Raw genomic sequence first — 57,671 nt, forward strand, 5'->3', positions numbered from 1 at the left:
ACAAAAAACTACATAATCAACGTCGTGGCGAATCACTACATTCGCTCTTTTGTTATGTGATTTTTTATTTCAAGTCCATTATACACTATCTTGGCCGATTTGCGAAGTTTCCTAGAAAGTAAAATAAAAACGCCGGCAGACAGTCTCTGCACAGCGTTTTTATGAGTGATTTTATAAGTGTTTTATAAACGTTTTCATAATTAAAAATTGATTCTCTTCTTAAAATACTCCAGATACTCTTTGGCATAATCGCTCAAACCACGGTCCATGGGATAGAGGTATCCCAGTTCCAGCTGGCGGTTGTCAAAGGGTATGCTGACTACGTGATGGGCGCGGTTATACTCCTCCGAATGAGGCAGCACGATGCTGAACGCCAGGGAATTGGAGACCAGCGATACCCGGGAGGATGTGGACTGGACGCAGATCAGCCGGTTCGGATTAACAATATCCTGCCAGGGCATCCAGTTGGCATCTCTCTCATAGATATCCGAAAACGCCACATAGGGATAGTTTTTCAGCTCTTCGATATCAAAATGCGGCTTCTGGAGCAGCGGATGGTTTTCAGCCAGCTGCACATAGAAGCACACATCCTTCAGCTTTACAAATTTCACGTGAAGATCGGAACAGAGCCTTGCAAAGCTGGAGGATCCTGTCTCCAGATAGATTACCAGGTCACAGAGGTTTCTGTAGAGCGCCTCCACCTGCTTCTCACCGTCGCCGATATAACAGGAAAAATGAAGATGAGCCATCTCCTGGTAATCGGTGCACAAATCCCAGAAGGCCTCGAAGGCAGGCACGTAACGGGGGTATACGAGCCGGAACAGACAGTCCTCTTCCGCGCTTATCCCGCTGGTAATCTCCTGAATATCCGCCATGATGGAGGTGGCCTTTTTCGCCAGCTTCATCCCGCTGGCCGTCAGCTGCATCCCCATGGGTGTCCGTTCAAATATGGTAATTCCAAGCTCATTTTCCAGGTTCTTAATGGCGTTGCTTAAGTTGGGCTGGGAAAGGTAGAGCGTCTTTGCCGCCTTCGATACGGAACCTGTCCTGCTGATTTCCAATACGTACTGGAGCTGTTGAATCGTCATAAGATGCCTCCTACCGCTTTATTGAGAAATTATATCATACAGGCCGCCGGAAAACAATCATCGGGGCCAGAATGCATCTTGCTGCATTCCGGCCCCGATCTCAAGGTCTCCGTTATTTTAAAGCAATTCTCACTGTTTTTATCTCAAATGCCTTGAAGTCCAGATTGATGACGCCGTCCGTCACGGCGGCTTCCTCTTCCTTATTCTCCAGCATATCGCACAGCCATGCGGATTTCACCGGAAGATTGATCTTTACAGCTGCCAAATCCATCCGTTTCCTGCATTCATAAAGCCGGAAAACTACATCTCCGCTTCCGTCCTCTGCCAGCTTCACGGCCTCGATCACCACGTGGTCTGATCCTGTCTCTGCCAATGAGAAGGTATCTGTTCTTCCGTTTACGACAAGAGGTGCTACATTCATCTCATACCCCTGTCTGACCACATCGCTCTCCTGGAAGCTTCCATTCCATGCTGCCGCTCCATACGTAAAGGTATGAATCCGGTTATCCGCCCGCATATCCGGGCAGGCTCCCGCGCGGAGAAGCGTCAGCTCCAGTGCTCCGTCCTCCATACTGATTCCGTACTTACAGTCATTTAAGACAGCGAAGCCATTGCCGCCGTCGCACACGGCGCTGTACCGGTGGTTGCACACCTCGAACCGGTCTTTATCATACGCCCTGGACCGGTGCATCGGGCGCTCCACATAGCCAAACTGCATCTCATTGATCCCATACTCTCCGTATAATACGGTAGGAAAGCTGACCTTCAACAGCCTGTGCAGTTCGCGCCAGTCAACTTCCGTCGCAAATTCTATTCTGCTTTCTCCCACAGCCAGAGTGATATCCTGGCTGAACGAAGAACTGCCAATCTTTCCTGCCGCCCTCAGGACTGCTCTGGCGCCTGCGGCGCAGACAATCTCTACGTGTACATCGAAGGCACCCCCGATTTCCTGTTCCGCATAATTGGAATCGATATCCCAGGCGTCGAATTTTCTCGGCACGTCTTTAAACAGGCGGAAATGGTTCATCGGTGTCCTGGCAAATTCTCTTCCGCTCTCCTTCAGCACATAGGAGGTGATCTCCGCGTTGGAGGCAACGGTTACCCGGAGCCGGTCATTTTCCATCACGAAGCCGTCCCCCTGTGGTATGACTACGGCCAGAGTTGAGGATGGGGCCGGAACGGATCCGGTCTCTTTCACCGCCGCGGGTGCTGCCTCTTTCACCGCCCCAGGTATCGTCTCTTCATTTTCGCACGGAATAACCGTAACCGCCCCCATCGGGGGGACTGCCACTCTGGCGGTAACTGTTTTTCCATCGGTATACACAGGGACTGCCTCTCCCTCCAGAGTCCTGCAGCCTTTTTCGTACTTCTCCGGAACATCAATCAGGCAGATGCGCGGGAAGGAAAGGGAGTTAAACACGGTAATTCCATCGCCCTCTTTTATCAGACTTGAAACCGCTTCTCCACAGAGTTTTTCCGCTTCCTCACAGACGCGGCCAAGAGACCGCTCCGCTTCCTCGTATACCCGGTGGATACTGGAGCCGGGGAGAATATCATGGAACTGGTTCAGCAGTGTTTCCTTCCATAAGCGTTCCGCCTGCTCTGCGGGGTACTGGTAAGCGCTGCCCGCGGCATTTTCCGTATTGTTCCCGGAAATGCGCTCTGTGCCGTGCCCTGCTGCCATGGAGGCGGCGGCGGACGCCCACAGTTCTAAGTCTCTCATGGTGAGTTCTGCTCTCCGGTTCCATTTCTTGATAGCGGCCTGTGAAGTGTAGGTGCCGCGGTGGGCCGTAAAATACAGTTCTCCCACATACGTATTGGCCGGGCCGCCCCGGCTCTCCATGCGTTCAAAGTAATCGACCGGGTTCTCCATCTCGATGCGGACACCGCCCTCTAAATCCTTCTGACGCTCTATGAACTCGATGTGATCTCTGGTGGGACCGCCGCCCCCGTCTCCGTAGCCGAACGGAATCAGGAACGTATCCAGATCCCGCTTCTGAACCCGCTTCTTCCACACGGTGTTCATCTCTTCCGGGGACGTATAATACGTGTAGTTGGTAGGAAGGAAGGCTTCTATCTCACTTCCGTCCATTCCTCTCCATGAAAAATAGTGGTAGGGGAACTGCTCGCCTTCGTTGTAGGACCAGAAGATCTTCTGCGTGACCAGATAATCGACGCCGCATTTTCTCAGAATCTGAGGAAGCGCCGCAGTGTAGCCAAAGGTATCCGGCAGCCAGAGCATCTTGCTGTCCACGTCAAACATTTCTTTATAGTATGCCTTGCCGTACAGAAGCTGTCGGATCAGCGCCTCACCGCCCGCCATATTCGTATCCGGCTCCACCCACATGGCTCCTTCAGCGATCCATTGGCCGTTTTTCACCGCTTTTCGGATCTCCTCAAACAGCTCCGGGTAGTATTTCCGGCACATCTCATAACACGCCGGCTGGCTCTGGATAAATTTGTAGTCTTTATACTCCTCCATCAGACGCAGCTGTGCCGCAAATGTCCTGGCCGTCTTCCGGTAGGTCTCCGCCATGGGCCACAGCCATGCCAGATCGAGGTGGGCGTTTCCAATCGCGGAAAATACCGGCATCGTGGAACCATTGACAGCGGAAAGCACCGGCTCCAGCATGGCGCGGGCTTTCCGGTAATCCCGGCTCCTGGCCTCCTTCTCCTGCTCAAAATCCACAAGCAGTGTGAATTGTTCCAGCGCCTCCGCGACTCTGGCCGCCCGCAGGGAATCCTCATCCAGGGTCTTAAGCAGGCTGGAAAGTGTCTCCACATCCATAAAAAGCTGGTATGCGTCTTCATCCCAGATTCCATAGGTTCCTTCTCCCAGCGTCCTTCTGGCTCCCTCAGCCAGCTCGTCCCTGTAAAGTCCGGGAAGAACCGGACCGGTGGAACATCCGCTGTCCTGGGCTTCTGCGTAGAAATGGCCGGCGTATGTCTCCATGCAGATCTCAAATACGTCTCCCGGTATCGCCTCCCAGGTCAATGTATTATCCACCAGAAAATGGTGGGGCTGTTTCACCCAGTCAGCCCGGTACGTGCCAAACGCCGAGCCATTCACAAACACCGTAGATTCTCCGCCCGGACATAAATTCAGTACAATTCTCTTTCCGGCAGTCTCTTCCGGCAGCGTGAGTTTCGTGCGGAACCACGCATATTCGTAGGTATCGCCCCAGGTATAGCCGGGTTCCACCCTCTCATACGTTCTTTCGCCGGCTTCCTCGAAGCTCAGCTGCTCCATCGTCTTAAATACTTCCCAGTCAAGCGTACCTGCCGGGGTATAAAAATCTTCCTTCAGGGTCCTGATCCAATGATTGATTCTGTCTCTGTATTCCGAATGCATAATCCCCATTTATTTGTCCTCGTCTAATTATACTCGTTTCTATTTCTGACCGTCTCGCCAGCCGCAATCGCTGTATCGATCACCGCCTGCCTGATCTCTGCACTTCCCTGTATCTGTTCCACCAGAATCTGTGCGGCCATGGCGGACATCCTGCCCTTATAGGAGCTGACAGAGGTCAGGCCCAGGGGCAGCTTTAACCGCGACTCAATATGGTCGAAGCCAATGATGGAACAGTCTTTTGGCACCATTTTGCCGCGTTTTAACAGACCGCACCAGGCCTCCCAGGCCAGCATGTCGCTAAAGGCAAAGATCGCAGTATACTCCTGTCCCTCGTTCTCCAGGTCCGTCAAAACAGCCTCGCATCCGTCGGAAACCACCGGAACCTGGCGGATCAGCCGCTCATTCACGGGAACCCCCGCCTCGCGAAACGCCCGGCAGTAGCCCTCCAGACGCTCCCTGGCACTGGATATATAGGTGGCCCCATGAAGGAGCAGAATATCCCGGTGGCCGGCCGAGAGTAATTCCTTCGTCGCCTGATACCCGCCCAGTTCATCGTTGCAGACCACGTAGCTGTATGCCTCGTCACGGCGCCCGATCAGCACAAAGGGAACGCCCGACTCTTTTAAATAAGTTAAGTTGTCCGGTGTCTTCTGCGCCGGACAGATGATAATACCGTCCACATTTTTGTTGAGGGCGGACTGAATTGCCGCCAGCTCCAGCTCCTCATTTTCATTGGTGTTAAACAGAATGGAGGTGTATCCGGCTTTCCACGCATGGCCCTCGATCTCCTTCATCATAATGGAAAAATGAGGATTGGAGATGTCTCCTAAAATCACCGCGATGGTATTCGTATATCCCAGACGCAGGGAAGCCGCCAGCGTGTTGCTTACATGTCCCATTTCCTGCGCAGTCTTCTGAATCATCTCTCTTGTCGGGGCTGCGATATCGTCTTTATCCCTCAGCGCCCTAGAAACCGTATTGACGCTGTAACCGGTCTTCGCAGCAATATCCTTTAACGTGACGGCCGATCTTCTCTTCTTCATCTGCCTTCTCCGCCCTGTTCCAGCCCCTGGCTTTTAAAGCGGTATACCGTCTCCGTCACGCACGGCTCATTGGCCTTTATGATGGGAGATGCAAAAGCCGGTTCATTGGCTGCATTGGGAAAATACTGTGTCTCAAGGCAGAATCCGCATCTCTTTCCGTACTTCACGCCGCCCTTTCCAGGCTCTTCTTTCAGGAAATTCCCTGCGTACAGCTGGACACCCGGTCTGTCCGTATCCACTTCCATGGTAATCCCACTCTCAGAACAGACAGCGACGGCGGCTCTATAAAGACCTGTGGTGGTGTCGTCTGAGACGGCATTCTGATTGATTACGAAATTGTGATCATATCCTCCTGTATACTGTAGCTGTTGGAAATCTGCATCGATATCGAGGCCAATCGCTTTCCCCTGTCGGAAATCCATGGGAGTCCCCGTCACATCCGCCTTCTCACCGGTGGGAATCGAGGCGGAATCTCTGACCGGCGTATAGGAATCTGCCATCAGAGTCAGCACATGGTTCAAAATCGTGCCGCTTTCGTGGCCGCCTAAATTAAAATAGCTGTGATTCGTCGGGTTAAAGACAGTCTCTGCATCCGACACGCCTTTATAGGTGATGCGGATCTCATTCTCATCGGTCAGCGCATAGGTGACCTCCAGCTTTAAGTTACCCGGGAAGCCCTGGTCACCGTCGGGGCTCTCCAGGACAAACGTAACCTCATTCCTGTCCTCTGCCGTCTCCTTCACGTCCCACATACGGATCTGATATCCGTCAGGGCCGCTGTGAAGATTGTTCTCCCCTTCGTTGGGCGTCATATGATAGACTTTCCCTTCCAGGGTGACTGCGGCGCCTTCCAGCCTGTTACCATTTCTCCCTACTGTTGAGCCGAAATATGTATTCGTATTCTTCCGGTACTCCTCCGGGCTCTCATATCCCAATACTACGTCGCGCGGATGGCCCTCCTGGTCCGGCACGATAACTCTGGTCAGCACAGCTCCTAAATCCGACATGGTGATCTCCATGCCGTTTCTGTTTTTCAGTGTAAAAAGGCTGACTTCTTGCGCTCCTTCTGCTGCTCCAAATATGGTTCTTTTCATGATGTACTTCCTTTCCATTAACGTTAATGAAAGTATATCTTTTTTTCCACTGTGCGTCAAGCAGAAAGCCGGAAGTACGCTTTAAATTAGAGCGCAGATTGGGAGAATTTACTGTTAAAAAAACAGGAACTGCAGTTTCCTCTACAAAGCGAAACTGCAGTTCCATATGTCTTTACGCAATCATAATTTTCCCGCCGTCTGAACTGGTACTTTTTAAAATCGTTTGCGATGTACCTTAATTCTGCACTGCTTCCTGAAGAATGCAATGCCATAGAGCAGAACATCGGTGTATCCCTCCTCAGGCAGGCTGGAATCATACTTTTTTTCTTCAATCTGCTGCATTGCTGTGTCACAGGCATTTTCCATGCCTTTATAGGTCTCGGATACTTTCAGTTCCATGATGACTGGCGTTTTTGACACATTGTGACTGCGTACCAGTATATCCAGCCGCCCATTTCCACTCTCACGGTTCGACTTTACCAGATAATCCCTTAGATTATTTAATACACCCATCATGAAACCATGATAGAAAGCTTCCTGGGTATCCATATAGCTGATGCTCTCCTGAAGCAGTCCGGATAGCTCTGCCTGAAACTGATCGGCATCCCCTTCCAGCATGGCCGCATACATTTGCGATAAATCTTTTACTTTTATCTGATCGCGAAACCATTTGGTGATTGTATTATTAAAAATATACTTAACTTCCAGATTTGGAACCGCCATTGTCAGGTATTGGGTTTCATTCTCCATCTTCCTGGATATCTGTTTTAAATACCCCGTAAAAAACAGAAAATTCCATAAGTTATCCTCTGAATCGTATACGCTGTCATACGTAATTTCTTCGTGGACAGGTTTTTCTATCGTTCCGCCGGCTAACAGAATCTCCAGTTCTTCCTTTACAGAGATATCCGCCCGTTCTACCAGACTGCGAACAATGCTGTTGGAGCTTGTATTGGCCCAGTATGGCGTCGGCAGTTCATCGGTAAAAACAGTCAGTGCATCCACATAGTTTGCCACACTCCAGGGATTATAGACTTCTGTATCACCGAACATATACCCGTCATACCACTGTTTAATCTGATCCCTTTTCGTATCAAGATTATAATACTGCAGCATTCGGTCAACTTCCTTCTGAGTAAAACCAAAGTACTCATCATAGGAACGGCTTAATATAGAAATCATTTTCAAATTATTCAGTCCAGTAAATATAGATTCCTTTGTAATTCTCAAACAGCCTGTAACAACAGAAAATTCCAGACAGGGATTCGTCTTAAGCGCAGATTCAAACACCGATCGGATAAATCCTATCATATTATCATAAAATCCTGAAAACCAGGCATTTTCAAGCGGTACATCATACTCATCAATCAGAATGATGACTTTTCTCCCCCAGTGTTGATACAGACACTCGGAAAGAAAGCGAATCGATGTGGCAAAGTCCTGCTGGCTTCCACTCAGATTCATAATATCCTCATATCTTCTTTTCTGCTCTGGTACCTTCAAAGAATCAAGCACAATCCGGTGTCTTAAGTATTCTCTTCCTATCTCCTCCTTCAAACAGCCATAGGCCAATTCCCAATCCGGCTGCTTAGAGGATTTAAGAGACAGACTGATAACCGGATAACTGCTCATCTCCTGCGTATAACGATCTCCCTGCTTCATGATCTGCAGATCCTTGAAAAGGGCCTGATTCGCTTCATTTCCTTCCAGGCTTCCGGTATTCTCAAAAAAGAAGCGGATCATGCTTTGATTTAAGGTCTTGCCAAACCTTCTCGGCCGGGTAAACAAATTTACCTCCCCCTTTTTATCAAGCAGTTCCTTGATAAAAAGAGTTTTATCTACATAGTAGTAATTATTTCTAATTAACTTTTCGAAATCATCAATTCCTACAGGCAAAGGCTTTTTCTGCATTGAAATCCTCCTTACACACCACATGCGATATAAAAATTATATCCTGTTCCATGTGGAAACACAAGGGCAGATTAGCGAATTACTATCTCCTGATAAATCTATTTCCCCACTCTCACCCTCACAACATTCCAGGAATAAGACGAGAACGTAACCGTAAGGCAGTCTCCCTCCATCTCATAGGCACTGGAGGACTGCGGAATCACGCGGTCCGGCTGGTCCGCCGTATTATACTGCTTCAAATCGTATCCCGCCATGGTGATGAACTCTTCCACACGGCAGCCCGGATAATCCCGCAGACAGCAGGTCACTTCCAGGTCATCCTCGCCGCGGTTCATGGCGAATATGGTTACATACGCTCCGTCCCCGCTCTCCACTGCGATGCTCTCGAGAGCCGGCACATCGGTGTACTCCTTACAGTCGTACTTAGGAGCGTCCACCAGCACATTTAAGGCTGTTCCTCTGCCGTAGAGAGAAGCGTGAAGGTATGGGTAGTAGATGGTCTGTTTCCAGATCCTTCCGCCGTTTTCCGTCATGATCGGCGCGATGACATTGACCAGCTGAGCCATGCAGGCCACCTTTACCCTGTCGGCGTGCTTTAGGAGCGTAATCATCATGCCGCCCACTAAAAGGGCATCCTCGAAGTTATACTGATCCTCATTGTACGCCGGTTTCTCTCTCCATTTCTCCGCTTTGGCATTATCCGCAAATGCGTGATACCAGACATTCCACTCGTCAAAGGAGATGTTCAGAACCTTTTTGGAGCGCTTCTTCGCCTGTATGTAATCGCAGACAGAGACGATGTGGTTGATATAACGGTCCATATCCATGGTATTGGCCAGGAAGCTGGGCGTATCGTTTTTCTCATTTCCGTAGTACTGATGCATGGAAACGTAATCCACAAAGTCATAGGTATGATCCAGCACTGTGGCCTCCCACTCATAGCACGTGTTCATACCTGAGTTGGAGCTTCCGCAGGCCACCAGCTCAATTGACGGGTCCACCCATTTCATGACCTTGGCTGTCTCGCAGGCCGCGCGCCCGTACTCTTCTGCCGTTTTGTGGCCGATCTGCCACGGGCCGTCCATTTCATTTCCCAGATTCCAGAGCTTCACACCGTGGGGATCGCGATAACCGTTTTTGATTCGCAGATCGCTCCAGTAGGTGCCTCCCGGGAAGTTGCAGTATTCCACCAGGTTGCGGGCGGCGTCCGCGCCTCTCGTCCCCAGGTTCACGGCCATCATCACATCCGTGTCTGCACGGCGGCTCCACTCACAGAACTCATCCGTCCCCACCTGGTTGTCCTCGATGGCAAACCATGCCAGCTCCGTTCTTCTCGGCCGCAGCTCCTTCGGCCCGATTCCGTCCTCCCAGTTGTAGCCGGAGACGAAGTTGCCGCCCGGATACCGCACAATGGGAACCTTCAGTTCCTTTGTGAGTGCGATCACATCCTTTCGAAATCCCATATCATCTGCCAGCGGATGGCCCGGATCATAGATTCCGCCATAGACCGCTCTGCCAATGTGCTCAATGAAATTACCGTAGATCCGGTTGTCAACCGGGCCGATTTTATAATCCTTGTCAATCTTAATTACCGCTTTTTTCATGCTTTAAGCCTCCTGTTTTTTCTTCCTCTTCTCTATCAGCATCGGCATATACAAGCCGCCCTGAACGCTTCTTCCTATAAAATGACAGTATCTCCCGCTCTCCGCATCGTACCAGTCGGAAAACGGTACCCGGTCTTCTGTGGACCTCGCATACTCCGCTACCGGAGCCGTCAGACGGTAAAATGCCTCCCGATCGGGTGCAAACGAGGCGCACCAGAGAATCCAGTCGCTCTTCGTATACGTCTTCCGGCTGTCTAACGGCACGCCGAAGGCGCTGATCTTCTTCAGATAAAACGCCGTCTCTGTCTCAAATACCTCCGGTCTGAAGAGACCGCTTCCAAAGAAATGGTCCCACACCAGATTGTATTTCAGGCTCCAGGACTCTTCACAGTCAAAGGTCAGACGGTAGTGATCGCCGGCGGCACTGCGGGTCTCCCAGCTCTGTGCCATCCTCACGGCTTCCTCATGGTACCGCTTTGCCTCCTCTTCCTCTCCGAGACAGGCGGCGATTCTGCTGAATGCCTCGATTCCCATAACCGCCTTGGCCGACAGATTTACATTGTGAGCCAGATGGCCGGCAAAATCATCGGTACAGAGCTGTTCTCCCGGATCTTCACCGTATGCGAGCAGATATCCGGCCCATGTTTTCAGCACCTCGTAATACGGCGCGGCAAAGGCCCCCGAGCGTTCCAGTTCACACACCGCCGCCGTCAAAATCATCATATTGCCGGATTCCTCCACCGGCATCTGGTCCCTCACGTCGTAGACGGACAGCCCCGCGGGATACTCATAGTAAAACGGGAAAATGGCGCCGTTATCATAGCAGAATTCCCGGTTCTCCCCTTCTTTTCCAAGTCCATAGACCTGGCCTGCCGCGTACGGATACCGGCCCACATCATGCGGCGCAAAGTCGTACTCCCACACCGGACAGCCGGCAAAACGGAAGACCGGCCGCAGCATAGCCTTCACGTATTCCGGATTAAGGAGCAGGAACATGGGGGCGGATGGATAGCTGATATCGACGGTCCCCGTACACCCGTTGGAGTCATTTTCCTTGGAAAGGAAGACGAGATTCCCCTCCTGGTCCGCGATCAGCTTATGGGCTGCCATGACCTGGCGGTAAGAAATACTGCATAGAAACGCGTAGTCGGCCCCGCCTGTATTCCTGGCCTGCTCCTCCAGACTCCGGTCAAATGCCCCCGCCTTTTCGGTCACCTCTTCCCGATCGCGGAAGCTCTCTCCAACCGCGTCAAAAATGGTCTCATACCTCGTCGTCCAGTAGGCCTTCTGCCAGGAACCGAAGTAAAAGATGGAGAGCAGATCGTCATAGGCGGCGATCACCGTACACGCCGTCTCATCGGTTCCCAGCTCCGCAGACGCATTCAGCAGGCTGTGCTCCGGATCGAAGATGATTGTGACGGCCTCGTCCTCCGAGGCCAGAATCATATCTCCCCAGTCTATGGTAATCCGGTCCCCGCTGTGGCCTAAAGGCGTCTGAAATGCCTTTCTCATAGTACCATAATGGAAATGATACGTCTCATTTTCATGGCTTCCGCCGATGATTTTCCCCGGTGTATCGAAGACCAGGTCGCCGGTGACGGTAAAATCGATCTTCACGGAGACCTCCCGCTTCCTGTCTACGGTAAAATCGATGTAGGTACACGGTCTGGAGACCAGAACCGGATCCTCCGGCAGAAGCGGTGACAGGAAACGGACGGAAAGCCTCAGCTTCTCATTTTCAAAGGTACAGGTGGTCGCGGTCGGCGTAACCTCCAGGCTCGTCTGGGGGATGACCGGACAGCCGTCCTCACCGCCCAGGAAGCGGAAACGTTCTCCATCCGCGGTGACGTGGCCGTAAAGCCGTTTTTCCTTTCCGCTCCAATGAGCGGTGTCCGTGTCATAGAGACAGTCAGCCGGCGACCAGATGGAATAATAGGGGTCGTGCACCAGCAGGGGCACGCTTGCCATACGATTGATTCTCATACGATGAAATCTCCTTATATTTGATGCGCCTACTCTTTCACCGACCCCAGCGTCAGGCCGGAGACGAAGAATTTCTGCATAAATGGATAGAATATTACGATCGGCAGGGACGCCACGACAATCTTCGCCGCGTTGAACGTCTTAAGCGAGGTGAGCGCTTCGATTTCCGCCGGAGTTAATGAGGAACTCATGACGCTGACTGTCGTGTTGGTCAGTGTCTGGATATAGGTCTGCAAAGGCATGTTGCTGGGCGTATTCATCAGCAGAAGGCCGTCGAAGAAGTTGTTCCAGTGGAACACCACGGAAAATACGGTCACGGTGGCGATCGCCGGCTTGGCTAACGGCACGAAGATACGCATCATCATCTGGAATGGGTTGATTCCGTCCAGCATGGCCGACTCCTTGATCTCCTTCGGAAGATTTCTGAAGAAATTCATCAGGAGAATGGTGTTGTAAACCGGAAGTGCTCCGGGAATCACCAGCGCCCATATGGTATCCATAAGCCCGGTTGCCTTTATGACGAAGTACCACGGGACGAGGCTCGCGCCGAACAGCATGGCGAAGATCATGAACCACATATACACCTTTCTGGCCGGGAAATCCGATTCGTCCTGGGACAGGGCAAATGCAGTGATTACCGTAAGAACCAGATTGATCGCGCCGCCTAAGACCACCCGCTGTACGGAGATCCACATGGCCTGCATGAACTTGTGATCGGTCATCAGGACCTTGTACGGTGTAAAGGTCAGTTCCACCGGCCAAAGCGTCACCTTCCCCGACAGGGCGGCCGTCTTGCTGCTGAGCGACAGCGCAATGACATGCAAAAGAGGGATTAAACAGCTGAGTCCCAGGATAAGCAGAAGCAGAAAGACACAGAAGTCAAACACCCGGTTCTGCCATGTATTATATTTTTTCATGGTTTATCCCCCCTAAAAGATCTGATAATTGGCAAATTTCTTAGCCATCTTATGCGCCGTGACAATCATAATAAAGCTGATCGCCGACTTTAAGAGCCCGATGGCGGTGGCCAGTGAGTACTGGGCGTTGACGAAGCTCAACCGGTATACGTATGTATCGATAATATCTCCGCTCTGGTACACGACCGGACTGTACATGTTATAGATCTGGTCGAAGCCTGCGTTTAGGATATTGGCGATATTTAAGGTAGCTACCATGACGATGGTGACGCGGATGCTGGGCAGCGTAATATGCCATATTTTCGCCAGTCTGCCTGCGCCGTCCACCGAGGCCGCTTCATAGAGTTCCGGATTGATGCCCATGAGGGCCGCAATGAAGATAATGGCCCCGTAGCCGAACTCCTTCCACACATCTGTGCTGATCACCACGCCCTGAAACAGCTTATTGGAGCCAAGGAACATTAACGGTTCCTTTAAAATTCCGAGACTCATAAGACCCTGATTTAAGATTCCTCCCGTGTCCAGGAGATTCTTGAATATCGTTGCCAGAATCACCCATGACAGGAAATGCGGCAGAAAACAGATGGTCTGGACCGATTTCTTAAACTTCACGCTGGTGATCTCATTTAAAAGAATGGCAAAGAATATGGACAGCACCATCGTGAGCACCAGTTTCCCCACCGCGATGGTGAACGAGTTCCGGAATATTCTGGCCGTATCGGGCAGCAGCAGCATGTGCTTGAAATTGGCAAGCCCCACCCATTTGGACTTTAAAAATCCCATAATCGGCTGATAATTCTGAAATGCCATGATATTTCCGAAAAACGGAATAATCGTATAAATAAACAATATGATAAAGCCCGGCAGCATCAGCAGATGGTATTGGTATGTCTGCCTTATGGTTACGTGTCTCCCTTCCTTTCTTCTTCTCTTCCTTCCTGCTACTTTTCCCATACGAAACTTCCTTCCTTTTTGAACTCCCTGTTATATGGAAATGCCTTCTTGATTCCGGGTTCATCCCGATTTTGAAAACCGGAGGTTTCGGGCCTCCGGTTTTCTGATTCTCCTTTACCCGGCGTCGTTAATTGGCACCAGACAGTTCCGTCATTTCCTGTGTAATCGTATCACCGCCCAGAGCCTTCCACTGGCTGACGAATTTATCGAATTCATCAACAGAGGTATTTCCGGTGAGTACCTGTAAATAGAATTCATCCTCCTGTGTCTCCAGGGTCGCCCATAAGGATTCCATGGAAGGTGAATCCGCGTAGCTTGCGGCATACTGAAGGTTCAGCTTGTCGGCCTGGCTCTGCACGGTCCAGGCGCCGTTGGCCCATCCCCAGCCATTGGCAGTGGAAATATTTTTCTCCACAGTCTTTCTGAAGCCGTCTTTCTGAACCGCGGTATAACCATTGTACCATGTCTTTCCATCGCCGCTTAAATCGTCGTAAGCCACTTTTCCGTCGATGCAGTCCATCACTGACTGGATCTGTTTTTCCTTGGCATCATAGTCACAGTGAAGGACATTGATGGGATAATAGTGCCAGGAGAATGGGGAATCCATACCGTTTGGACGGACATTCTCAGCCTGGGACTGGTCTAAATCATACTGATAATTCACGGTCTTTACGACTGCTTCCTTGATCTCTTCCGAACAGCCTTTTTTCACTACAATATAAGTGGTGGTCGGGCTCTTCATCGGGACATTCAGTTTGCCTTCCGCGTTCAAAGGCGCTACATAGGAATTCCATTTTACGGAGTCAGCCGCGCCTTCCAGCATGGATACTACCGGCCACTGGTTTGACCACCATGCACCGAAGAAGATACCTGCCTGGCCGTTGCTGATCATCTCCACACACTGCTCGGAATCTCTGACTGCGAAAGAAGGATCGATAACGCCCTCTTCTACCAGCGTTCTGATCTCTCCGAGAGCCGTCTTGGCCTCTTCCGTGATTGAACCGTATACCACGGAGCCGTCATCCTGCTTGATCCACATCTTCGGATAGGCATCAAATAAGGTAAACAGTCCGTTTACATGCCACGTACCGCCGTTCTTCTGAACCAGCTTCTTATCGGAGGAGAGGCCCACAGCAATTCCATCTGTGACGTTGCCGCCAGGATTCTTCTCCATAAAGGTCTTGGCAATGTTCACAATGTCGTCCAGTGATTTCGGCTCTTCCAGTCCCAGCTCTTCCATCCAGTCGCCGCGGATATAGACGAGGGGAACGCTGTCCATACCAGGCTGGATATCAGGAATCGCCATCAGCCTTCCGTCGAAGGTTGCAAGACCTTCCGACATGCCGTTGGCCGAATCAAAGCATTTCTTCAGTGCGTCGGAACGGTACGTTGCAAATGCGTCCGTCATGTCCTCCACCGCGCCGGCATTCACTAACTGAACCAGCTGGGTATACGTTACGTTCATAACATCCGGCATATCTCCCGATGCGATGGCCATGGCGACCTTCGTCGGATAAGAAGCGTCGTCAACGGAGAAATCATATATGTATTCTGTATTCAATTGATCCTGAAGATATTTTACGATGTAGTTGTTGTGGGAATCTTCACCATCCGGGTACGTAACATTGGCCGATTCCGCTCTTCCCACATGGATTACGGTCTTCTCCTCACTGACCGGACCGTAAGGATCTACCTCCTCCGTGCCTGCGGCCGCCCCTCCGGACGTCTCATTTTGAACTTCCTTCGCTGTAGTTTCATTTTTTACAGAAGATTCTTCCGGCGCCTTCGTATTGCCCCCGCAGCCTGCCAGACAGCCTCCGGCCATACATGCGGTCAGTAACAATGATGCTAATTGATTCCTTCTTTTCATGGTAACCTCCGTTTTTATTAGTCTTCAACCCCGGCTGCTTACGGCGCCTTAAGCAGCGTTTTGTTTCATGTATTTATTATATCCCCTCTCATTTTTCCTGTATATACAAGGTTTTTCGCATTCCTATCACAAAATTATCCTTTTGTGCCCTTCCACTATTTTCCTTCCGGCAAATCTGCTAGAATAAATTGTAATGGTAATTGATGGAAATACACGAATGGAAGGAGCGTTAGCCATGTATCAGATTTTAGTTGTCGATGATTCTGTTCTCGATGTTGACTGCATCACATTTCTTATAAAAAAATACGAACTGCCTCTCGAGGTTGCCACAGCGGTGAACGGTCAGGATGCTCTGGAGCTTTTTAGAAAACCTGAAAATCATTATGATATCCTCTTTACGGATATCCGCATGCCCTTTCTCGACGGTCTGGGGCTGTCCAAAGAGGTGAGAAAGCTTTCACCAAATACGAGAATTATCATTTTCAGCGGCTTTAATGATTTTGAATATGCCAAAACCGCCATTACCATCGGAGTGGAGGACTATCTGATGAAACCGGTGATCCCGGACGAATTCGTCTCCGTCATGACCCGTGTCATAAACGGCGTGGAGGAGACCAACCGCCAGATCAGGACACGCCGCAGTGAGACAAAGCTTTTGAAAAACCACATGCTGTGGCTGGCTGTCAACGGTAAATCCAGTATGCTTGTAGACAGCGCACCCTTCTTTAAGGACCGCTATACCGGCCTCATGTTAGTGGAATGTGACAATGAATTTTTCAGTCTGGAAGGCATCTCCTTTCAGGAAAAGCTGGCGGGCGTTCTCAGCGCCCCCTTCGACTATCTAAATCTCGATCCGTCCCGCAGCATTCTGTTTTTCAAGGAAGGGGCCTTTCTCTTTCCCTGTGCGCAGTCGGTCTGCCTGTGTGCCGAAAAGGAATTTCATCAGAAATGCTGCGTGGCGTTTCAGACGCTTCCGGACAACGGCTCCATCAGCCAGGTTTACACGCAGCTGGAGGAACGGCTGGAAAACCACTTTTTCTTCCCGGAACAGAACATCTTCCTGCCGGACGGGCCGGACCACCCCTACGCCGCCTCCGGCCACATTTCCATTGATATTGTGTCCGACGATCTGCGTCTGAAGGACTACGAATCCCTGATGCTTCATTTGGAGGATCTCTTCGAATCCTTAAAACACGAGAAGACCCGTTCCCTTATTTTTGTCAAATACTGTTTCACAGAGCTGATGAAGGAGATTATCCACTATCTGCCGGATGACCAGCAGCCGGATTTAAATAAAGTAGCGGAAAAGATCTATGGCTCCACCAACATCGTGGAGCTGATGGATATGACCTATGATCTGGCCGGAAGACTCCGCAGCCAGGCTCAGAGGAGCCAGGGAACCTGCCTGAAATCGGATAAGATCCGGCAGTATATCTACCAGAATTACGCCCAGCCGCTGTCCTTAAACGACATCTCCAGCCATTTTTACATAAGCCCCAATTATCTCTGTTCCGTATTTAAGAAAGAGACCGGGTGCAACCTGATGAAATTCATCAATGAATACCGGCTGGAGCAGGCCGCCAGGCTGCTCTTGGAGACGGAGATGAAAGTCAACAAAATCGCCGAGTCCGTCGGGTTTCCCAATCCGTCCTACTTTTCCCAGCGTTTCCGCGATTACTATGGGGAAAGCCCGGAGAACTACCGCCAGAAGGAGACTTACTGATGACAAATACACTGAAACGAATCCGAAGGGTCTTTCTGGACATGGGAATCCGCAGAAAGGTCCTGATCATATTCCTTCTGATGGGCGCGCTTCCGTTCCTGTGCTACATCATCCTTTCCAACCGCTACACCAACCGGATTATCCTGGAAAGAGAGCGTTCCCTGACCGAACTCGCCCTGGAGCAGGCGGTCAGCTCCGTTGACAATAAGCTTGTCACGTATAACAACCTTTCTAATTTCATGTTTAACAACAATGCGATTATGAAGGTATTAAACACCAGCTACAACGACGATTACTTCAAAATGTACAAGGCATATTCCGATACCATTGAGCCCCTTTTTCTCACCTACTACGCCCTGTATCCCGATCTGGAGGCGATCACGATCTACTCTTCCGGCGATATTCATCCCTATAACAACTATATTCTGGACCTTGACAGACTGTATCAGAAGGACTGGTTTCCCCAGGTGCATAACCAGTATATTCCCACCTGGGTCTCCGCCGTGGAAGACGGCAAGCCGTATCTTTACTCCACCAGACTGGTCGGGGATATCAGACAGTACAAAAGCTCCAACTACCTCTCCTTCCGAATCAACTATGACCTGTTCTTCGAACCATTTTTATCTCTCTCGGAGGATAAGTACGATGTGGTGGTCACAGCCCGGGATGGAGGCCTGATCTTTTCCACCTCCGATCTGCCGGAGGAGGAGCTGACTCCGTTTCTGGCCAATATGTCCGATACCCAGTATCTAAAGCTGACCTCCTCCATACCGGAGACCGGCTGGAACATCTGCTACTATAAGACGTATACCTCGATTCACAGCGCGGTAAATGCGATTACACGCGGCACCTACGCCTTTGGCTGGATTATCCTGCTGTTCCTCGGAGTCATGGTCTTAATCATCTCCGTCTCCATCGTCACTCCGATTGAGAACCTGACCGAGAAGATCGACGAGGTGCGTTCCGGGGATATGAACGATCTGTCGGTTTCCCTGGTGAGCGAACGCCACGACGAGATCGGCACGCTCTTTCACACCTTTTCACGCATGATGGGGGAAATCAACCATTATATTATGGTGAACTTAAAACATGAGCTGGAAAAGAAGAATTATCAACAGAAAATCCTGTACGCGCAGATTAATCCACATTTCCTCTATAACTCTTTATCACTTATCAACAGCCGGGCGATCCTGTCCGGGCAGAACGATATCAGCGAGATGGTCATACTCCTGTCCACCTTCTACCGAACCGCTCTGAATAAGGGAAAAGATATCACCACACTGGGAAATGAACTGATGAATATTCAGGCCTACGTAAAAATTCAGCTTTTCTCCTATAGTGAGTCCATCGACGTTGTATACAACATCGAGACTTCCTTATCCAGTACCCCATTTCCCAACTTCATCCTTCAGCCCCTGGTGGAAAATGCGCTGGACCACGGCTTAAAGAACAGTCTGAAGAAAGACAAAAAACTGACCGTCACCGTGAAAAAGGAGGAGTACATGACGATGGACTTCATCTCCATCTGGATTGAGGACAACGGCTGCGGTATGGAAAAGGACGCTGTGGACCAACTGTTTTCCATGCAGACGAGCGGCTACGGCATGAAAAATGTCAACGACCGGCTGCGGCTGCTCTATGGGGATAATTATATGCTTACGATTGACAGCGAGCCGGACCGGGGGACGACGGCGTTTGTCAGAATCCCCGTAGGAGGCTGTGAATTGTAGCGCATTTTATTTTTTATACTGGCCATACTATATGGAAAATATCGTCTATATGGAATTACTCAGACGCGGTTATCAGGTAACTGTCGGGAAATCCGGAGAACGGGAAGTAGACTTTATCGGCGCCCGGCAAAAAGGAAAATTATATATCCAGGTTTCCTATCTGCTGGCTTCGGATGATACCATAAGCCGGAAATTTGGAGTATATGATCTGATCCGAGACAACTATCCGAAATATGTCGTTTCCATGGATGAAATTGATTTTGGGCGGAATGGAATTAACTTGCCCCTCCGGCTGACTGCCTTCTTCGGCGCGGCAGTCAGCCGGAGGGGGCTGCTCCAACAAAATGGCCGGTCATTTATACAGCCAGCATCAGCTCCATCCTCTGAATAATATGATCCTGATACTCCTTATCCAGTTCCACAAAATAACCGCTCCACCCCCACACACGCACGATCAGATTCTTATAATTTTCAGGGTGCTTCTGTGCTTCCAGCATGGTATCCCGGTTCACGGAATTCAGCTGAAGCTGGTGGCCGCCCAGATCCATGAAGGACTTTACCAGTACTGCAACCTTGGCACAGCTCTCCTCTGTCCGGAACACGGTGTCATGAAGCTCCAGCGTCAGCGGGCCGCCGTTAATCACCCGTTTTAAATCCGGTTTGGTGAAGGACTGGATAATGGAAACAGGACCCCTGCATCTGGAAAACAGGCTGGGAGAGTAATTAGCGCCAAAGCCCTCCCCCTTTCGCCTTCCGTCAGGCGTCGCCGGCAGGTTCTCGGCATGGCGGATGTAATACATGGCGGAACCCGTTCCCGCCCGGTAAATGCCGCCTCTGTCATTGACCCGCCCCTTTAGGGAATCGGCAAAATCATTCAGCAGCCGGGCCGCGATCTCATCCACGTAATCGTCGTTGTTGCCCATCTTAGGGGACTCATAGCGCAGACGGTTGCAGAGAAGCTCCTCGCCCTCAAAATCATTCTCAAGGGCTTTCACCAGCGCAGAGGCATCCATGCTCTTTTCCTCAAAGACAAACTTCTTTACAGCCGCCAAAGAATCCGCCGCCGTGGCGATACCCGTTCCGTGAAAACCGTAATTGTTGTATTGGCATCCCAGGGACACATCGGTTCCATTTTCACAGCAGCCATCCATCATCAGGGATAAAAACGGCGCGGGATAAAGGTAGACTCCGTTTACCCGTTTACATAATTCATCGGCCTGTGCATTGATTTTATCCCGGACCGCTTTCTCGAATTCATCGTAGGAGCGGCACTGCTCCAGTTTTTCCATAGCCGCGTCGGAGACAGCCTTCGTAAAGGAAAGCGCCTCGATATTGGGTATATCCATGGCGGCGCCCGGAATGATGAATTCCCAGCAGGCGGCTACCACGTAGCGGTAAGCATCTTCTTTCTTATACCCCAGTTCCATGAGGCCCGGAATCACCACGTCGTCATTGGAATACTGGGGGAAGCCAAGGCCCTGCTTTGTAAGCTGTGTCCCCAGTATGTAGGTGCCAAGCGGCGTCTTCTCATGCACGCGGAGATTGATCTTGGGATCGATCACCTTCAGCTCAAGGCAGGCTTTTAAGCACAGCTCTGACAGAAGGTTATAGCTGTCCGAACCATCTTCATTCAGGCCCCCGAGCACCAGGCTCTGGCCGTTGTCTCCCTGCTGCATGCCCGGGTATAAGTCGCTGTCCCGGTTAAAGGTTAAGAAGAATTCTTCCAGCAGCTCCAGCGCGTTCTCTTCCGTATACAGTCCTTTATCCAGATCGGCCTTTAAGTATGGATAGATATACTGGTCGAACCGCCCCACCGTATTATGGTAGTTCCGCCCGCACCACATCGTAAAATGGATGATCCGAAACATAGAAAGCGCCTCCAGAAAACTCTGCGGCGCGTGCGCCGGTACAGCCTTTAATGTCCTGGCGACCACATCATTTCCTTTCTTTTCAGCCAATTCCTGATATCTGGCGGCAAGGGCGAGCACATGATCCAGAATATCGATCTGGAGCTTAATATTATGTGCCTTTGCGGCCTCCCCCGCCTGGGAAAACTGCTGTCTGAGCACTTCCAGCTCCGCCTTTTTCGCATCAAAGCCCTGATTCAGCAGCTTCGTATAATCGACGCTGATATTACACACATCTCCCTTTTCGTGAATCCAGTGTTCCTTCCGAAGTTCCTCCATCTCCGCTTCTGTAAAAATCTCCGGAATCGTTGTCACCGTCCTGGTAAATGCAATCCGCTCATCCTCGAATAAGACCGGCTCTTCCTTATCCAGCACATAGATCAGCCGCCTGGCCGCCCGGTCCACATCCGGAGTCTGTTCCGCTGCAAACTGCTCCGCCAGCACGTAAGGATTCTCCTCTTTCTGCCACATGGCCTTCTGCCCCTTATCCACCACAAAAAACTGACGCATCCTCTCAATTCTCTCTGTCATAATACCTCGCTCCTTATTCCATATTCTTCAAATATTTTCTGTGACACCCACACGGCCTGTTCCGGGTCAAAGGCCGGCCTGTACTCCTTCTCCACCATGGCATACTTGGCCCCCGCCGTCTTATGGTAGGGCAGAAGCTCAACCTTGATCAGCGCCCTAGCCCCTGCGATCCATTTTGCAGTACTCCTAAAATTCTCCTCGTTGTCATTCACGCCCGGAATCAGTGGGATGCGGATAACAAACGGAATCTCCCCCTCACAGAGTATCCGGGCATTTCTTAAGATCCTTTCATTGTCCACTCCTGTATACTTTTTGTGTAGAGCGGCATCAAACAGCTTGATGTCCATCATCACATAATCCAGATGTGCGGTCACGCGCCGAAAGACGTCCTGCTCACAGAAACCAGAGGTCTCTATAGCCCGGTGAACATCTGGAATACCACATAAAACTTCTGTCAAAAAGTCCGCCTGCATAAGCGGTTCGCCCCCCGAAAATGTCACTCCGCCGCCATACCGGGCGTAGTAATCACTGCTCTTTCGGATCCGCCGGATTAATTCCCCCGAGGTCATCCTTTCACCCGCAATCCGCCTTAAATGCAGCGGACATACGGGAATACATTCCCCGCAGCTGATACACGTCTCATGGCGGCACACCTCCCTGCACTTCCCGCAGCCAGTGCAGGAGGCGGTGCTGACCATCAGCTGGGGAGCGCCGCTTAACCCCTCCGGATTATGGCACCAGCTGCACCTCAAGGGACAGCCCTTTAAAAATACGGTCTGCCGAAGGCCCGGACCATCGAAAACGGTAAACTCCTCCACATCGAAAACCACTCCTTCTCTCATTTCCGCTCCTTTACATTAACGTTAATGTTATCTTTAATGTAATTATAGAAGACGGCCTCTGAAAAGTCAATAGAAAAAAGCGTCACACAGACTGATCGACCGGATCTCACAGTCCGTATCAATCAATCTGCATGACGCTTTCTATTCCTCCGCCCCCTCCGGCACGTAATTGGTAATCAGAACCTCCACCGTCACCGCGTCCCTGTCCTTAAAATGATAGTTGCAGTTGGCGTAGCTCTTATCGATGTAGGTGATATGGTAATTTTGGCTCCATTCGATGAGAAGATCGTTGGAGAGTCCCTTGTGATACAGGACATTGGAGAGCGCAAATCTCGTTCCCTGACCGTTCAGCCGGTCCAGCAGCCCTAAGAGCGCCGCCTCCTCCTCCTCGTGCCAGTCCCGGAATCCGCGGTTCCCATCGTTATAGGAGCCGGTGGATATGAGGTACGGCGGATCACAGTAAATCAGGTCGTTTTCTCCCAGGAATCCCAAATCCATCTCCCGGAAATCCGTGGTGGAAAATACGATATCCTTCTCCTTTAAGGCCCGGCAGAAGGCGGTTAAATTCTTCTCGATATTCCCGTTGAAGGAGCTCCTGTTCGTCCCAAAGGGCGAGTTAAATTCATGGCTGTTATTAAAACGGATCTGATGGTTAAACGCATAGCAGGTCAGAACGAATAACTCCGTCAAATCTTTGCTCTCATTATAGTGGCGTCTCAGTTCAAGGTAGCCTTCCTTATTCTGCTGGGTCAGCTGGTACGCGGCGATCAGCCCCCGGATGCGCGTAAGAAGCACCTCCGTCTCCGTCTCCCGGAACAGGCCAAACATCCCGATCAAATACGTGATCTGATCGTTGCAGAAGATGCGGTCCGCCTCCACGTTGATCCCCACGTTAAAGCCCCCGGCAAACAGATCCACAAAGCTGCCGATCTGCCGCGGAAACGCGCCCAGAACCGGCTTTAAGATCTTATATTTGCCCCCGGTATAGTTCAGCGGGCTCTTTATATACATGATTCCACCTGCTTTTCTACGTAAACGAGCAGCTCCTTTAAGCGTTCGGTCTCTTTCACCTTTCTACTCTTGTATCTCCTGTATGGAATCTCATAAATGTGAAATGTCTCCGGTTTTCCATACGTCTTCATGATTCTCTCGATGTCCTCCGTCGTCATCAGACCATCCGTGCTGTAGCTTAAGATGATGTGCTGAAAACGGGCGTTGCTGATGAGCCGTTCGAAGGCGTCGGTCACATTCTTCTTCATGCAGAATTCCGACTTCTGATTCTCATAGGGCCTCTGTCCCGTGACGCCGGTCACCTCCGGGTAGTCATACCTGGCCGCCGTCTCCAGAACATGGTAATTCGGAAGATACTGGCGCTCATTGTAGGGCGGGTCAACGTAGAGAATGTCGCCCTGCAGCCGTTTTAACAGCTCGGCTCCGTCCTCGTTGTAACAGCGGTTTTCCCTGTGATTCGTCGTCACCTCCAGCCGGTACAGCTCATATTTCTTATAGCTGCGCCGTTCCCAGCTCTTGTGATACGCACCATACGTACCGGAAGTATTGGATACAAACGGGATCCCCTCCACGATACAGGCCACAAGATAGTAGTATTCATTCTCATCCAGCAGTCCCGCGGTCTTCCAGTCCTCCACGGTACATCTGGCATAGTCAATGCGCAGGGCGTTGTCATCGTTTAAATACATACGGCCGCCTGTTGGGGCGTACGTATTCTGAAAGAAACGTCTCTCCTGCACCAAGTCCTCCATGTCCCGGGTCTCTTTTCCGTTAAAGTACTCCACCGGGTCCGTGATGCCCAGCTCTTCCTTCAGCCGTCCAAACTCCGGCACACTGTCATTCTCTATGGTAGCGCGCTGCAGTACGTATGAAAAATACAGCAGATCGTTGGAATACACCTCATACCACTGCTTAAAATGTCTCGCCACAGCCGCTGTTCCCGAAAAAATATCGCAGAAGCTCCGGGCGTCCGGCGCCTTCTCCTCTGCAACCGCTCTGATATGATCCAGCAGCAATGTCTTGCTTCCGATAAACCTCATTGTTCTTGTCCCTCTGTTTCGACTTTTGTTGATTCCCGCGGGTAACGAGCCTGTCGTTCCGTCTGATGGCAGCATGCCCCTCTTTATCGGGCACTGCCGTTCACGGGGCAAATCCCCCGTAGTTCGCTGCGGGGGATTTAACTGCACACAATTATTCTTATTTTACCATGCATTTTGCTTTTTTGCCATCAAAAAAGTTGACAGAAAAATGTTTTTCTGCGGGGCAGTCTTATGACATCAGCTCAGCTGCTTTACCCTGTCCGATATGATTGATTCCACATCTTCCCTATTTACGTTAAGAGCGGCAGCCAGTTCCCGGTACAAAAAGTCTTCGGCCAGACGTAAATAGACGTCGTCCTTCGCCGTGTACCGTTTTCCGCCTTCCAGACGTTTCCGGTTCTTCAAATAGATGGTCTTGATAATCCGGCTCCATCCCGTGCACTCATTTGTCTTCATAATTTCTCTGTACTCGTGTTCCGCTCTCTTCTCATCGGCGACCTGTATCATCTCCTGTCCCTGAATTCCGTCAATCAGATTCCATGCCTCCTGTTCCGTAATCGCACAGCGCATAGTAGCGTCCTTTTTATCCACCGGGGTATAGATCGTATTTTTCTCCGAATACAACGGTTCCAGTGTATAGTAAAGCCGGTCTTTCGCAGCCGAATCCATCTCCAGCTTTCCAATCGCCTTCACCACACAGATCCCATAGTTTCCATAGACAACATGGTCATTTACCTGATACATTTTTACCTCCTTTGAAACCAACCAACAGATACCGCCAAATCGATCATTCAGAGACAAAACCGCGTCTGAGAATAAAAAAAAGATGCTTCAGAAGTGATTGCATCCGAAGGCATCAATTTTGATTTACTTCTATTATAGCACATCATGCAGGCATTTGTCAGTATTTTTCCTGGTAATCGCCATACTCACTCCAAAACAGGCTACAGATCACAGCGCACGGCGGACGAAAGGACAGGCTTCTTTGGAACGATCGTAACAAAAAGGTACAGCCTGTCATACTATATATCAGCAGGACAAATCCCTGCGGCTCTTCTTCCCAATCATATAGAAGATTTATCGTGAGTGATTCCGCAACAGCCGCCACAACAGCATTACCGGTTTGATCCTCCTTGCCGGCGCGGACTCTGCTTTCCGCAGGGTGACTGCTGCTTTAGCTTTCCATGTATGCTGTTATCCTGCTGCTGCAGGAGCGGTAAGAGAGAGTAAGATCATGAAGCGCTGTTTTTTTGTTCCTCCAAATAAACAGAGAACGTGATTTACTTCCGACTTCCATGAAGGCCTTGATATAGATAAGAGGAAAACTCCCGCTTTATAACGGGAGTTTTTCACATCCTGCGGAGAGGGGCTGACGCCTGCCCGTTCTTCCGCTTCACCTACATACCAGGATTATGTCCCCAGAAATCGCCGTACCGTTTCGAGAATGCCAGCGCCGCCTCATTCAGCATCGCACTGATGATTCCATACTCAAATTCAGCGATTCCCCTTCCCTCTTCCAGATAGATACCTACCACGGCGTAGACGGTCTCATCCAGTCTCACGGGAAGATAGATTGCCTTCGCACTGGGCAGGGCGCTCGTACTGCATCCGGCCCGCTTTCCATTGCTCATCACCCATCCGGCCGTGGCCGTCTCCTGCTGCTCCTTAAAAAACTCCAGTTCCGATGCCGCCACACCCTTTTTCGGATAAAAATCAGGTCCATTGAAGGAAAGCGTATGATCTCCTTCTCCCCGTAAATAAAAGATGACCGATAAATCCATCAGCTGGACGATTCGCTCCGCCACCTCATTCTCTACATCCCTGATTGTGACGCATCTTCTGAGCCGGGAAGAATTTTCCAGGAGAATCTCCAGACGATGGGACTTTTTTATTAGTTCCTGGGACTGGCGCTTGACGGTTGTGAGCAGCGTTGCAATGATAAATGCCGTAATCAAAAGCATGATCACATGTTCCCGCGCCATCCATATCCCGAATATCCGAAACACAAGAAAGGTGGCCAGGCAGGTAAACGCCGTAATCTTAAGCGTATCCATGTAAATATGCTTATACGCGGTCATTTTCTGCCCGAGGTCACTCATCGTCAGCGCACGCCGTTTTCCAGCCGCCGTCGCATCTGGTATGATGTAAATATCCAGGTTGGGGACGTACTGCGCCACCCGTTCCGCCGGGGTACCCTTGGTCTGCCCCAGGATGATCCGGTGATTCGTTCTTCCCAGGACGATTTTTGACACGTTTGACACCCTGGCATAGGCAGCGATCTGGTATGCGACGTCTTCCCCGTATACCGAGGCAATCTTCGCCCCCAAAGCCTTCGCCAGCTGTATGTTGTCCTCCAGAGCCTTCTTATTTTTCAGAGACGCCCCTGACGTCAGCGGTGTTTCGACATAGAGAGCCGTAAATTCCGCGTGAAATGCGTAGGCCAGCCTCGACGCCGACCGGATCACCTTCGCGCAGGTCGGGGATGGAGAAATACAGGTGAGTATGTGCTCTCCTGTATAGTAGTCTCCTGTCTTTTGATGATTTTTCTTCTCTTCCACCGCCAGATGGTTCACCCGGTCAGCCGTGCGCCGGAGCGCGATCTCTCTTAAGGCCGCCAGCTTTTCCCTTGTAAAGAAATGGTTTACGGCCCGCTCCGCCTGCTCTTTTTTGTAAATCTTTCCCTCTGAGAGCCTGATTAACAGCTCCTCTGGCTCTATATCCACGACCTTGACCTGATCGGCGTGGTCAAACACGCTGTCCGGAAACTTTTCCCGCACGGTAATTCCGGTAATGCTTCCCACAATGTCGTTTAAGCTTTCGAGATGCTGAATATTTACGGTCGTCCACACATGGATTCCCGCGTCCAGCAGTTCCTCGATATCCTGGTAGCGTTTCACATGTCTCAGGCCGGGAGCATTGGTGTGAGCCAGCTCATCCACCAAACAGATCCGGGGATGGCGTTTTAAAGCGGCATCCAAATCGAATTCTCTCAGCATTGTTCCTCTGTATGATACCATCAGCGGCGGAATCGTCTCCAGTTTCTCGGCCATCTTCTGAGTATCCCGGCGGACATGAGGCTCTATGTAACCTGCTGCCACGTCTTCTCCGCTGTCCGCAGCCTCATGGGCGGCCTGCAGCATGGTATATGTCTTTCCGACACCGGCCGCGTAGCCCAGATAAATTCTGAGCTTTCCGCGGCCGCCTTCTTCCTGCTCTTCCTCCTTAAGCCTGGCCAGCAGCACCTCAGGATCAGGGCGCGTGTCATGTTCCTGCATAACCCTATCCCTGCTCTCTCGTGATCATGCCCAATGCTTCCGCAATGTCCAGGTTGCATCCCAGCACGTTGACCGTCTCTTCCCCAAATATGCCCAAAACCTTTCCCGTCGTGTTTCGGTCGATGATATCATTAAGCGCCTCTTCCGTCAGGCCGGAGGCCTTCGACACTGCCCCAACCTGTACCTGCGCGCCCTGAACCGTTATATGAGGGTCCAGTCCGGAACCGGAAGCGGTCAGGAGGTCTGAAGGAATGTCTTCCTGCTTCACATCCGGGTGCGCCTCCATCCAGGCTGCCATATCTTCTTCCACACGTGTCTTTAATTCCGGGTTGGAGTTTGCGTAGTTAAACGATCCGGAAGATACGCCGCCGTAGCTGCCGTCCTCTTTCTCCTCGTCCGTGTAGCAGTTATAGTTTACGGAGGACACTCTTCCATGGAAAAAACGGGAATCCTCGAACTGCTGTCCTACAAACTCCGAGCCTACCGTCTGCTCCTGTCCGTCCACCTGCACCGTAATCAGGCTGCCGTTTGCCTGTTTCGGGAAAAATGCCTGCCCGGCCAATGTCAGCGCCGCCGGATAGACAACGCTGCACAGGACACCCAGGACGATGGTACATATCAATGCATTTTTAAAATAATTCATAAATGATTTCATCCAAATCTCCTTCCATACGCTCTCTGCCCGTTGGTCTACAGGCCCAGCACGGCCAGCAGCGGGGCCACAATCATATCGATCAGTTTGATGCCGATAAACGGCACGATCACTCCGCCGACACCGTAGATTCCCATATTTTTCAGCAGCATTTTTTCCGAACGCATCGGTTTATACTTCACACCGCGCATGGCGATGGGGATCAGGCTCGGGATAATGACCGCGTTAAAGATCAGAGCCGACAATATTGCGCTGTATGGGGTTGTCAGCTTCATAATATTCAGCATGTTCATCTGCGGAATCACCAGCTGGAACATGGCGGGTATAATTGCAAAATACTTTGCAACGTCATTTGCAACAGAGAAGGTCGTTAAGGAACCTCTCGTGATCAGAAGCTGTTTTCCAATCTCGACCACCTCCAGAATCTTCGTCGGATCCGAATCCAGGTCTACCATGTTGGCGGCTTCTTTGGCGGCCTGTGTGCCTGAGTTCATTGCCAGCCCCACGTCCGCCTGCGCCAGGGCCGGCGCATCATTGGTGCCGTCTCCCGTCATGGCTACGATCTTTCCTTCTGCCTGTTCCTTCTTAATCTCGGTTATCTTGTCTTCCGGCCTGCACTCTGCGATGAATCCGTCCACGCCGGCTTCTTTCGCAATGGTGGCCGCAGTCAGGGGATTATCTCCTGTACACATGACCGTCTTGATTCCGATCTCCCTTAACCTGGCAAAACGTTCCGCCAGACCAGGTTTGACCGTATCCTTTAAATAGACGACGCCGTAAACCTTATGATCGGCGCAGACGGTAAGCGGTGTTCCGCCCAGTTTCGAGATCTCTTCCACAATTTTATCCAGGTCCTTCGGGATTCTGCCGCCTTCGGCCAAAACCAGCTCTTTTACGGCTTCTCCCGCACCTTTACGAATTCTGGTGCCGTCAGATAAGTCTACCCCGGACATTTTTGACTGAGCTGTAAATTCAATAAAATTCATTTTTCCCGCCATCGATTTTTCAACGCGGCTGCCCATTTTATAACCCAGATCCGTGATGGATTTCCCCTCCGGTGTGGCATCTTCTAAAGAAGCGAGAACGGAAAGGTCGATTAAATCCATTTTGTCAATGCCTTTCACGGGATAAAAATCTGCAGCAAGACGGTTTCCAAAGGTGATGGTACCCGTTTTATCGAGAATCATGGTGTCCACGTCGCCGCAGGCTTCCACCGCTTTTCCCGACATGGCGATGACATTAAACCTCGTCACCCGGTCCATCCCGGCGATGCCGATTGCGGAGAGCAGGCCGCCAATGGTAGTGGGGATCAGGCAGACCATAAGCGCCACAAGGGTTGCGACCGGAATCTGAACGCCGGAGTAAACCGCAAATGGATAGAGGCAGACTATAACAATCAGAAATATGATGGTCAGGCCGACCAGCAAGGTGTTAAGAGCTATCTCATTGGGCGTCTTCTGCCTGGATGCCCCTTCGACCAGAGCAATCATCTTATCGAGGAAGGAACCGCCCGGCTCCGCTGCTATTCTGATCTTCAGCCAGTCGGACACCACCGTGGTGCCGCCGGTTACTGACGAGAAATCGCCGCCCGCTTCACGAGTAACCGGAGCGGATTCACCGGTAATGGCGGACTCATCAACAGAGGCAATTCCTTCGATTACCTCTCCGTCATTGGGAATCAGCTCATTGATTCTTACAATGACCACGTCCCCCTTCTTTAACTCAGAAGCGGAAACCTCCATTTCAGAGCCGTCGTCCCTGAGTAAATGGGCGATCGTATCCTTCTTCGTCTTCTTCAGCGTCTCCGCCTGGGCCTTTCCACGTCCCTCAGCCACCGACTCGGCAAAGTTAGCAAATAAGACCGTAATAAAAAGGATCAGCGTCACAATCACATTATAGGTTCTTAAGGACGCTGCCGGAAGCTTACCGGCGAGTGCCTGCACATCTCCAAACAGGTTGGGGACGAAGCAGAGAACCAGAGTAATAAGAAATCCGACTTCCACCACAAACATGACCGGATTTTTAAGCATATATCTGGGATCAAGCTTCTGAAACGCTCCGATTATGGAACTCTTTAATATGTCACGCGTTATAAACTTTGTTGACTGTTGTCTCTTTTTTGACATTTGAAATTGCCTCCTAAACTCAACTCTATAACGGGAACCAGTTCGTCAGATGTTCTGCGACCGGTCCAAGGGCAAGTGCCGGGAAGAACGTCAATGCCGCGAAAATATATACGATAAATACGAGTATCAGTGTAAATATCACATTATCCGTTCTGAGTGTGCCGATTGTCTCATTTACCCTGCGTTTTGCAAGGATACTGCCTGCGATTGCCAGCTGTATGATAATTGCCGGAAAACGTCCAAAATACATGGCCAGTCCTGCCGTAATGTTCCAGAATGCGGTATTGTCAGCGAGCCCTTCAAATCCGGAGCCATTATTGGCGGCGGAGGAGCCGTACTCGTACAAGACCTGTGTCAGCCCATGGAATCCGGGGTTTGTAATACCGGCCAATCCTCCCGGCGTTGCAACGGCCAGTGCAGAGAAGCCAAGAATCAGGAGCGGATGCACGATCAGACAGATGGCAACCAGCTTCATTTCCTTTCCTTCGATCTTCTTTCCTAAATATTCCGGCGTACGGCCGATCATCAATCCGCACAGGAAAACCGCAAGGATCACGTACATGACCATGTTCATAAGTCCTACGCCCTTACCTCCAAATACACAGTTCAGCATCATGTGCAGAAGCGGCACCATGCCCCCCAGCGGGGTCAGCGTATCGTGCATATTGTTGACCGTTCCCGTGGTAAACGAGGTGGTCGTTGTGGTAAAAAGAGCCGACTGGGCGATTCCGAACCGGACTTCCTTTCCCTCGTAGGAGCCCATACTCTGATTCAATCCGACGCCTGCCAGAATGGGGTTCCCTGCCTTTTCTGCTGTATAGCAAACGGTGATACCGATCAGGAAAATAATTGCCATTGCTGCAAATACCGTTCTGCCCTGACTGCCGAAAACAGTTTTTTTACCGGTTCCCCGGCGTCTGTCAGCAATCATATGTCCAAAGGCAATCACACAGGCTCCGGGCAGTATCATCATGGAATACAGCTCTGCCAGATTGGTAATAATCGTCGGATTCTCCAGTGGTGTGGAAGAGTTTGCCCCTAAAAATCCACCGCCGTTGGTACCGACATGCTTAATGGACTCCAATGCCGCGATCGGACCGGTAGCAATATCCTGCCATTTTCCTTCCAGTGTATGTACAGTGAAATTCGTCTGGAAGTTCTGCGGCGTGCCCTGCCAAATCAGGATCAGGCCGACGATAAAGGCGATTGGAATCAGAATACGGGTGGTATTTCTGACCATATCCTCATAAAAATTCCCCATAGGCCGCCCCGACAGGCCACGGCAAAATGCCATGCACGCTGAGTAACCGGTTGCCGCCGAAGTGAACATCATGAATATAATAACGGCCACCTGGCTTAAATAGGATAGTCCCGACTCACCGGAATAATGCTGGAGATTCGTATTGGTCATAAAGGATATGATCGTATTATAGGAGAGCGTTGGTTCCATGGCTCCGATTCCGTTAGGGTTCAGCATCAGCAGCCCCTGCGCTCTAAGTACCACATATCCGATTAAAATCATTACCGCGTTGGTCATAATAAGGTTCAGTGCATAGACCTTCCAGTTCATACTCTCACGGTTGATCCGGCAAACCCTGTAAATCAAATTGTCAATCCTGTCAAATACCGGATCTGCAAACGTCTTTTGCTTCGCTGCCACATGATACAGATAAATTCCAATGGGGATTACCAGTATCATATAGATAAGCAATGTCATCATAATCTGAAACATTTCAGTTATTCCTCCTCATATCTTCTGCCCTACAGTCTCTCAGGATTAACCAGGGCATACACTAGATATGCCGCCAATCCCGCAATGATAACGCCTAAAATCACCATACCGCTCACTCCTTGTCTGCTGAATTGTCTCTTCATAAATCTTTCGTGCTGCATTCCCATTTATTCGCTTACACGTCTTATTTCTTTGTCTTCGGATCCACCTGGGAATCGCACCAGTTTACGAACAATTTCATGAGAATACAACTGACTAAAATAGTTCCTATCATGCAAATGTCCATCATGCCCTTTACCTCCTTAATCTGTTCTGTAACAGATTCTTATTCTATCATCACTCCGTATAAACATTCCAAGGCGATTCCAGTGATTGCTATAAATATTCTGTAAATAAAGAAAAGCCCCGCTCTTTTTGGAGAAGAGTAGGACTTTTCTGTGTTTTGGGAATTATTTATTTGACCTTCTATATAGATGTGTGGCTTGGCTTCATGTCAAGGAGGGATACCGATTTCTCTCCGCCCGCCACTGCTGTTATCTCACCGTTATACCTCACTCGCCATCGCGCATAAACCGCAGCAGCCGATCCACATCCGCCGGATCTGAGGCCACCAGCTCCAGCTCCTTTACAAATTCCGTATCCAGAAGCCGTACCATTGAAATATACTGGGACAGCCTGGACTTTAGATTGATCCGGTCGCCCTCGGAGGATACGAGTTCCACCGTTCCGCTGCATTCATCCCGTATTATCTGAAACAGGCGTTCCACATTCTTCACATTCTCGAATTTCATAATACCATCTCCTTTTACAGGCTATAAGTTTCCCGGACATCCGCATCATCAAATATGATATCGAGATATCTGGCCACCTCTCTTAATACTGGCTTATAAGAGCCGTATGCACAGCCGAGATGGTGAATGTATGGACCAAACATCAGCTTCTCTTCCCACCGTTTCCAGTCGTCTACTTCCAGATAGACGTAGGTTCCGTTGGTCTCCGGCCCTTCCGTCGTATCGCCTTCCCCGGCAAACAGATAGTACTTTCCCTCCGCGTCGTCGAACCGGCATGTGGTCATATGACCCGGCCTCATCCGAAAGCGCTCCTGCCCGTCCACCAGTGCGGCCGGGCTGTCCTCCGCCTTTAAAGAATAGGGGAATGGGCCGCAGTGCCACAGCAGTTCTGAATTGTCATGAATCGGATTGCGGATTGTCAAATCAGCCAGGAACGGCGGCTTCTCATACAGACTGCATGCCCGCAGAATCGCAAGGGTAATCGCTCCATTAACATCCGCCTCACATGCAAGAGGATACCCTTCATCCGCCATCTCCCCCAGTGCCACACACGGGCATACACCGATCAGGGAAGGAAAGGCGGACCAGCATTCAAACGCACCCACGGAACAGTCATTTTCCCGCATAAGCTCTGAAAGCGCCAGCTTCGTGGCCGCTGCCATTTCCACCAGTTCCTCTCTCATCGCATCTGTGTTCATACGCGCAGTCAGATCGTTGTAGTAGGAAAGAAAATCCTCCGCTTTCTTTTCCACAATCTCCTTTGCCCGTCTGCTTACCTCAGCAGGGGAGATGGGAATCACCGTAACCCCCATGCGGCGGATCAAATCGGCTTCATTCGTCATGACGCTCATAAACGGAACCGGGCGGTCGCCTATTTTTGCCAGACGCAGGTTCCGAAGTGCCTTCAGCACAGCCGCCGTTCGGATAAACCGGTCATATCCCTGTGCAAATGCATCGCTCTCCGTCTCACAGTTATAAATATAGCTGAACTTCACACCATGGCGCCTGAGCACCTTAGTCGCAGCGAACATTCCGCACTGGGTATCCCGTCCCCGGCTTACGTCCGTATTCGGCCTCTCGTCCCTGGCTCCCCAGATCAGCACCGGAAGATGAAACGATGCCGCAATCTGTGCCGCTGCCTGTTCCTCTCCGAAATCACAGAACGGGAGGAAGAGCGCATCAATCCCGGCAGTCATAAATTTCTCCACGATTGCGGGTGTCTCCTCCGTCCTCCAGCAGATTCCGTTCTCGCTGATATCATCGATATCAATGATATCCACTGATTCGGACAGAGTTTTTCTGATCACCGCCATAAAACGATTCTTTTGGCGAACAGCTTCTTCCATGCTTAGAAAGCTTCTCTTAACCGGGGCTACCCCCAGTATAACCTTCTGCTGATACATGAGCATTTCCCTCCTATATAATCAGTACGCCCTTTTTATCCTCTTCCTCAATCCTCAAGTACACCATATCATTCTGAAATGTCCTTCCTGGAAGCATACAGATTAAATGAGCTTCCGGTTCATTCACCGGATACTGTCCTCCATGGACGATCATGGGATTCAGTTTTACAAAGGTGTGTTTGGGAACATAAAATCCTTCCAGATTCTCAATCCTCAGTTCTCCCATTTCCGGTACGCCCACATAGATAATCACATCATCGTCAAGGGGGACCAGGCCTTCGCACGTATATTTATGGTATTCCAGAAAGTCCACGACCATCCGATCCTGTTTATAGACATGACAGCAGGAGACCGTAGGCAGGGTAGTTTTTCCAAAATCCAGTGTCAGTAAATCGGGATAAAAATCTCCGCACGGAATTACTCTGTTCTTCATTTCCGCATCGGCTGTCAGTTTCTGATATACACCATACTTTCTAAACGCCTCATCGCTCAGACACCGCACCTTAATCTCTTTCATTACGTTCCCTCCTTCACAGGCAGGCGAAATCCGCCGCCATCTCCATCAGCATGTCTTCAACCTGAGGGGCGTAACCCAGACGGTCAAAGGTGCCATGAACAATTCCTCCATAGCGGATATGCCGTACGCTCACTCCCGCATCCTGCAGAATCTTCGTGAACAGCTCACACTCCGGTCTTAAGTAATCGTATTCCGCAGTCATAATTAACGTCTTCGGGAATCCCTCAAAATCCCCCTCAACCGGATTGATATACGGAGTGTGGATATCTTCGTTATCCTCTAAATACCAGCCGCATACTTCTCTTTTCATCGCCCCGGTCGTCTCGATCTGTTCCTCAATAATCCGGTTTCCGCCAGGATTGTCAAACATTTCTCTCTTCCACACATAGTGTGGATTACTCATATCCGGGTCCCACACGACAGACGGGTAGATAAGGCCTGCATAGGAAATACAGCCAATCCCTTCCTGTCTGTCCCAGAGAGTTACCGTAACAGCCATGGTTCCGCCCGCACTGTCTCCGGAAATCCCAATCTTCGTCCTGTCCACGCCGAGCATGCCTGCGTTTTCCCATACCCATCGGACCGTCTCGCAGCACATGTGAAATGCGACCGGATACTTCACTTCCGGCGACAGCGGATAATCTACAGAGATAACAACGGCATCTGCCAGTTCGGCAAAACGCTTACACTGATTCTCCACGGTCAGTGTATCGCCTCCGAAGAAGCCTCCTCCGTGAATAAATATCAGACATGGTTTTTCTGCTTTCCCGCCCTCCGGTGTATAGATCCACCTCACACCTCTGTATCCATCCTGATCCATAGAGACGAATCTGGTTCTGACTCCGGAACTTCGATCCAGAGTCCTCCAGCCGAACTGATATCGCAGCTGTTCCAGCAGGGTATGCCCCTCTGGATTATCCATTCCAAGCAGCTTGTCCTGATTTCTTAACAGCTCCGGGTCAATCTCGCCAGCCTGCGTCTCGAAATCTTCCCGTGTCAGCGTCGCAGCAGCCTCCGTCCTCGGATCGAGACAGCCTTCCTCCCGGTCATAACAGCTGCGGACCGCAATCTCTGCCCCGTCTGTACAGATCCGCCTTTCCCCGGCTTTCAAGCTTACCAATAGTTTCTGATACAAGTTTCTGTCCATGTTGAAGCCCCTCCTAATATTCTGCAATCTCCAGGCGTCTCAGCCCTTCACCTGTAGAGGTGGGGGAATGCTCGCTTGTTTTGTTAAATTTCATCACACTCCGGTAGAATGCCTTTCTCAGTTCAATACCGGAGTAGTCGATCGTGTTGTCCTTTAAAAACTGTTCCACCATGGCACGGTCAGGAATTCCCACTCTGCCGCCCAGACTGGTACAGTTGATGTACGATACCGCGCTTGCAAATCTTGCGCAGTATTCCAGCTCCCAGCCCTGACTGTGTGCGTATAGGAAGCCTCCGTGAAATACATCTCCGGCTCCTGTCGTATCGACGATTTTGTGTCCTGAAAACGGAGGGAGCCTGAATGTATTCCCTGACCGGTCCGCCCCTGCGCAGCCTTTGGATCCCAGCGTCACTATGACGATCTGCGGCCCTTTCTCAATCAGACGTCTGCAGTTCTCCACGTAATTCCCGTCGTCAAACAGCGCGCCGTAGAATTCCTCCGATATAATCAATATATCAGAGTTTGTCACCAGGAAGTCCGCTTCGGCCGTATACGCCCCTCCATCTGCCGATACGAGAACCCCGTTCTTTCTTGCTAACTCAACAGCTCTTTTCTTTGCAGAGCATTCAATCATACTGGTGTGTATATACCTTGCCCCTGCGATGTAGGACTCATCCACCTGTACGTCGGTCAGAGGTCCGTTTACGCCCATCTTTCCCAGAAAACTCCTGCCTTTTGTCTCTTCCTCCGCCAGACAGATGGTAAAGGTCGTCCCTCCCTCCTGTGTATACAAATGAGAGACATCCACACCGTGGCGGACCATATCATCACGGCAGAATGTACCGAATTCGTCGGTACCCACCACTCCCAGCATACTGCACTTCGCCCCCAGACGGGCCAGCGCCGCAATGGCGGAAGAGGCGTTTCCTCCGGACTGCCATAAATAATCGTGCATGACACTCATGGAATCCGTTTTTGGCAGCCGGTCAATGCTCACCGCAAAATCCATGATTGGATTTTCCACCCCAATTACATCATAAACCTTCTCCATGACAGACTCCTTTTACAATACGATTTTCGAAAGTTCCAGCCTGCCCGCAATATATTCGGTCAGCCTTGGCTGGATATATTCCGGGAACCCAAAGGGATCCGCCTTCGAAAAGTCCTGTGCATAGAATTCCTGATTTAACCTCGTATTTAAATTGAAGAATTCCGTTCCGATGTTGATCTTGTTGATTCCATTGGAAAAGGCCTGCGCCAGTTGGTCATCCGGAATACCGGTACCGCCATGAAGAACCAGAGGAATATCCGAAGCGGCGCTCAAGGTCTTTAAATGTTCAATATCCAGTTTTGGTGTGCTCTTATATAACCCATGCGCGCTGCCGAAAGACACGGCAAGAGAGGTGACTCCCGTCTTCTCCACAAACTCCCTGACCTCGTCCGGTCTGGTAAAAAACTCCTTCCGGCTGAATTCATCGGAATCGGCTGCCGTTCCCACATGTCCCAGCTCACCTTCCACATCAACATCGAAATTCCGGGCGACTTCCACCACCTTTTTCGTAAACGCCGCGTTCTTCTCAAACGGAAGTACGGAGCCATCTGCCATCACAGATGGGAAGCCCTCATGAATCGCCTCAAGAATCATGTCAAAATCGCTGCAGTGATCCAGATGCAGCCCTACCGGGACAGATGCACGTTCTGCGTAATATCTGGTCACTTCCGCAAACACACCGAAGGGCATGATATTTCTCATACCGGGATACAACATGACAATCACCGGTCTTCCGGCAGTCTCCGCACCCTTAATCACAGATTTAATCATATTGACATCCGCGGCGTCAAACGCGAGCACACATGCATGGTTCTTTTTTCCCATTGCCAGCAGTTCTTTTACTTTTACGTACGGCATTTCATTCCCCTCCTACATCTCTTCCACGGGCTCGACGCTGTCATGTGCGACCGGGCCCAGATACTTACAGGCTTCCTTTAATACTTTTGCAAAGCTGCCGTGAATTCCGCTTACATGATGGATATACGGTCCATACATCAGCTTTTTCTCCCATTTCACCCAGTTCTTCACTTTGAACCAGACGTAATTTCCAGTTGTCTTTGGACCTTCTGTTCCCTCGCCTTCATCAGCCAGAAGCATGTAGTTTCCATCATCCTGGTCGAACCGTACCACAGTAAGCGGTCCGCCTTCAATCTCATACATTCCCTTACACTCTCTGACAGCCGGAACTGTTCCCTTCCTCACAAGTGACTTTGCAAAAGGCCCGCAGTGCCAGAGAAGTTCCGCATTATCGTCCTCCGGATGGCGTATGGTGACATCAGCGATAAACGCCGGAGTGGCGTATCTGGCTGCTGCCTGCAGCAGAACCGCGCCAACGGCCGCATGAATATCCGTCTCACATGCCGCAGGCAGTCCCCGGTCAAACAACTCCGCCAGCACAAAACAGCTCGGGATTCCATAGGAATCCTGGGAGAAGCCCCAACAGTCCACCGCTACCGCCTGACATCGGTTCACTGAGGCAAGATCCATAATGGCAGCTTCTAAATATGCCATCTTCTCCACTGCCTCGTGGCCGATCGAAGACCAGTCCACGGCTTCCTCGATCTCTTTCACGATATTGGCAATCCGGGGATCCGGTAACATTCCCTTTCCTGACGGAAGAGGCGGCTGTCCCATGGGAAGCTCACAGCCTTCCGGTGACAGAGGCATGTTTCTCTTTAATTTCTCAACGGTACGTTTTACCTCCTCCGGCCAGATCGGGACAATCTCAATGCCGAATTTAGAAAGCAGCTCCGATTCATTAATCTTGACGGATAAGAACTGCCGCGGCCGTACTCCGATCTGACCGATCCGCATGCCTCGGAATGCCTTTACAACGGAAGCCACCCGCAGGAATTCTTCAAAACCACGGTCCAGCACCTGGCTGTCCAGCCAGCAGTTTTCTATGTAGGTAAACGGAACATGGTAACGCCTGAGAGCTCTGGAGGTTGCAAACATTCCGCACTGTGTGTCGAAATCTCTCGGGCCGGTCTTGCCGGACTGATCCGTCTCCGGAGAAGGATCTCTAGGCCCCCATAAGAGAACCGGCTTTCCGATCTCCGCAGCAGTCTTTGCTACCACTTCCTCCTGTCCGAAATTACAGTGCGGGAAGACGATCGCGTCTACCTTCTCCGCCCGGAATAAATCCACGACCTTTCCCACATCACGAAGATCCCAGAGCATACCGCCGTCGACCACCGCATCTATGGTTACCAGACGAATATCTCCATTACTTTCCGCCATCTCTTCAAACCGCTTTACCACCCGGTCCTTTAAAGCAATTGCCGGTTCCGGCGGGAACATATCCCTGCGGACCGGAACCATACCGAGTACGATCGTTCTGTCCTGTGTATATCGAATCATAAGTTATCCTCTCCGCGAAGAAACACTTAGCGTTTCTTTGCATATTTACGAACGTCAATAGCTACTGCAATTACGATGATTGCTCCTTTTACAACATTCTGCCAGTATGGATTGATTCCTACGAAGGTCATTCCGTACTGAATTACGGTAAATACCGTAACACCAATCGCTACACCAGGAACCGCGCCGACACCTCCGGCCACGGAACAGCCGCCAACCACACAGGCAGCGATGGCATCCAGTTCATAGCCCTGCCCATAATTGTTAGTAGCACCGCCGGTTCTGGCCGCTTCCAGCGCTCCTGTAAGTCCATAAAATGCTCCGGCGATAATATAGACGATCATAATAATTCTCTGGACGTTGATTCCTGAGACTCTGGCTGCCTCCTGATTGCCGCCCACGGCAAACAGCGTCTTTCCAAACCGGTGATAATTCAGCACAATGTGACAGGCGATCATCAGAACGACCGCGATGATTAATATGTATGGTATGCCGAAGAAGGACCCGGTCCCCAGCTTTGAGTATGTCTTTAAAAAACCGCCTAACGGCTGGGAACGGTTGGGCTCCATGTTATAGTAAATGGAGATTCCGCCGTAAATGATAAGCTGAACGCCCAACGTGCCAATAAAAGCGGGAACATTTAACTTCGCCACTACGATTCCGTTTAACAGCCCCATAGCCATCCCCATCAGAAGACAGGCAATGATCGGAACGATAATCGGAAGTTCCTGCAGATTAGGGAAAAACTTATTGGCGTAAGTGGACATCTGTGCAAGTGACCCCGCCAGGACAGCCGCCGCGCCGAGCATACGGCCTCCGGACAGGTCAGCACCGCCGGACAGAATAACAAACATACACCCCATTGCCATAATCAGTCTCGTTGAAGACTGCATTAAAATATCCCGAAATACACGGAGGGACAGAAATGCCGGATTCTTTACTGTTATCAATATAATAATTGCGATTAAGACAAGATAGATCGCATTGTTCTGCGCCCATTTCTTTATATCAATCTGCTTCGTCTGCATGATATTAACCAATCCTTTCTCCTTATCCGGGCCCGGACGTACCCACCGCCGGTCCCCGGCAGATTTAACTCACCTTGCTGGCAAACTGCATAATCTTGGAATCATCAATGTCCGTTCCTTCCAGGAAACCGGTCACATGCCCTTCGCACATGATCATCACCCGGTTTGACATTCCCATAAGTTCCGGCATCTCTGAGGAAATCATAATAATGGACTTTCCCTCCTTTGCCAGATTCAGCATGATGGTATAAATTTCGTATTTGGCACCGACGTCGATTCCTCGAGTCGGCTCATCGAGAATTAAAATATCCGGGTTTGTCAACAGCCACCTGGCAAGAAGCACCTTCTGCTGGTTTCCGCCCGATAAATCGGCAATTCTCGTGTCCCTGGTCGGTGTCTTTATATTCATGGTTTTAATATACTCGTCCGTATCCTGGCGGCATTTTTTCAAATCCAGTATTCCCATGACATTGCTGTATTCTCCAAGCTTTGCTATTACTGTATTGTCCAGCACGCTTGCCCCCGGTATGATTCCCGTCGCCCTTCGTTCTTCCGTCAGAAGTCCGATTTTATTGGCAATGGCATCCGCCGATGATTTGATGGAAATCTTTTTTCCGTCCTTATAGACCTCGCCCGACTGAACGCTGCGGATTCCAAACAGCGCCTCCATTAGCTCGGTTCTCTGTGCTCCCACCAGTCCGCCCAGCCCCAGGATCTCCCCGCGGCGCAGCTGAAACGAGCAGTCCTGAAACGACATTGGATTGGGGGAGGTGAAATTTTTGACCTCCAGAACCACGTCTCCCGGCTTGTTGTCAAGTTCTGGAAACCAGTTATCCATCTGACGGCCCACCATCCGGTTTACAATCAGTTCCTCTGTCAGTTCTTCCGCCGGCCACGTTCCGATCTTGCAGCCGTCACGCATAATTGTCACTTCATCGGATATCTTGAGAATTTCATCAATTTTATGAGATATGTATACAATTGCAATTCCTTCCGAGGTCAGCTTACGGATTACTTCAAAAAGCGTAGCGGTCTCTGTCTCTGTAAGAGATGATGTGGGCTCATCCATGATAATGACCTTCGCCCCATAAGAGATCGAGCGCGCAATCTCACCAAGCTGCAGCACAGATGACGAAAGTTCGATCGCCTGTGTTCTGGGGTCTACGTTCATATGAAGCTGGTCAAAAAGCCGTTTCGTTTCTTCATACATCTTCTTATGGTCTATAAAAGAGAGTCCCGCGATCTTCTTCTCCGGCATCCGACCTACCCAGATATTTTCCGCTATGCTCCTTCTGCGGATCGGATTCAGTTCCTGATGAATCATGGATATTCCTGCTTCCAAACCCTGACGGGGATTATCAAAGTGTACTTTTTCTCCTTTAAAATACACCTCTCCCTCATCCGGATCATACAGGCCGAAAGCACATTTCATCAGAGTCGATTTCCCCGCGCCGTTTTCTCCCATCAGAGCATGTACCGTTCCTGGCCTCAGCGTAAAAGAAACGCCGTTCAATGCCTTTACACCCGGAAAGCTTTTGCTGATGTTTTTCATTTCCAATATGATACTCTTATCTTCCATACTGTCTTCTCCTGCTTCTGTTTATACGGTCATCCCTTCGCGGCAGCCGCCAGACGGGCCTGCAGGCACATCCGCCCGGAATACGGTCCGCAGAAATAGCCGTGACAATGAGCGTGGACCGGTATGTATCATACCGGTCCACCAAAAAAGGACTGGCGACTATTCGTATTTTGAAAGATCCGCGTCTTCAAGATTATCCTTGGTTATCGCCACATAATCCAGCCATACCCGTTTGTGTTCGTCGATATCGTATCCCAGATTTTCTGATGTGATTTCTTCTCCTGCTTCCAGAAGTTCCAGGATCTTATAGATACATTTCCCCATGGTTACCGGATTGTTTAATGAGGTTGCCAGCATCGTTCCGTCCTCCAGTGCCTGAAGCCCTACTTTGGTCGCGTCAACGCCGAGTACCGGAATGTAATTACTTTCGTCAGTAAAGTATCCGGCTGCCTTCAGCGCCTCAATTGCTCCGAGGGCCATGTCATCGTTGTTGGCAAATACAATGTCGATATCATCCGCATTAGCGGAAATTACGGAGGCCATCTGATCCTGCGCCTTTGCTCTCTGCCATTCGCAGACAACCTCCAGCAGGCAGTTAGTTTCCACGCCGGCTTCCTTGACGGTATCGATGGAATACTTGGTTCTCATCTCCGTATCGTAGTTTCCGATCTGCCCCATCAGCATGACGTAATCCATCTTGCCGTTTCCATTGCGGTCTGCCTCCGGATGCTCTTTCCAGTATTTTGCCGCAGCCTCTCCCTGCACGACACCGGACTGCTCGGCCGCAGAGCTGACGAAATAGCAGGGGCCGTAAGAATCCATCTCTTCGTCCGAAGGAGAATCGGTGTTCCAGAAAATAATTGGAAGGTCCGCCTTGCGCGCCACATCGATAACCTGATCCTTCGCATTCGTATTGATATTGTTGATCACCAGATATTTACAGCCTTTTGTCACAAACGCGTCCATGGCGTTCATCTGAAGGCCCACGTCAAACTGGGAATCGGAAGTCTCGACAGAAACAGTACCTGTTTCCGCTGCTTTTAACACAGTATTGCGTACATTGGCAATATGGGTATCGGAATACATATAGCATGTCATACCTGCCACCGGGCGCTCGGCCTTTGATTTGCCTTCCGTGGCCGCGGCTGCCGCTTCTGTGGCCGCCGTCCCTGTATCTCCTCCTGCCGTGGCGGGAGGCGTCTCCGCCGCCTTCTGGGAACATGCTGTCATAAATAATGCTGCTGTCATGGATAATGCAAGTGCCTTTTTAACTGTTTTTTTCATATGCTTCCTCCCGTTTTAAAAACCTATATTTAATCTTACCAGTTCCTGGTCCAAAGCCGCGATCTCATCCTCGGCCAGTTTCCACTCGAACGCCTTACAGTTCTGGGCTGCCTCCTGCTCATTTCTGACACCGCAGAGCGCCGTTCCCACGAATTCCTTCTGAGTACTCCAGTTAAGCGCCACCTGCGCCACGGGGACGCCGTGACCTTCGGCGATCCGGTCCATGGTCTTTAAAAATTCCATGATTTTTGAAAATACCGGTTCCCTGAAGAAATCATAAAATGTCAGTCTCATATCACCCGGTTTGAAATCAGGCATGGTACGGATCGCACCCGCCAGTATTCCGGAGCCGAGAGAGCCATAGGTCATAGAATCGATTCCTCTTTCATATCCCCACTTCATCAGACCGGTAAACTTCTGGTTTACCATGGAATATGGGGGCTGCTGAACATCGATATCGGCGTATTCCTCTGCTGCCAGAATCTGTTCCTCACTGAAATTGGATACGCCGATGAACCGTATCTTTCCTTGTTTTTTCAGTGTGTTTAATGCCGCCATGGTCTCATCAATGGGTGTGTTCACATCCGGCCAGTGGACGTAGTAAAAATCGATGTAATCCGTCTCCAGATTCATCAGAGAGCTTTCCACCTCGCGCATGACGCTCTTATAGCTGGCGTGTTTTATGTATTCGCCGGAATAGACGTCTGTGATCAGGCCAAATTTCGTGGAAATAAGAATCTGATCTCTCGGAATCCCCCGAAGTGCCTCCCCCACAATCTTCTCAGACGCACCGTTTCCATAGCACGGCGCCGTGTCTACGAGATTGACGCCCTGGTCAATCATGGTCCGGATCGCTCTTACCGAATCACTCCGGTCAACCTGGCCATAATTCTGGCCGCCGATCGCCCAGGTGCCCACCGCCAGTGCCGAGACGGATACATCGGCGTTCTTAAAATGCTTGTACCTCATAACTGCCTCCTCCTTTTTCTTATATGTGAATTTTAATAATCCCCCAAGTTTCTTTACTGCTCTATATCGAAAAGGTATTTGTCACCAAACAGACAGGTATTCAGCGCGTACAGTGCCGCCCCGGTTATAAATCCTCCGTCTGAATCGCTTATCTTCGAATATGTGACTATCCCTGTCTCTGCGTTGCCATAGGAAGGAAAAATCCTTACCAGATCATTCAGTTTCTTTTCAAAGTATTCTCCCCCGTAAGCCAGCAGTCCCTGTAAAATAATCTGCTGCGGATCATACATCAGAACGATATTATAAATCGCTCTCGCCACATAAACGGCAAACTCATCCACCATGACCCTGGCCAGCGGATTACCGCCATTGGCCTCCCGGAAGACTTCCCGGATATCCCCTGCTTTCCGCCGGTCCAGGATGACAGACGGATACGCCGCCTCATGCTTTTTCCAGATCGCTCTTAAGGATTCCGGTGACATCATACTCTCCAGGCACCCGTCGTTTCCGCAGACACACGCTCTGCCCTGATGTGTCTCTACCAGAAGGTGGCCAAATTCACCCTGATAACCGTGCCTGCCATACAAAAGTTCCCCCTTCTCAATCACACAGCCTCCCACGCTGCCCGCGGAGTGCATAAATAATGCAGCCACTGTCTTGTGATTCAGGGATGGGTCCTCTAACAACTCTGCGTACCCCAGAAAACGTCCCACATTGTCAATAATAATTGGAAATGAAAATTGAAGTTCTGTCCGAAGAAATTCGCAAACGGGAAAATCGTTCCTGCGCTTTGTTCCAATAGGAAACATACATACTCCTCTTTTTCTGTCAACAACGCCCCCGCACGCCACTACCATCATACAAATCTGTTCCTTGCGGATACCGCTTTCTTTCAGCAGAAGCCTCACTTCAGACACGGTAACCTCCATCGCCAGATTCCAGCCGTTACACTTGCTGATATCAGCGATATCCCGTACTCTTTTCTGAATGACGCGGCACTTCATATTGGAAATATTACAGCTGATAAAATCGTTTCCTATAGTTACAATAATGGTGTAACGGAATGATGCATTCATGGAAAAAACTCTGGGGGGCTTTCCTCCGGCGGTCGTCGCGTCCCTGGTGCCCACCTTTTTCAATACCTTTTCTTTGCACAGTTCATTTACAATCTGAGTGGCCGATGTCCTGCTCAGTTCCAGCCGCTCAGCAATCTCCGGTATTGTCATCTCCGTATTGTTCTGAAGCAGTGCGACAATCGCCTTCTGGTTTCTTCGCTTGATATTCCTGGGCTTTTCTGCCTTCACCTTTCTTGCATCCAGCATGGTGAATCATCCTCACTTTACTTTCCATTCCCTTCCGGCTGCGGTCCGATGCGAAACCGGTATGTCGTCCTTGAGGCAAACACCGTGTTCTTTCTTACAATACAGTCCGGAAAATGGCTGCAGTTGACTGCATTGGGGAATCCCTGTGTTTCGAAGCATATACCCGCATATTTCTCATAGCGTACACCGCCTTTACAGGCGAGGCTGCCGTCAAAGTGATTCCCCGTATATATCTGAATCCCCGGCTGGTCTGTATAGACCTCCATCCATCTTCCGCTCTTTTCATGCCATAGCTCCGCTGCTTTCCGGTAGCCCCAGCCGCGCAGCACATAGTTATCATCAAGGCCTAACGTTTCGTTCAGCACCTCGCCTAACGTTCTCCGGTTGGTGAAGTCCAGGTTCGTTCCGGCTACCTTCCGGATCTCTCCGGTTGGAATCCTGTCTGAGGTTACCGGCGTATAGAAATCAGCCATTATTCTCATCTCATGGTTAAAAACAGTTGCATCCTTCCCTCCGGACAGGTTAAAATAAACATGATTGGTCAGGTTCACCGGAGTATCCTCTTCCGGTATGAGCCGGTAACGAATATCGAGTGCATCATCGGCCGTCACACGGTAGGTGACTTCAAGCGAGACACTGCCCGGAAACCCATCTGCTGCGGAATCCTTCCAGTACAGCGTAACCCAGTCGTCTCCGCCAGCTGCTATATGAAAATTCTTCGATGCGTAGCCCGCGCTTCCGCTGTGAAGACAATTGCCCCGGTCGTTGCGTTCAAGCCAGTACCCCCGGCCGTTCACATGGAATTCACCGCCCTTGATCCGGTTCGCCACCCGGCCTATAACAGCCGCGCTGCAGGATGGATTCCTTCTGTATTCTTCCAGCGTATCCTGTCCCAGCACCAGATCATCCATATTCCCATTCTCATCCGGAACCTTCAGATTCTTAATGACAGCACCGTAAGTAATGATATGGGCCGCCATTCCGGATTCGTTCGCAATCACCACTTCCTGAACATCGGTACAATCCGGAAGTGTTCCCATTCTCCTGATCTTCATTTCACGTTCTTCTCCATCCTGCCGTTATGCCTGCCGCGGCCGTTATGGCCAGCAGTAAAAAAGCTATAATCAAAAATCCCTCTTTTATCCCGTACACACTGGCCAGGACTCCGCCCAGCAGGCTGCCGCTCAGACTGCCCAGCCCCATCTGGACAAACGCCAGCGTGCTCTGCCCCTGGGATATCTTTCCCGGCACCACCATGCGGTTGATATAAGTGACGCAGACAAAGTAGCACACCATATACGAAGGTCCCTGCAAAAGCTGCGCCGCCGCCATAAGCGCTACGTTCCCGGCGGACAACAATATAAGTCTTAAGGCCATGCAGCCTACAGCCGCAGTCAGCAGCACGGTTTCCTTATACCGGCGTGACAGCCTGTGAATCAGCAGCAAAACCGGAATCTCACTGAGCGCCGAGATACAGTTCAGCACGCCCAGAAGCGACTGGCTGTATCCCAGCTCCAGCAGGTATACCCCCAGAAAGGCCGAATAGTAGTTGATTCCAAACTGCATGGCAAAGGCGAAGAGAAGGATCAGGTAAATTTCCTTCGATTGGAATGTTGGACCTTTCCCTGCCTTTTTTACGGTTTGATCAGCTTCCGGACCTCGTCTTTCCTGCTCCTGCGCTTTCAAAGTTTTTCTGTCCTTTGGCAGTGTCAGGCAGAGCAGTGTAAACAACAGAAAGCATGCACTGTTTCCATAAAACATGAGGTTCATATGTTTTTTCAAGTAGAATCCCATACCCAAAACGATAGCTGCATAACTGACCGTCCCACACATTCTGACCCATGCAAAGTTGATTCCTTTTTCTTCCGCCTGACTCACCACCAATGCGTCACAGATCGGAAGCACAGCACTGTTAAATAAAGCATAGCAGGTTACCGCTCCCAGGATTTCACCAAAGGAACCCGTCCCGGGAAAGAGCAGAACTGCCGCAGCACAGCACAGATTCAGCAGAATCAGGACACGGCGCCGTCTTCCTGTCCGGTCTGCCAGTGCCGCCCATAGAGGCTGTACCGTCAGAGACGCAATCGGAAGGAGTGCTGAAAGAATTCCGATCTGCATGGAATCCATCCCTTTCTGTGAAAAATACATCGTAATAAAAGGCAGATACAGAGATGCTGTAATCCAGTACATCCCGTTAATCAGGTACAGATTCAGCCCTTTCATGGCGTTCCTCGCTTTTTAGTAAGTAAACTTTATTTACTAACCTCGGTAAACTATATTCTGTTGTCATTATATATCCTGTTATTTTTATATGGGGGGTTTTGCAAAATCGAGGGCGGAAACATCATTTTTATCATTCTGCCTCGGCAAGAAGGGTATTTTTGATTATCTTATAATATTTTTGACTGACGGGGATCCATTCCTCTTTCCCCTCCAGACGTATCCGGTACATCTCCAGCTGCCGGACGTAGTTTGAATTAATCAGGTAGCTCTTATGACAGTGAAGAAAATACGGCGGCAGCCGCTTCAGCAGGTCATCCAGCTTCCCATAAGCCCGTATCTCTTCTTCCCATGTCTTTACGCTGAGCTGATGCCCCCTGCTCTCCACATACAGAATCTTCTGGTATGGGATCCGGTAGATCTTCCCTTTCGTCACCAGTGTCAGGCACCGCTTGTACTCCTGCTGCGCCATCTGTTCCAGGCGGAGAATGGTTCTTTGGAAATCATCCTGATCCAGGGGAAAGAAAAGCAGAGAGTCCGGCTGCAGTTCGAATAAATGCTCCGGCCATTCCAGCCGGTCAATCACCAGAACAAGCTTTAAATGATGAATTCTATTTTTGCATGCTCTTGCAAGCCCTGCTCCCGTATCCTTCTGGCGCACCAGATTTACAATCAGAATATCCACATCCTCGTCCACTTCTTCTAAGTAAAAGAGCAGCTGGTCTTCTGCCGTAAACGTATGTAAGGTCCTGTGCTCCGCCGTTTCTCCGGCCGGAAACGAATCTCCCAGTCCAGCGAACCGTCTTTCCGGATCATACAGTATAATTTTTCCCATCCTGTTCAACCATCTTTCGTATCTCGTCTGCACATGGAAAGCACAGATCCTCATGAATCGCCGCATCCGCTTCCATGACCGCCTTGTAATATCGGTTTACTGAATCATTCGCTGAAATAATAATATACTTACGCCTGATCTGCTTTACCGCATCCTCAAAAGTCCGCGCCTCGTTTGTTTCCAGCCGGTCTTTGATCTGCATGTAATACAGAATCAGATGTTCACGCTTCTCTCCCGGAACCAGTTCTTCCAAAAGCTCTCCTATCCTGTCCCTGTGCTTTGCTCCGTAGCGGAAATAACGATGCAGCACTTCATCATCCCGTTTTCTTCGTTCTTCCTTATCCGGAATATAAAACCCCAATATTCTCTTCATAAATACACCCCTGTATAATTATAGATCTGTCAATGTATTCTCAGAATATCAGCTATTTAATTTTGTGTCAACAGCTCACATATTATATATTTTATCTGATTGCACTATATTTATAAGTAAATATTACTTTTAAATATTTTACTTCTAATTAATGCATTTTCTTAGGATAAAATTTGTATACCAGAAAAACAGAAGGGTGGATGTTGGGAATTTTAATTTCACAGATTTAAAACTTCCATAAAAACAAAAATGCTTTGCGGAAATCTTTCGATTTACCGCAAAGCATCACAATTCCATTTTTTCTTTCTATTTACTTTATCCTATCCCGGCCACATTTCCTCTAATCCTGCCCCTCATACCGGTTCTGCCTTTCAAATCCTCATTTAGTCAGCCTTTAGCAGCCGCTTATACGTCTGTTCGACGCCAAACGCTCCCAGCGGCGCAGTGATCAGAATCGCAAGCACCGCCACCGTAAGAACAATCTTGCCGCAGCCCAGTCCCATAGCCAGAGGCACCCCGCCGATCGCAGCCTGGACCGTCGCCTTCGGCATATAAGCAATCATGCAGAAAAGCCGTTCCTTCCGGTTTATATCCGTCCCCAGCAGACAGAAAAAAACGCCCGCCATACGGAAAATCAAAACGCCGAAAATCAAAATTACGGCCGCGGCTCCTGCCTTCATCGCATAGCTGATGTCTACGGTTGCTCCCACCAGAACAAACAGCAATACTTCAGCGGCCACCCACAGCTTGGAGTATTTGACGGAAAGACGGGCCGCCGCCTCATACCGTTTTTTCTGCAGGGCGATGCCGATGCTCATAACTGCCAGCAGACCTGAAAAAGGCACATATCCCTTCAAACGGTTCTCCAGTTCAATCATCAGAAATGAGATGCTTAAGAGGATCACCACCTTGGCAGAATCCCGGATATGAACCTTCTGGAAGAACAGTGCCAGAAGGATCCCGGCCAGTCCGCCGGCCGCGATACCCGTTCCAATGGAAACCGGAATCGACAGGATGCTGGCCGGTGAAAATGTTCCGCCCTGCGCCAGCCCGGTAAACGCAGTAAACAGAACAATGACAAACACATCATCTACCGATGCTCCGGCAAGAATCAACTGCGGGATGCTCTTTTTAACTCCGTATCCTTTCTCCATCAGATTCAGCATTTTGGGAACGATCACGGCCGGAGACACAGCTCCCACCACAGCTCCCATGATGGCCGCGTCCAGTACGGAGATTCCCAGAAGCCGCGGCGCCAAAAGAATCATTCCCATTATTTCAAAACAGGCCGGTACAAAGCACATGAGCACGGCCGGGCGCCCTACCTTTTTTAAATCCTGAATGTCCAGGGACAGACCGGCGCGCGTCAGGATAATGATCAGCGCAATCTGACGCAAATCCGCCGAAATACCCAGAATAGATCCATCCAGCATGTTTAAGGCATATGGCCCCAATATCATGCCCGTCACCAGCATTCCCAGCAGCCCGGGAAGCCTGATTTTCTGAAATGCCCGGCTGAGCAGCATTCCCAGAAGAAAAACCAGTGATAAACTTGTAAGCATACGTTGCAACCTCCGAATTCCTGTATTTTGTTTCCGCCCGCAGCACTGCAAAATGGCTGCCCCTCAGGGCGTGTTTGACCTGCAGGACGGACACAAAAAAAGCTGGTGACTCCTGCACAATGCAGAAGCCATCAGCTGTCATAAGCGGTTCTGGTAAATATTACACTACCATGGGAGACCTCATTCCCGGGTAACAGTATAGCAGACAGAGGCCGGAAATGCAAGTGGATTATCAAACACTATCTCTTCATCATCGCAATCTCTGACTCCGGCAGCACTGCCCCGCCGGCGGTATCAATCTCGGGGCAGCGTTCCATCAGAATGGCCTGCAGTGCTCTGCCTGCTTCCTTGGAGGTTTCCGCCCAAATGTTCTTTTTATCCGCAGTGATCAGATTTATCGTCAGATAATGCGCCTGTTTTATGGAATTGCCTACTTTCACATTATAGACATTGTCCGTTAAGTACGCACCTGTGATCCGGCTGACTTTTAATACGCCAAGGCTGCCGCTGTTGTAAAGCGCAATATAATCCCTGGTAAGTATGCCGCTTTTCTGACCTGCTGTTACTGCCTTTATCTTTCCCAGAAGATTAACGATCAGACTGTCCGGCTCTACAGCCTGGTTATCAAACTCACGCATCTCGCCCTCGCTGCAGCCACCTGCCGCAGCAATTCTGCTGATCCATTCTTCCATGCTTCTTCTCATATCCTTTGTCACAAGAAAGAGGATCCCTCCGAAAAACAGCGTCACGATCAGAAAGAAGATTCCAATCACAATCCCAACCTTCATGGTCTCATCATCCCCTGACTGCATAAATTCCAGAGTCTTCCTGACGGACCAGATCAGCCCTGCGAGACCTCCTGCCATAAAAAGCCCCATAATAATACAGCCGGTCCTGCCGCGGCTTCCCATGCTTTTCTTGTATGCTTTAAAAACGGATCTCTCCGGGTAATTCTTCTTTATGTATTCCTCATTCATACGCTTAATATAATCTTCCATTTTCTTTTGCCTCCTTATCTCCTGCCGAAGGCATTCCCCGCGGAAATGCCGTATATTGTCATGAATTTTCCTCCAGGCCGCCGTTCATTACGGCCTTGTCGCGGAGTCCCATCTTCTTTGCAAGCTCAGGATTAATAGCCTGATACTGCGAAATAACCTGATTCGCTGTTTTCTGGTTCATGGAGAAGCTGTGTTCCCTGCCGTCTCTGGTAAGACATACCAGTTCCTGAACGGAACTTCTCCCAACGCTTCTCACCTGATACCACGCCCTGGTTATCTCTTCGTTAGACAGTATCTCCGGTTTATCGTATGCCCCGTAGGTAAAATACCGCCCGACCCAGAAGCGGCCGGCCAGCTTTTCCGCGCTCTGGAAATCAGCTTCCAGATAATCCCTGGTTACCTCCGGATGGCTGTCTAAAAATGACTGGATACTCTCTATGTGGCCTTTCTTGAGCAGCCGGGACAAAATAAAGAGTCCCATGCACATAAGGACAGCGCCCAAAGCAGTCGTCATCATGGCGCTGCCCGGCGTCTGGTTGTCCAGCAGTCCATCCCACAGGTAGTAATTCTCGCCGCTGCCCTCCAGCTCGTAGTAATCCAGAGCTCTCTGGTAATACTTTTCACCTTCATCCTTCATTCGTTTCATGGTTCCGGTAATGGTGCTTCCCTGAGGCGGCGCCTCGCGGACCCCATTCAAATAATCCCAGGTTTCATCCATAATCCGTTCCAGCTCTTCACTTCTCGAAACGGAGGACCGCACCGGTATGGCTCCCAGCTCCTCATCCAGGATGAGATAATAGGTATCGGACTTCGTCCTGATTCCACTGCGCGTCTTGTAGGTTTCCATAAATGAGTCCAGTACATATTGAACATGAAGCGTCACATATTCATTTTTAACCTGTTCGGTGTTATAAACTTCATTCAGCGGCAGCGGCCCGCGGATATATTTGATCAGATAGCTCCCAATGATCATCACAATCCCCAGACCAAGGGCCGTTATAATCAGTCCGATCGGAGCGGTAGACTTAACAACGCCTTTCTTCAGTTCCTTTTCCAACAGGCTGTTCCTGCCATGGTTCTGTTCCATACTTCATTTCCTCCTGCGCTTGTACTTTTAGATTCTATATGTTAATGCTATACTCTGTCGTACAAATATTCTATTCAAGTATAACAGATATTCCGGACTCTGCTGTTTATCCTGTCTGAAATGATTGATTTTGTGTTTAAAAGTATTTTCCCGATTCTTCTCCAGAACAAAGAGTCCGGCGCGAGGTGCGCATCCTGCCCAGATGGCTTTTTATGTGATAGGAGCAATTTTCCATTACATGAAAAAAGCGGCAAAAGAACTCACACGCTCTCCTGCCGCCTTGACAATTCACTTGAAATCTCCAATTAACATTCTACGATAAACGCTTCTCCCGCTTCCTCACCGAAGCTGACCAGTCTCTCCTTAAGCGCGTTCTTTATCTCTTCATACGCCCGGTCATCGACGAGATTCACCTTTTCCAACGGGTCATTGACCAGATCAAACAGATACTTTTCCTTATAAACCGGGCTTCCGCTCTCCTTCCATGGATCGCGGTCCGGGGCGTGAACCACGTATTTATACCGGTTTGTGCGCAGTGCGCGGCCCACAAAGCTCTCACTGATCTGGATATAGACTGCCTCCTCCCAGTCAGGATTACACGCCTCAAAAAGCGGCCGCCCCTGGAGTCCCAGAAGCTCTGTATCGAATCCGGCGGCAGACAGAATCGTCTTCGGTAGGTCTAAAAGGCTTACCACCTTCTCCTCCCGCTTTCCCTTTTCAAATTCAGCCCCTTTGATCAGCAGCGGAACGTGTATGGTTCCCTCGAAGCTGTTGCGTTTATAGTCATCATATCCGCCTTCCGCCACCTCATCTGCGTGGGTGCGGAAATGGCAGCCGTGGTCACTGCCGTATATCACCATGGTATCCTCGTAGATCCCCCTCTCCTTCAGCGCATCCACGACGCGGCCGAAATTCCGGTCGAGGGCGTGGCAGCAGCCAAGATAATCGGGGTAGAACCGTTCCCAGTCTCCCTTCCCCGGCTCCAGATCCGAGGGCGGGACAAATCCGGCGAACTGCTCCCGGCTTCCGTCCGGCCCCTCGTAATCGGCCCGGTCATTCTGGTGATGCGGTTCGATATGGGAAACCATCAGGAAAAATGGTTTCTCATCTTCATACTCCTCAATATAGCGCACCGCGTAATCCGTCAGACAGTCGGTCCGGTATCCGGTAAACTCCAGCTTATTTCCGTCCTTGTCAAAGATATATCCGCCGTATCCGTGGGAGGTGAATTCCAGCACATCGGCCGCCATCCAGTAGTCGTCGTAACCGCCGCGCCTCTCGGCCGGCACCGGAACCGTCTCATAATGGTTCTCATCTTCATCGGATGCCAGATGCCATTTCCCCACGTAAGCCACCCGGTATCCGGCTTCCCGCAGATATTTAGCCAGCGTCTTCTGGCCGGGCGGCAGGGAAACCGCATTGCGGTAGCAGCCGGTCTGTGTCGGATACAGTCCCGTCTGGAGCATGGCTCTGGCCGGTCCGCAGACTGGCTGGGGCGTAAAAGCATTGGCAAAATTCACCGCGTCCCCGCAGGCAAACTGATCCAGCCTGGGCGATACGGGAAGCGGCTGGCCGTTGCAGCCCAGCGTATCCGCCCGCTGCTGGTCGGAAAAGAAAAATACAATGTTCTGTCTCTGTTTCATAAACTGCCTCCTATTCTTTCACCGCACCGGCCGTCAGACCGGCAATCATATATTTCTGAAGGAAAATAAAGATCACGAGAATCGGAACTGCGGCTCCCACGGCGGCGGCCATAACGCGGCCCCAGTCGTAGTTGTATTCCCCCAGGTACGTCATGGCAATACCGGAGGCCAGCGTCCGCATCTCCGTCTTATTCACCAGCGTTAAGCCCCACAGGAAATCTTCCCAGGAAATCAGGAAGGAATACAGGCCCACAGCCAGGATTCCCGGCTTAACCAGCGGGAGTATCACCTGCACCAGGGTTCTCCCCTTGGAACAGCCGTCGATGTAAGCCGCCTCCTCCAGGGACTTGGAAATCGTATCAAAAAAGCCTTTCAAAATCCATACCGACATGGGCAGCGCATTGGTGGAGCAGGCCAGAACCAGCGCCGTATACGTATTTAACAGGCCCAGACGAAAATACATGTTGTAAAGAGCGATTAGAAGCGTCATGGCCGGAAACATCTGCGTGGAGAGAAACAGCATCATCACGAACTTGTCGCCTTTAAACCGGTACCGGGAAAATGCATAGGCTGCCAGCACTGCCAGCGTCAGCGTCACCAGTGTGGTAATTCCCGAGACGATAATATTATTTTTATAGAAAATCAGGAATTTTCCGTCGGTTAAAATCCCCTTGTAATTGGCCAGCGTGGCGTTTACCGGCAGAAACTGGGGCGGCAGACGCAGAATCGCTTCATTGGGCTTTAAGGATGTGAGCAGCATCCAGTAAATAGGGAATACGAAGCAGATCGTGGCGGCCAGAATCGCCGCATACATAAGAATTTTCCGATAAGTTTTCTTCTTCATTTGCCCACCTCCTAATATTCCACTTCTTTGGAAGAAAGAACCCTGTTATAAACCGTAGAGAAGATTACCAGGAACACGAGCCAGCAGACACCGATGGCCGCGCCCTTGCCCAGATTGAAGCCCGAAAATGCCGTCTCATACGTATACAGGGGCAGCGTAGTGGTCGCGCGGACCGGACCGCCTCCTGTCATGGTGAAGAACAGAACGAACATCTGGAAATTCGACACGATGGACGTCAGCGTCACCGTTTTCACAACCGGCATGATGCACGGCACTGTGATACACCAGAACTTCTGTGCTCCGGTGGCTCCGTCGATCTCCGCCGCCTCTTTTAAGTCCTCCGGCACGGTCTGCAGTCCGGAGAGAAGCATGATCATCATCAGCGGCATCTGTTTCCACACCGCCGAAATGATAACGCCCAGCATGGCCGTCTTCGGGCTTCCCAGGACGCTGTAATCCCCCAGGCCCAGAAGGTAATTGACAATGCCGTACTGCGGCTGAAAGATAAACATCCAGGTGACCGCCACCACCAGCGACGGGATCGTCCACGGAAGGAATAAAAGGCTTCTGAACACCTTTCTCCCTCTGAGGCTTCCGCTATTCAGCAGCAGTGCCACCCCCAGACCTATAAAAAACTGGGCGATGACCGTCCCGCACACATAGACCAGCGTTCTCCCGAAGGTCCTGATAAACTCCGCGTCGGTAAAGACCGCTTTATAATTGGAAAAATTATTCCATTTAATATTGCTCATATCCAGCAGATTGTAATGAAAGAAGCTCATTCCAACCACGACAAATACCGGGATGATGATGGTGACTGTCAGCATCGCCAGAGCGGGTACCAGAAGCATCACCATGAACCAGTTGATTTTTTTCTTTTTTCGCGTTATTTCACCCATAATACAACCTCCAATAGATACAAAGGGAGCGGATGCAGGATGATCTGCAGCCGCTCCTGATTGCTACGGTGACTCGTGCGCAGTGCGGGCGAGTGATCGTTCAGACTGATGAGTTCAGTTCCATTCTTACTGTCCGTACATTTCTTTGATCGTCTTATTGGTTTCTTCCAGTACGGTTTTAATATCCTCATTATTGACAACGATCCGTTCGATCGCCTTTGTCACCTCATTCATGGCATTGTCAAACATCGCGTTGGTAGCCGGAAGCGGGCTGGCCGTCTCAGACTGTTTGTTAAATACTTCCATGAAGTAATCTTCGTTCATCTCCGGAAGAGTCGCTATGGATTTTCTTGCGGAAAGCACTGCGTTGGATTTGTGGTATTTCACCATGGCATCCTTGCCGATTAAATATTCCACCAGGCGGACTGCTGCTTCTTTATGCTCTGATTTTGCAAATACGCCCAGCTGATGCTCTGTATACACCGTCTCACTGCGTCCGGTCTTTCCTATCGGAATCACGGCGATTCCCATCTTCTTGTCAAAATCCTCTCCCAGTCCGCTGCTGCTTCTAAATGCGCTGCGTCCCATGTCGCCGTCGAAGATGATGCCGATCTGGCCTGATGCAAATAAACCTCTTAAATCCTTGATTTCCAGACCTGCCGGAATTACTTTTTCATCCACCAGCTGTTTGGTCCACGTGAGCGCTTCCACATTGCCTTCGTTATTTAAATCAACGCTTCCGCTGTCGTCAACAAAGTGACCGCCGTATGCATAGAAAATGCCGTTATATACGGTACCGGTGTGGGCTACCTTGCCGGTTGGGATTCCCAGGCCATAGAGTGTATTGCCTGCATCGTCTTTTCCGAGCTTAGCAATGGCCCTCGCCGCTTCCGTCATCTCTTCCCAGGTTGCCGGCGCTTTTTCCGGGTCTAAACCGGCTTTGGTAAATAAGTCCTTATTGTAATACATGGCGATCGGATGCGGCGCCCAGGATAATGCCTTTACCTTTCCGCCATACGTCGTTCCCGATAAATAGCCGGGATAAATATCGTCCAGCACATCTCCGGAGGCCAGATCATCCAGTTCTGCCAGGATTCCCGCTCCGTTAAATGCGCTCATCATCTGCGAATTTCCCATGATGACATCGGCGGCATTGCCGGAGGTTCCTGCGATTAAGACCTGATCCTTATACTGGTTGAACGGGATCGCCTGGGACTCCACCTTGATGTCGGGATTGGCCGCCATGAAATCATTCAGAAGCTCTTTGAAAATATCTGAAGTGGCTTCCTCCGCCTCCAGCCAGTTGCTCATGGTGATCGTCACCTGTTCTCCCGATGCGGCTTCCCCTTTCGTCTCTTCCTTTTTCGTCTCCG

The 57,671-nt window shown here is 50.4% G+C and carries 46 protein-coding genes and 1 riboswitch (1 of these 47 running past the window's edge); of the genes, 3 read left to right on the forward strand and 43 right to left on the reverse strand.

Features of this window, described 5'->3' with window-relative positions; genetic code table 11:
- Positions 1-200 precede the first annotated feature (200 nt).
- From H8S80_RS27890 to H8S80_RS27935, 10 genes are all read right to left on the reverse strand, one after another.
- Positions 201-1,088, reverse strand: coding sequence for a LysR family transcriptional regulator (locus H8S80_RS27890; protein WP_002604904.1), 888 nt, complete (start codon positions 1,086-1,088; stop codon positions 201-203).
- Positions 1,089-1,200: 112 nt separating this feature from the next.
- On the reverse strand, positions 1,201-4,449 hold the full coding sequence (locus H8S80_RS27895) for an alpha-mannosidase (RefSeq protein WP_117630586.1): 3,249 nt from the start codon (positions 4,447-4,449) through the stop codon (positions 1,201-1,203).
- Between the two features lie 14 nt (positions 4,450-4,463).
- Complete coding sequence (locus H8S80_RS27900) at positions 4,464-5,483, reverse strand: LacI family DNA-binding transcriptional regulator (protein ID WP_117630585.1); 1,020 nt, start codon at positions 5,481-5,483, stop codon at positions 4,464-4,466.
- Entirely contained in the window at positions 5,480-6,577 is a 1,098-nt protein-coding gene (locus H8S80_RS27905; RefSeq protein ID WP_117630584.1) for an aldose epimerase family protein, read from the reverse strand. The genes H8S80_RS27900 and H8S80_RS27905 overlap by 4 nt, the downstream gene beginning before the upstream one ends.
- Positions 6,578-6,790: 213 nt before the next feature.
- Entirely contained in the window at positions 6,791-8,488 is a 1,698-nt protein-coding gene (locus H8S80_RS27910) for an AAA family ATPase (protein WP_117630583.1), read from the reverse strand.
- A 98-nt stretch (positions 8,489-8,586) separates the two neighbouring features.
- Complete coding sequence (gene arfA, locus H8S80_RS27915; RefSeq protein WP_117630582.1) at positions 8,587-10,092, reverse strand: arabinosylfuranosidase ArfA; 1,506 nt, start codon at positions 10,090-10,092, stop codon at positions 8,587-8,589.
- Between the two features lie 3 nt (positions 10,093-10,095).
- A complete protein-coding gene (locus tag H8S80_RS27920) occupies positions 10,096-12,075 on the reverse strand; it encodes a glutaminase domain-containing protein (protein WP_117630581.1) in 1,980 nt (659 codons plus the stop codon).
- Between the two features lie 29 nt (positions 12,076-12,104).
- Positions 12,105-12,992 (reverse strand): carbohydrate ABC transporter permease, encoded by an 888-nt coding sequence (locus tag H8S80_RS27925; protein WP_002604911.1) that lies wholly within the window; start codon positions 12,990-12,992, stop codon positions 12,105-12,107.
- Positions 12,993-13,004: 12 nt separating this feature from the next.
- Positions 13,005-13,946, reverse strand: coding sequence for an ABC transporter permease (locus tag H8S80_RS27930; protein WP_025530648.1), 942 nt, complete (start codon positions 13,944-13,946; stop codon positions 13,005-13,007).
- A 127-nt stretch (positions 13,947-14,073) separates the two neighbouring features.
- Entirely contained in the window at positions 14,074-15,816 is a 1,743-nt protein-coding gene (locus H8S80_RS27935; RefSeq protein WP_117630580.1) for a type 2 periplasmic-binding domain-containing protein, read from the reverse strand.
- Positions 15,817-16,051: 235 nt separating this feature from the next.
- Here H8S80_RS27935 and H8S80_RS27940 point away from each other — a divergent pair, with 235 nt between their 5' ends.
- The 3 genes from H8S80_RS27940 to H8S80_RS27950 are packed head-to-tail and all read left to right on the forward strand — an operon-like array spanning position 16,052 to position 19,660.
- Positions 16,052-17,539 (forward strand): response regulator transcription factor, encoded by a 1,488-nt coding sequence (locus H8S80_RS27940; protein ID WP_117630579.1) that lies wholly within the window; start codon positions 16,052-16,054, stop codon positions 17,537-17,539.
- A complete protein-coding gene (locus H8S80_RS27945; protein WP_117630578.1) occupies positions 17,539-19,269 on the forward strand; it encodes a sensor histidine kinase in 1,731 nt (576 codons plus the stop codon). The genes H8S80_RS27940 and H8S80_RS27945 overlap by 1 nt, the downstream gene beginning before the upstream one ends.
- A gap of 49 nt (positions 19,270-19,318) precedes the next feature.
- On the forward strand, positions 19,319-19,660 hold the full coding sequence (locus tag H8S80_RS27950; protein ID WP_412300436.1) for a hypothetical protein: 342 nt from the start codon (positions 19,319-19,321) through the stop codon (positions 19,658-19,660).
- Here the strand turns inward: H8S80_RS27950 and H8S80_RS27955 are convergent.
- The 33 genes from H8S80_RS27955 to H8S80_RS28115 all read right to left on the reverse strand — a co-directional run.
- The gene (locus tag H8S80_RS27955) at positions 19,626-21,707 is read right to left on the reverse strand and encodes a pyruvate formate lyase family protein (RefSeq protein WP_117630577.1); all 2,082 of its coding nucleotides are present in this window, start codon (positions 21,705-21,707) and stop codon (positions 19,626-19,628) included. The genes H8S80_RS27950 and H8S80_RS27955 overlap by 35 nt on opposite strands.
- Positions 21,704-22,549 (reverse strand): glycyl-radical enzyme activating protein, encoded by an 846-nt coding sequence (locus H8S80_RS27960; RefSeq protein ID WP_117630576.1) that lies wholly within the window; start codon positions 22,547-22,549, stop codon positions 21,704-21,706. Before H8S80_RS27960 ends, H8S80_RS27955 begins: the two co-directional genes overlap by 4 nt.
- A 141-nt stretch (positions 22,550-22,690) precedes the next feature.
- Positions 22,691-23,560, reverse strand: a complete 870-nt coding sequence (locus tag H8S80_RS27965; RefSeq protein WP_025530644.1) for a Dam family site-specific DNA-(adenine-N6)-methyltransferase — start codon at positions 23,558-23,560, stop codon at positions 22,691-22,693.
- Positions 23,551-24,600 carry a DNA adenine methylase gene (locus tag H8S80_RS27970; RefSeq protein WP_117630575.1) on the reverse strand — a complete coding sequence of 350 codons (1,050 nt, stop codon included), beginning with the start codon at positions 24,598-24,600 and terminating at the stop codon, positions 23,551-23,553. Before H8S80_RS27970 ends, H8S80_RS27965 begins: the two co-directional genes overlap by 10 nt.
- A 237-nt stretch (positions 24,601-24,837) precedes the next feature.
- Entirely contained in the window at positions 24,838-25,344 is a 507-nt protein-coding gene (locus H8S80_RS27975) for a CarD family transcriptional regulator (RefSeq protein ID WP_055653280.1), read from the reverse strand.
- Between the two features lie 653 nt (positions 25,345-25,997).
- Entirely contained in the window at positions 25,998-27,875 is a 1,878-nt protein-coding gene (locus tag H8S80_RS27980; protein ID WP_117630574.1) for a sensor protein KdpD, read from the reverse strand.
- 4 nt (positions 27,876-27,879) lie between these two features.
- Positions 27,880-28,530, reverse strand: coding sequence for a potassium-transporting ATPase subunit KdpC (gene kdpC, locus H8S80_RS27985; protein ID WP_002604923.1), 651 nt, complete (start codon positions 28,528-28,530; stop codon positions 27,880-27,882).
- 35 nt (positions 28,531-28,565) lie between these two features.
- A complete protein-coding gene (gene kdpB / locus H8S80_RS27990) occupies positions 28,566-30,653 on the reverse strand; it encodes a potassium-transporting ATPase subunit KdpB (RefSeq protein WP_117630573.1) in 2,088 nt (695 codons plus the stop codon).
- A 25-nt stretch (positions 30,654-30,678) separates the two neighbouring features.
- Positions 30,679-32,385 (reverse strand): potassium-transporting ATPase subunit KdpA, encoded by a 1,707-nt coding sequence (kdpA, locus tag H8S80_RS27995; RefSeq protein WP_117630572.1) that lies wholly within the window; start codon positions 32,383-32,385, stop codon positions 30,679-30,681.
- 29 nt (positions 32,386-32,414) lie between these two features.
- A complete protein-coding gene (kdpF, locus tag H8S80_RS35195; RefSeq protein ID WP_373263466.1) occupies positions 32,415-32,552 on the reverse strand; it encodes a K(+)-transporting ATPase subunit F in 138 nt (45 codons plus the stop codon).
- Between the two features lie 384 nt (positions 32,553-32,936).
- Positions 32,937-33,176, reverse strand: a complete 240-nt coding sequence (locus tag H8S80_RS28005) for a hypothetical protein (RefSeq protein ID WP_002604927.1) — start codon at positions 33,174-33,176, stop codon at positions 32,937-32,939.
- Between the two features lie 14 nt (positions 33,177-33,190).
- The gene (locus H8S80_RS28010) at positions 33,191-34,579 is read right to left on the reverse strand and encodes an L-fucose/L-arabinose isomerase family protein (RefSeq protein WP_117630571.1); all 1,389 of its coding nucleotides are present in this window, start codon (positions 34,577-34,579) and stop codon (positions 33,191-33,193) included.
- A 13-nt stretch (positions 34,580-34,592) separates the two neighbouring features.
- On the reverse strand, positions 34,593-35,096 hold the full coding sequence (locus H8S80_RS28015; RefSeq protein ID WP_025531557.1) for a hypothetical protein: 504 nt from the start codon (positions 35,094-35,096) through the stop codon (positions 34,593-34,595).
- 13 nt (positions 35,097-35,109) lie between these two features.
- The gene (locus tag H8S80_RS28020) at positions 35,110-36,243 is read right to left on the reverse strand and encodes an alpha/beta hydrolase (protein WP_117630570.1); all 1,134 of its coding nucleotides are present in this window, start codon (positions 36,241-36,243) and stop codon (positions 35,110-35,112) included.
- 13 nt (positions 36,244-36,256) lie between these two features.
- Positions 36,257-37,294, reverse strand: a complete 1,038-nt coding sequence (locus H8S80_RS28025; RefSeq protein ID WP_187049080.1) for a carbohydrate kinase family protein — start codon at positions 37,292-37,294, stop codon at positions 36,257-36,259.
- Positions 37,295-37,306: 12 nt separating this feature from the next.
- The gene (locus H8S80_RS28030; RefSeq protein ID WP_117630568.1) at positions 37,307-38,152 is read right to left on the reverse strand and encodes a class II fructose-bisphosphate aldolase; all 846 of its coding nucleotides are present in this window, start codon (positions 38,150-38,152) and stop codon (positions 37,307-37,309) included.
- 12 nt (positions 38,153-38,164) lie between these two features.
- A complete protein-coding gene (locus tag H8S80_RS28035; RefSeq protein ID WP_117630567.1) occupies positions 38,165-39,655 on the reverse strand; it encodes an L-fucose/L-arabinose isomerase family protein in 1,491 nt (496 codons plus the stop codon).
- A gap of 26 nt (positions 39,656-39,681) precedes the next feature.
- Entirely contained in the window at positions 39,682-40,695 is a 1,014-nt protein-coding gene (gene mglC, locus H8S80_RS28040) for a galactose/methyl galactoside ABC transporter permease MglC (RefSeq protein ID WP_243010372.1), read from the reverse strand.
- Between the two features lie 52 nt (positions 40,696-40,747).
- Positions 40,748-42,262 carry a sugar ABC transporter ATP-binding protein gene (locus H8S80_RS28045; RefSeq protein ID WP_029467176.1) on the reverse strand — a complete coding sequence of 505 codons (1,515 nt, stop codon included), beginning with the start codon at positions 42,260-42,262 and terminating at the stop codon, positions 40,748-40,750.
- A 159-nt stretch (positions 42,263-42,421) separates the two neighbouring features.
- Entirely contained in the window at positions 42,422-43,546 is a 1,125-nt protein-coding gene (locus H8S80_RS28050) for a galactose ABC transporter substrate-binding protein (protein ID WP_025531553.1), read from the reverse strand.
- Positions 43,547-43,561: 15 nt separating this feature from the next.
- On the reverse strand, positions 43,562-44,515 hold the full coding sequence (locus H8S80_RS28055; protein ID WP_117630566.1) for an aldo/keto reductase: 954 nt from the start codon (positions 44,513-44,515) through the stop codon (positions 43,562-43,564).
- A 53-nt stretch (positions 44,516-44,568) separates the two neighbouring features.
- The gene (locus tag H8S80_RS28060) at positions 44,569-45,837 is read right to left on the reverse strand and encodes an ROK family transcriptional regulator (RefSeq protein ID WP_117630565.1); all 1,269 of its coding nucleotides are present in this window, start codon (positions 45,835-45,837) and stop codon (positions 44,569-44,571) included.
- 17 nt (positions 45,838-45,854) lie between these two features.
- The gene (locus H8S80_RS28065) at positions 45,855-46,892 is read right to left on the reverse strand and encodes an aldose epimerase family protein (RefSeq protein WP_117630564.1); all 1,038 of its coding nucleotides are present in this window, start codon (positions 46,890-46,892) and stop codon (positions 45,855-45,857) included.
- A 1-nt stretch (position 46,893) separates the two neighbouring features.
- Positions 46,894-48,060 (reverse strand): MFS transporter, encoded by a 1,167-nt coding sequence (locus H8S80_RS28070; RefSeq protein WP_117630563.1) that lies wholly within the window; start codon positions 48,058-48,060, stop codon positions 46,894-46,896.
- 130 nt (positions 48,061-48,190) lie between these two features.
- Entirely contained in the window at positions 48,191-48,892 is a 702-nt protein-coding gene (locus H8S80_RS28075; RefSeq protein ID WP_117630562.1) for a LytR/AlgR family response regulator transcription factor, read from the reverse strand.
- On the reverse strand, positions 48,870-49,265 hold the full coding sequence (locus tag H8S80_RS28080) for a hypothetical protein (RefSeq protein WP_117630561.1): 396 nt from the start codon (positions 49,263-49,265) through the stop codon (positions 48,870-48,872). The genes H8S80_RS28075 and H8S80_RS28080 overlap by 23 nt, the downstream gene beginning before the upstream one ends.
- Positions 49,266-49,648: 383 nt before the next feature.
- Entirely contained in the window at positions 49,649-50,827 is a 1,179-nt protein-coding gene (locus H8S80_RS28085; protein WP_002604943.1) for a cation:proton antiporter, read from the reverse strand.
- 115 nt (positions 50,828-50,942) lie between these two features.
- Positions 50,943-51,024: riboswitch (Fluoride riboswitch) on the reverse strand.
- A 42-nt stretch (positions 51,025-51,066) separates the two neighbouring features.
- Positions 51,067-51,825 carry a hypothetical protein gene (locus H8S80_RS28090; protein ID WP_029467173.1) on the reverse strand — a complete coding sequence of 253 codons (759 nt, stop codon included), beginning with the start codon at positions 51,823-51,825 and terminating at the stop codon, positions 51,067-51,069.
- A 58-nt stretch (positions 51,826-51,883) separates the two neighbouring features.
- Positions 51,884-52,912, reverse strand: coding sequence for a DUF6709 family protein (locus tag H8S80_RS28095; protein WP_117630560.1), 1,029 nt, complete (start codon positions 52,910-52,912; stop codon positions 51,884-51,886).
- Positions 52,913-53,217: 305 nt separating this feature from the next.
- Positions 53,218-54,555, reverse strand: coding sequence for a sulfatase family protein (locus H8S80_RS28100; RefSeq protein ID WP_117630559.1), 1,338 nt, complete (start codon positions 54,553-54,555; stop codon positions 53,218-53,220).
- A gap of 10 nt (positions 54,556-54,565) precedes the next feature.
- Positions 54,566-55,399, reverse strand: a complete 834-nt coding sequence (locus tag H8S80_RS28105; RefSeq protein WP_002604948.1) for a carbohydrate ABC transporter permease — start codon at positions 55,397-55,399, stop codon at positions 54,566-54,568.
- 11 nt (positions 55,400-55,410) lie between these two features.
- A complete protein-coding gene (locus H8S80_RS28110; protein WP_002604949.1) occupies positions 55,411-56,298 on the reverse strand; it encodes a carbohydrate ABC transporter permease in 888 nt (295 codons plus the stop codon).
- Between the two features lie 126 nt (positions 56,299-56,424).
- A protein-coding gene (locus H8S80_RS28115; RefSeq protein ID WP_117630558.1) for an ABC transporter substrate-binding protein crosses the window boundary here: on the reverse strand, positions 56,425-57,671 show its 3' portion. Its footprint extends 127 nt past the window's final position; 1,247 of the gene's 1,374 nt are visible here — the last part of the coding sequence; the start codon falls outside the window, past its right edge; it ends in the stop codon at positions 56,425-56,427.

This window comes from Hungatella sp. L36, from assembly GCF_014288035.1.

What these genes read in the sequence shown, in the direction of transcription:
- H8S80_RS27890 (WP_002604904.1), bottom strand. Translation starts at nt 1,088, where the DNA reads ATGACGATTCAACAGCTCCAGTACGTATTGGAAATCAGCAGGACAGGT.
- H8S80_RS27895 (WP_117630586.1), bottom strand. Translation starts at nt 4,449, where the DNA reads ATGGGGATTATGCATTCGGAATACAGAGACAGAATCAATCATTGGATC.
- H8S80_RS27900 (WP_117630585.1), bottom strand. Translation starts at nt 5,483, where the DNA reads ATGAAGAAGAGAAGATCGGCCGTCACGTTAAAGGATATTGCTGCGAAG.
- H8S80_RS27905 (WP_117630584.1), bottom strand. Translation starts at nt 6,577, where the DNA reads ATGAAAAGAACCATATTTGGAGCAGCAGAAGGAGCGCAAGAAGTCAGC.
- H8S80_RS27910 (WP_117630583.1), bottom strand. Translation starts at nt 8,488, where the DNA reads ATGCAGAAAAAGCCTTTGCCTGTAGGAATTGATGATTTCGAAAAGTTA.
- arfA (WP_117630582.1), bottom strand. Translation starts at nt 10,092, where the DNA reads ATGAAAAAAGCGGTAATTAAGATTGACAAGGATTATAAAATCGGCCCG.
- H8S80_RS27920 (WP_117630581.1), bottom strand. Translation starts at nt 12,075, where the DNA reads ATGAGAATCAATCGTATGGCAAGCGTGCCCCTGCTGGTGCACGACCCC.
- H8S80_RS27925 (WP_002604911.1), bottom strand. Translation starts at nt 12,992, where the DNA reads ATGAAAAAATATAATACATGGCAGAACCGGGTGTTTGACTTCTGTGTC.
- H8S80_RS27930 (WP_025530648.1), bottom strand. Translation starts at nt 13,946, where the DNA reads ATGGGAAAAGTAGCAGGAAGGAAGAGAAGAAGAAAGGAAGGGAGACAC.
- H8S80_RS27935 (WP_117630580.1), bottom strand. Translation starts at nt 15,816, where the DNA reads ATGAAAAGAAGGAATCAATTAGCATCATTGTTACTGACCGCATGTATG.
- H8S80_RS27940 (WP_117630579.1), top strand. Translation starts at nt 16,052, where the DNA reads ATGTATCAGATTTTAGTTGTCGATGATTCTGTTCTCGATGTTGACTGC.
- H8S80_RS27945 (WP_117630578.1), top strand. Translation starts at nt 17,539, where the DNA reads ATGACAAATACACTGAAACGAATCCGAAGGGTCTTTCTGGACATGGGA.
- H8S80_RS27950 (WP_412300436.1), top strand. Translation starts at nt 19,319, where the DNA reads ATGGAATTACTCAGACGCGGTTATCAGGTAACTGTCGGGAAATCCGGA.
- H8S80_RS27955 (WP_117630577.1), bottom strand. Translation starts at nt 21,707, where the DNA reads ATGACAGAGAGAATTGAGAGGATGCGTCAGTTTTTTGTGGTGGATAAG.
- H8S80_RS27960 (WP_117630576.1), bottom strand. Translation starts at nt 22,549, where the DNA reads ATGAGAGAAGGAGTGGTTTTCGATGTGGAGGAGTTTACCGTTTTCGAT.
- H8S80_RS27965 (WP_025530644.1), bottom strand. Translation starts at nt 23,560, where the DNA reads ATGTATATAAAGAGCCCGCTGAACTATACCGGGGGCAAATATAAGATC.
- H8S80_RS27970 (WP_117630575.1), bottom strand. Translation starts at nt 24,600, where the DNA reads ATGAGGTTTATCGGAAGCAAGACATTGCTGCTGGATCATATCAGAGCG.
- H8S80_RS27975 (WP_055653280.1), bottom strand. Translation starts at nt 25,344, where the DNA reads ATGTATCAGGTAAATGACCATGTTGTCTATGGAAACTATGGGATCTGT.
- H8S80_RS27980 (WP_117630574.1), bottom strand. Translation starts at nt 27,875, where the DNA reads ATGCAGGAACATGACACGCGCCCTGATCCTGAGGTGCTGCTGGCCAGG.
- kdpC (WP_002604923.1), bottom strand. Translation starts at nt 28,530, where the DNA reads ATGAAATCATTTATGAATTATTTTAAAAATGCATTGATATGTACCATC.
- kdpB (WP_117630573.1), bottom strand. Translation starts at nt 30,653, where the DNA reads ATGTCAAAAAAGAGACAACAGTCAACAAAGTTTATAACGCGTGACATA.
- kdpA (WP_117630572.1), bottom strand. Translation starts at nt 32,385, where the DNA reads ATGTTTCAGATTATGATGACATTGCTTATCTATATGATACTGGTAATC.
- kdpF (WP_373263466.1), bottom strand. Translation starts at nt 32,552, where the DNA reads ATGGGAATGCAGCACGAAAGATTTATGAAGAGACAATTCAGCAGACAA.
- H8S80_RS28005 (WP_002604927.1), bottom strand. Translation starts at nt 33,176, where the DNA reads ATGAAATTCGAGAATGTGAAGAATGTGGAACGCCTGTTTCAGATAATA.
- H8S80_RS28010 (WP_117630571.1), bottom strand. Translation starts at nt 34,579, where the DNA reads ATGTATCAGCAGAAGGTTATACTGGGGGTAGCCCCGGTTAAGAGAAGC.
- H8S80_RS28015 (WP_025531557.1), bottom strand. Translation starts at nt 35,096, where the DNA reads ATGAAAGAGATTAAGGTGCGGTGTCTGAGCGATGAGGCGTTTAGAAAG.
- H8S80_RS28020 (WP_117630570.1), bottom strand. Translation starts at nt 36,243, where the DNA reads ATGGACAGAAACTTGTATCAGAAACTATTGGTAAGCTTGAAAGCCGGG.
- H8S80_RS28025 (WP_187049080.1), bottom strand. Translation starts at nt 37,294, where the DNA reads ATGGAGAAGGTTTATGATGTAATTGGGGTGGAAAATCCAATCATGGAT.
- H8S80_RS28030 (WP_117630568.1), bottom strand. Translation starts at nt 38,152, where the DNA reads ATGCCGTACGTAAAAGTAAAAGAACTGCTGGCAATGGGAAAAAAGAAC.
- H8S80_RS28035 (WP_117630567.1), bottom strand. Translation starts at nt 39,655, where the DNA reads ATGATTCGATATACACAGGACAGAACGATCGTACTCGGTATGGTTCCG.
- H8S80_RS28045 (WP_029467176.1), bottom strand. Translation starts at nt 42,262, where the DNA reads ATGGAAGATAAGAGTATCATATTGGAAATGAAAAACATCAGCAAAAGC.
- H8S80_RS28050 (WP_025531553.1), bottom strand. Translation starts at nt 43,546, where the DNA reads ATGAAAAAAACAGTTAAAAAGGCACTTGCATTATCCATGACAGCAGCA.
- H8S80_RS28055 (WP_117630566.1), bottom strand. Translation starts at nt 44,515, where the DNA reads ATGAGGTACAAGCATTTTAAGAACGCCGATGTATCCGTCTCGGCACTG.
- H8S80_RS28060 (WP_117630565.1), bottom strand. Translation starts at nt 45,837, where the DNA reads ATGCTGGATGCAAGAAAGGTGAAGGCAGAAAAGCCCAGGAATATCAAG.
- H8S80_RS28065 (WP_117630564.1), bottom strand. Translation starts at nt 46,892, where the DNA reads ATGAAGATCAGGAGAATGGGAACACTTCCGGATTGTACCGATGTTCAG.
- H8S80_RS28070 (WP_117630563.1), bottom strand. Translation starts at nt 48,060, where the DNA reads ATGAAAGGGCTGAATCTGTACCTGATTAACGGGATGTACTGGATTACA.
- H8S80_RS28075 (WP_117630562.1), bottom strand. Translation starts at nt 48,892, where the DNA reads ATGGGAAAAATTATACTGTATGATCCGGAAAGACGGTTCGCTGGACTG.
- H8S80_RS28080 (WP_117630561.1), bottom strand. Translation starts at nt 49,265, where the DNA reads ATGAAGAGAATATTGGGGTTTTATATTCCGGATAAGGAAGAACGAAGA.
- H8S80_RS28085 (WP_002604943.1), bottom strand. Translation starts at nt 50,827, where the DNA reads ATGCTTACAAGTTTATCACTGGTTTTTCTTCTGGGAATGCTGCTCAGC.
- H8S80_RS28090 (WP_029467173.1), bottom strand. Translation starts at nt 51,825, where the DNA reads ATGGAAGATTATATTAAGCGTATGAATGAGGAATACATAAAGAAGAAT.
- H8S80_RS28095 (WP_117630560.1), bottom strand. Translation starts at nt 52,912, where the DNA reads ATGGAACAGAACCATGGCAGGAACAGCCTGTTGGAAAAGGAACTGAAG.
- H8S80_RS28100 (WP_117630559.1), bottom strand. Translation starts at nt 54,555, where the DNA reads ATGAAACAGAGACAGAACATTGTATTTTTCTTTTCCGACCAGCAGCGG.
- H8S80_RS28105 (WP_002604948.1), bottom strand. Translation starts at nt 55,399, where the DNA reads ATGAAGAAGAAAACTTATCGGAAAATTCTTATGTATGCGGCGATTCTG.
- H8S80_RS28110 (WP_002604949.1), bottom strand. Translation starts at nt 56,298, where the DNA reads ATGGGTGAAATAACGCGAAAAAAGAAAAAAATCAACTGGTTCATGGTG.